At 65.9% G+C, this 56,383-nt stretch carries 50 protein-coding genes, 2 tRNA genes and 4 pseudogenes (1 of these 56 cut by a window edge); 28 read left to right on the forward strand and 28 right to left on the reverse strand.

The genetic code is table 11. The annotated features are described in order from the left end of the window. From AC5Y4C_RS14135 to AC5Y4C_RS14145, 3 genes and pseudogenes are all read right to left on the reverse strand, one after another. Window positions 1-10,314 (reverse strand): annotated as a pseudogene (locus AC5Y4C_RS14135) (amino acid adenylation domain-containing protein); the annotation flags it as partial. 264 nt (window positions 10,315-10,578) lie between these two features. After that, window positions 10,579-11,535 (reverse strand): annotated as a pseudogene (locus AC5Y4C_RS14140) (condensation domain-containing protein); the annotation flags it as partial. A 680-nt stretch (window positions 11,536-12,215) separates the two neighbouring features. Next, entirely contained in the window at window positions 12,216-12,980 is a 765-nt protein-coding gene (locus AC5Y4C_RS14145) for a class I SAM-dependent methyltransferase (RefSeq protein ID WP_499963861.1), read from the reverse strand. Between the two features lie 233 nt (window positions 12,981-13,213). Between AC5Y4C_RS14145 and AC5Y4C_RS14150 the strand changes: the two genes are divergently transcribed. Next, window positions 13,214-13,717 carry a DUF2505 domain-containing protein gene (locus AC5Y4C_RS14150; protein ID WP_499963844.1) on the forward strand — a complete coding sequence of 168 codons (504 nt, stop codon included), beginning with the start codon at window positions 13,214-13,216 and terminating at the stop codon, window positions 13,715-13,717. Window positions 13,718-13,857: 140 nt separating this feature from the next. Here the strand turns inward: AC5Y4C_RS14150 and AC5Y4C_RS14155 are convergent, their stop codons facing one another. Then, window positions 13,858-14,460: a class I SAM-dependent methyltransferase gene (locus AC5Y4C_RS14155; RefSeq protein ID WP_499963842.1), complete on the reverse strand. Its 603-nt coding sequence runs from the start codon at window positions 14,458-14,460 to the stop codon at window positions 13,858-13,860. Window positions 14,461-14,597: 137 nt separating this feature from the next. Here AC5Y4C_RS14155 and AC5Y4C_RS14160 point away from each other — a divergent pair, with 137 nt between their 5' ends. Continuing rightward, complete coding sequence (locus AC5Y4C_RS14160; RefSeq protein ID WP_499948492.1) at window positions 14,598-14,819, forward strand: hypothetical protein; 222 nt, start codon at window positions 14,598-14,600, stop codon at window positions 14,817-14,819. Window positions 14,820-14,984: 165 nt separating this feature from the next. Here the strand turns inward: AC5Y4C_RS14160 and AC5Y4C_RS14165 are convergent, their stop codons facing one another. Continuing rightward, window positions 14,985-15,638, reverse strand: a complete 654-nt coding sequence (locus AC5Y4C_RS14165) for a class I SAM-dependent methyltransferase (RefSeq protein WP_499948494.1) — start codon at window positions 15,636-15,638, stop codon at window positions 14,985-14,987. After that, window positions 15,635-16,582: an NAD(P)/FAD-dependent oxidoreductase gene (locus AC5Y4C_RS14170; protein ID WP_499963840.1), complete on the reverse strand. Its 948-nt coding sequence runs from the start codon at window positions 16,580-16,582 to the stop codon at window positions 15,635-15,637. Before AC5Y4C_RS14170 ends, AC5Y4C_RS14165 begins: the two co-directional genes overlap by 4 nt. A 46-nt stretch (window positions 16,583-16,628) precedes the next feature. On the opposite strand from AC5Y4C_RS14170, the gene AC5Y4C_RS14175 reads away from it, so the two are divergent. The 3 genes from AC5Y4C_RS14175 (at window position 16,629) to AC5Y4C_RS14185 (ending at window position 19,139) form a co-directional block, all read left to right on the forward strand. Continuing rightward, the gene (locus AC5Y4C_RS14175; protein WP_499948744.1) at window positions 16,629-17,204 is read left to right on the forward strand and encodes a helix-turn-helix domain-containing protein; all 576 of its coding nucleotides are present in this window, start codon (window positions 16,629-16,631) and stop codon (window positions 17,202-17,204) included. Window positions 17,205-17,321: 117 nt separating this feature from the next. Continuing rightward, entirely contained in the window at window positions 17,322-18,056 is a 735-nt protein-coding gene (locus AC5Y4C_RS14180) for a Type 1 glutamine amidotransferase-like domain-containing protein (RefSeq protein ID WP_499963838.1), read from the forward strand. A gap of 114 nt (window positions 18,057-18,170) precedes the next feature. Next, window positions 18,171-19,139 carry a lytic transglycosylase domain-containing protein gene (locus tag AC5Y4C_RS14185; protein ID WP_499948499.1) on the forward strand — a complete coding sequence of 323 codons (969 nt, stop codon included), beginning with the start codon at window positions 18,171-18,173 and terminating at the stop codon, window positions 19,137-19,139. A 190-nt stretch (window positions 19,140-19,329) separates the two neighbouring features. Here the strand turns inward: AC5Y4C_RS14185 and AC5Y4C_RS14190 are convergent. The 5 genes from AC5Y4C_RS14190 to AC5Y4C_RS14210 form a co-directional block, all read right to left on the reverse strand. Next, window positions 19,330-19,403, reverse strand: a tRNA-Ile gene (locus AC5Y4C_RS14190). A gap of 29 nt (window positions 19,404-19,432) precedes the next feature. After that, entirely contained in the window at window positions 19,433-20,242 is an 810-nt protein-coding gene (locus AC5Y4C_RS14195) for a carboxymuconolactone decarboxylase family protein (protein WP_499963836.1), read from the reverse strand. A 41-nt stretch (window positions 20,243-20,283) separates the two neighbouring features. After that, window positions 20,284-21,645 carry a metallopeptidase TldD-related protein gene (locus AC5Y4C_RS14200; RefSeq protein ID WP_499963834.1) on the reverse strand — a complete coding sequence of 454 codons (1,362 nt, stop codon included), beginning with the start codon at window positions 21,643-21,645 and terminating at the stop codon, window positions 20,284-20,286. After that, window positions 21,642-23,159, reverse strand: a complete 1,518-nt coding sequence (locus AC5Y4C_RS14205) for a TldD/PmbA family protein (RefSeq protein ID WP_499963832.1) — start codon at window positions 23,157-23,159, stop codon at window positions 21,642-21,644. Before AC5Y4C_RS14205 ends, AC5Y4C_RS14200 begins: the two co-directional genes overlap by 4 nt. 28 nt (window positions 23,160-23,187) lie before the next feature. Then, entirely contained in the window at window positions 23,188-24,207 is a 1,020-nt protein-coding gene (locus AC5Y4C_RS14210; RefSeq protein ID WP_499963830.1) for an esterase-like activity of phytase family protein, read from the reverse strand. On the opposite strand from AC5Y4C_RS14210, the gene AC5Y4C_RS14215 reads away from it, so the two are divergent. From AC5Y4C_RS14215 to AC5Y4C_RS14225, 3 genes are read left to right on the forward strand one after another with little or no spacing between them, the layout of a single operon-like run. After that, window positions 24,206-25,078 (forward strand): carbohydrate ABC transporter permease, encoded by an 873-nt coding sequence (locus AC5Y4C_RS14215; RefSeq protein WP_499911092.1) that lies wholly within the window; start codon window positions 24,206-24,208, stop codon window positions 25,076-25,078. The two genes, AC5Y4C_RS14210 and AC5Y4C_RS14215, sit on opposite strands and share 2 nt — an antisense overlap. After that, a complete protein-coding gene (locus AC5Y4C_RS14220; protein WP_499963828.1) occupies window positions 25,065-25,883 on the forward strand; it encodes a carbohydrate ABC transporter permease in 819 nt (272 codons plus the stop codon). The genes AC5Y4C_RS14215 and AC5Y4C_RS14220 overlap by 14 nt, the downstream gene beginning before the upstream one ends. A gap of 38 nt (window positions 25,884-25,921) precedes the next feature. Then, complete coding sequence (locus AC5Y4C_RS14225) at window positions 25,922-27,160, forward strand: ABC transporter substrate-binding protein (RefSeq protein WP_499963859.1); 1,239 nt, start codon at window positions 25,922-25,924, stop codon at window positions 27,158-27,160. On the opposite strand, the gene vapC is transcribed toward AC5Y4C_RS14225, so the two are convergent. From vapC to AC5Y4C_RS14245, 4 genes are all read right to left on the reverse strand, one after another. Further along, window positions 27,157-27,447 (reverse strand): type II toxin-antitoxin system VapC family toxin, encoded by a 291-nt coding sequence (gene vapC, locus AC5Y4C_RS14230; RefSeq protein ID WP_499911100.1) that lies wholly within the window; start codon window positions 27,445-27,447, stop codon window positions 27,157-27,159. The two genes, AC5Y4C_RS14225 and vapC, sit on opposite strands and share 4 nt — an antisense overlap. A gap of 103 nt (window positions 27,448-27,550) precedes the next feature. Beyond that, the gene (locus AC5Y4C_RS14235) at window positions 27,551-27,763 is read right to left on the reverse strand and encodes a type II toxin-antitoxin system VapB family antitoxin (RefSeq protein WP_499911102.1); all 213 of its coding nucleotides are present in this window, start codon (window positions 27,761-27,763) and stop codon (window positions 27,551-27,553) included. Window positions 27,764-27,792: 29 nt separating this feature from the next. Next, the gene (locus AC5Y4C_RS14240) at window positions 27,793-28,620 is read right to left on the reverse strand and encodes a CbiQ family ECF transporter T component (protein ID WP_499911104.1); all 828 of its coding nucleotides are present in this window, start codon (window positions 28,618-28,620) and stop codon (window positions 27,793-27,795) included. Then, a complete protein-coding gene (locus AC5Y4C_RS14245; protein ID WP_499911106.1) occupies window positions 28,617-30,581 on the reverse strand; it encodes an ABC transporter ATP-binding protein in 1,965 nt (654 codons plus the stop codon). The genes AC5Y4C_RS14240 and AC5Y4C_RS14245 overlap by 4 nt, the downstream gene beginning before the upstream one ends. A 167-nt stretch (window positions 30,582-30,748) precedes the next feature. On the opposite strand from AC5Y4C_RS14245, the gene AC5Y4C_RS14250 reads away from it, so the two are divergent. Both AC5Y4C_RS14250 and AC5Y4C_RS14255 read left to right on the forward strand, forming a co-directional pair. Beyond that, window positions 30,749-31,207 (forward strand): MarR family winged helix-turn-helix transcriptional regulator, encoded by a 459-nt coding sequence (locus AC5Y4C_RS14250; protein ID WP_499911108.1) that lies wholly within the window; start codon window positions 30,749-30,751, stop codon window positions 31,205-31,207. 26 nt (window positions 31,208-31,233) lie between these two features. Continuing rightward, window positions 31,234-32,445: an MFS transporter gene (locus AC5Y4C_RS14255; RefSeq protein WP_499911110.1), complete on the forward strand. Its 1,212-nt coding sequence runs from the start codon at window positions 31,234-31,236 to the stop codon at window positions 32,443-32,445. A 21-nt stretch (window positions 32,446-32,466) separates the two neighbouring features. Here the strand turns inward: AC5Y4C_RS14255 and AC5Y4C_RS14260 are convergent, their stop codons facing one another. Next, a complete protein-coding gene (locus AC5Y4C_RS14260; RefSeq protein WP_499911113.1) occupies window positions 32,467-33,204 on the reverse strand; it encodes a VIT1/CCC1 transporter family protein in 738 nt (245 codons plus the stop codon). Between the two features lie 99 nt (window positions 33,205-33,303). On the opposite strand from AC5Y4C_RS14260, the gene AC5Y4C_RS14265 reads away from it, so the two are divergent. Next, complete coding sequence (locus AC5Y4C_RS14265; protein WP_499911114.1) at window positions 33,304-35,265, forward strand: acyl-CoA dehydrogenase family protein; 1,962 nt, start codon at window positions 33,304-33,306, stop codon at window positions 35,263-35,265. Window positions 35,266-35,294: 29 nt separating this feature from the next. Here the strand turns inward: AC5Y4C_RS14265 and AC5Y4C_RS14270 are convergent, their stop codons facing one another. Then, the gene (locus AC5Y4C_RS14270) at window positions 35,295-35,783 is read right to left on the reverse strand and encodes an LppP/LprE family lipoprotein (protein ID WP_499911116.1); all 489 of its coding nucleotides are present in this window, start codon (window positions 35,781-35,783) and stop codon (window positions 35,295-35,297) included. A gap of 249 nt (window positions 35,784-36,032) precedes the next feature. Between AC5Y4C_RS14270 and AC5Y4C_RS14275 the strand changes: the two genes are divergently transcribed. After that, window positions 36,033-36,308, forward strand: coding sequence for a hypothetical protein (locus tag AC5Y4C_RS14275; RefSeq protein WP_499963826.1), 276 nt, complete (start codon window positions 36,033-36,035; stop codon window positions 36,306-36,308). Between the two features lie 23 nt (window positions 36,309-36,331). On the opposite strand, the gene AC5Y4C_RS14280 is transcribed toward AC5Y4C_RS14275, so the two are convergent. The 3 genes and pseudogenes from AC5Y4C_RS14280 to AC5Y4C_RS14290 all read right to left on the reverse strand — a co-directional run. Beyond that, the gene (locus AC5Y4C_RS14280; RefSeq protein ID WP_499911118.1) at window positions 36,332-36,496 is read right to left on the reverse strand and encodes a hypothetical protein; all 165 of its coding nucleotides are present in this window, start codon (window positions 36,494-36,496) and stop codon (window positions 36,332-36,334) included. A gap of 31 nt (window positions 36,497-36,527) precedes the next feature. Then, window positions 36,528-36,854, reverse strand: coding sequence for an excalibur calcium-binding domain-containing protein (locus AC5Y4C_RS14285; RefSeq protein WP_499911258.1), 327 nt, complete (start codon window positions 36,852-36,854; stop codon window positions 36,528-36,530). After that, a pseudogene (locus AC5Y4C_RS14290) lies at window positions 36,829-37,008 on the reverse strand (thermonuclease family protein); the annotation flags it as partial. The gene AC5Y4C_RS14285 and the pseudogene AC5Y4C_RS14290, both read right to left, overlap by 26 nt. 30 nt (window positions 37,009-37,038) lie before the next feature. Between AC5Y4C_RS14290 and AC5Y4C_RS14295 the strand changes: the two are divergent. Beyond that, a complete protein-coding gene (locus tag AC5Y4C_RS14295) occupies window positions 37,039-38,262 on the forward strand; it encodes a tyrosine-type recombinase/integrase (protein ID WP_013470144.1) in 1,224 nt (407 codons plus the stop codon). Then, complete coding sequence (locus tag AC5Y4C_RS14300) at window positions 38,262-40,640, forward strand: tyrosine-type recombinase/integrase (protein WP_013470143.1); 2,379 nt, start codon at window positions 38,262-38,264, stop codon at window positions 40,638-40,640. Before AC5Y4C_RS14295 ends, AC5Y4C_RS14300 begins: the two co-directional genes overlap by 1 nt. Before the next feature lie 31 nt (window positions 40,641-40,671). On the opposite strand, the gene AC5Y4C_RS14305 is transcribed toward AC5Y4C_RS14300, so the two are convergent. Then, complete coding sequence (locus AC5Y4C_RS14305; RefSeq protein ID WP_003887760.1) at window positions 40,672-41,031, reverse strand: Rv2640c family ArsR-like transcriptional regulator; 360 nt, start codon at window positions 41,029-41,031, stop codon at window positions 40,672-40,674. 101 nt (window positions 41,032-41,132) lie between these two features. On the opposite strand from AC5Y4C_RS14305, the gene AC5Y4C_RS14310 reads away from it, so the two are divergent. From AC5Y4C_RS14310 to AC5Y4C_RS14335, 6 genes and pseudogenes are all read left to right on the forward strand, one after another. Continuing rightward, complete coding sequence (locus AC5Y4C_RS14310) at window positions 41,133-41,609, forward strand: ArsI/CadI family heavy metal resistance metalloenzyme (RefSeq protein WP_013470142.1); 477 nt, start codon at window positions 41,133-41,135, stop codon at window positions 41,607-41,609. Window positions 41,610-41,666: 57 nt separating this feature from the next. After that, complete coding sequence (locus AC5Y4C_RS14315; protein ID WP_013470141.1) at window positions 41,667-42,179, forward strand: DinB family protein; 513 nt, start codon at window positions 41,667-41,669, stop codon at window positions 42,177-42,179. 43 nt (window positions 42,180-42,222) lie between these two features. Further along, complete coding sequence (locus AC5Y4C_RS14320) at window positions 42,223-42,597, forward strand: ArsR/SmtB family transcription factor (RefSeq protein ID WP_003887763.1); 375 nt, start codon at window positions 42,223-42,225, stop codon at window positions 42,595-42,597. After that, a pseudogene (gene arsB, locus AC5Y4C_RS14325) lies at window positions 42,594-43,667 on the forward strand (ACR3 family arsenite efflux transporter); the annotation flags it as partial. The gene AC5Y4C_RS14320 and the pseudogene arsB, both read left to right, overlap by 4 nt. Before the next feature lie 41 nt (window positions 43,668-43,708). After that, entirely contained in the window at window positions 43,709-44,377 is a 669-nt protein-coding gene (locus AC5Y4C_RS14330) for an arsenate reductase ArsC (RefSeq protein WP_013470140.1), read from the forward strand. Window positions 44,378-44,407: 30 nt separating this feature from the next. Continuing rightward, window positions 44,408-44,875: an arsenate-mycothiol transferase ArsC gene (locus tag AC5Y4C_RS14335; protein WP_006246586.1), complete on the forward strand. Its 468-nt coding sequence runs from the start codon at window positions 44,408-44,410 to the stop codon at window positions 44,873-44,875. 306 nt (window positions 44,876-45,181) lie between these two features. Here AC5Y4C_RS14335 and AC5Y4C_RS14340 read toward each other — a convergent pair whose 3' ends face one another. Then, window positions 45,182-47,161: a heavy metal translocating P-type ATPase gene (locus AC5Y4C_RS14340; protein ID WP_006246587.1), complete on the reverse strand. Its 1,980-nt coding sequence runs from the start codon at window positions 47,159-47,161 to the stop codon at window positions 45,182-45,184. Continuing rightward, the gene (locus AC5Y4C_RS14345) at window positions 47,158-47,529 is read right to left on the reverse strand and encodes an ArsR/SmtB family transcription factor (protein ID WP_013470139.1); all 372 of its coding nucleotides are present in this window, start codon (window positions 47,527-47,529) and stop codon (window positions 47,158-47,160) included. The genes AC5Y4C_RS14340 and AC5Y4C_RS14345 overlap by 4 nt, the downstream gene beginning before the upstream one ends. A 116-nt stretch (window positions 47,530-47,645) precedes the next feature. Between AC5Y4C_RS14345 and AC5Y4C_RS14350 the strand changes: the two genes are divergently transcribed. The 6 genes from AC5Y4C_RS14350 (at window position 47,646) to AC5Y4C_RS14375 (ending at window position 51,614) form a co-directional block, all read left to right on the forward strand. Next, entirely contained in the window at window positions 47,646-48,284 is a 639-nt protein-coding gene (locus tag AC5Y4C_RS14350; protein WP_006246589.1) for a methyltransferase family protein, read from the forward strand. Next, window positions 48,262-48,963, forward strand: coding sequence for an adenylate/guanylate cyclase domain-containing protein (locus AC5Y4C_RS14355; RefSeq protein ID WP_003887771.1), 702 nt, complete (start codon window positions 48,262-48,264; stop codon window positions 48,961-48,963). The genes AC5Y4C_RS14350 and AC5Y4C_RS14355 overlap by 23 nt, the downstream gene beginning before the upstream one ends. Further along, the gene (locus AC5Y4C_RS14360) at window positions 48,960-49,604 is read left to right on the forward strand and encodes a class I SAM-dependent methyltransferase (protein ID WP_006246591.1); all 645 of its coding nucleotides are present in this window, start codon (window positions 48,960-48,962) and stop codon (window positions 49,602-49,604) included. Before AC5Y4C_RS14355 ends, AC5Y4C_RS14360 begins: the two co-directional genes overlap by 4 nt. Further along, on the forward strand, window positions 49,605-50,267 hold the full coding sequence (locus AC5Y4C_RS14365) for a DsbA family protein (RefSeq protein ID WP_006246592.1): 663 nt from the start codon (window positions 49,605-49,607) through the stop codon (window positions 50,265-50,267). 79 nt (window positions 50,268-50,346) lie between these two features. After that, on the forward strand, window positions 50,347-50,958 hold the full coding sequence (locus AC5Y4C_RS14370; RefSeq protein WP_006246593.1) for a methyltransferase family protein: 612 nt from the start codon (window positions 50,347-50,349) through the stop codon (window positions 50,956-50,958). Between the two features lie 26 nt (window positions 50,959-50,984). Then, entirely contained in the window at window positions 50,985-51,614 is a 630-nt protein-coding gene (locus tag AC5Y4C_RS14375; protein WP_006246594.1) for a class I SAM-dependent methyltransferase, read from the forward strand. A 115-nt stretch (window positions 51,615-51,729) separates the two neighbouring features. Here AC5Y4C_RS14375 and AC5Y4C_RS14380 read toward each other — a convergent pair whose 3' ends face one another. The 3 genes from AC5Y4C_RS14380 to AC5Y4C_RS14390 form a co-directional block, all read right to left on the reverse strand. Next, entirely contained in the window at window positions 51,730-52,080 is a 351-nt protein-coding gene (locus AC5Y4C_RS14380) for a thermonuclease family protein (RefSeq protein ID WP_499911120.1), read from the reverse strand. Between the two features lie 3 nt (window positions 52,081-52,083). After that, window positions 52,084-52,299, reverse strand: a complete 216-nt coding sequence (locus AC5Y4C_RS14385) for an excalibur calcium-binding domain-containing protein (RefSeq protein ID WP_499911121.1) — start codon at window positions 52,297-52,299, stop codon at window positions 52,084-52,086. A 230-nt stretch (window positions 52,300-52,529) separates the two neighbouring features. After that, a tRNA-Asn gene (locus AC5Y4C_RS14390) sits at window positions 52,530-52,605 on the reverse strand. A gap of 128 nt (window positions 52,606-52,733) precedes the next feature. On the opposite strand from AC5Y4C_RS14390, the gene AC5Y4C_RS14395 reads away from it, so the two are divergent. Further along, window positions 52,734-52,982 carry a hypothetical protein gene (locus tag AC5Y4C_RS14395; protein ID WP_499911261.1) on the forward strand — a complete coding sequence of 83 codons (249 nt, stop codon included), beginning with the start codon at window positions 52,734-52,736 and terminating at the stop codon, window positions 52,980-52,982. A 3-nt stretch (window positions 52,983-52,985) separates the two neighbouring features. Here the strand turns inward: AC5Y4C_RS14395 and dnaG are convergent, their stop codons facing one another. Next, window positions 52,986-54,887, reverse strand: coding sequence for a DNA primase (dnaG, locus tag AC5Y4C_RS14400; RefSeq protein WP_499911122.1), 1,902 nt, complete (start codon window positions 54,885-54,887; stop codon window positions 52,986-52,988). A gap of 5 nt (window positions 54,888-54,892) precedes the next feature. Next, window positions 54,893-56,149, reverse strand: coding sequence for a deoxyguanosinetriphosphate triphosphohydrolase (locus tag AC5Y4C_RS14405; RefSeq protein WP_499911123.1), 1,257 nt, complete (start codon window positions 56,147-56,149; stop codon window positions 54,893-54,895). Window positions 56,150-56,190: 41 nt separating this feature from the next. Here AC5Y4C_RS14405 and AC5Y4C_RS14410 point away from each other — a divergent pair, with 41 nt between their 5' ends. Further along, a protein-coding gene (locus tag AC5Y4C_RS14410; RefSeq protein WP_499911124.1) for a TPM domain-containing protein crosses the window boundary here: on the forward strand, window positions 56,191-56,383 show its 5' portion. It continues 1,805 nt past the right edge of the window; 193 of the gene's 1,998 nt are visible here — the first part of the coding sequence; the start codon lies at window positions 56,191-56,193; the stop codon falls past the right edge of the window.

Genomic DNA, 56,383 nt, shown 5'->3' on the forward strand with positions numbered 1-56,383 from the left:
AACGGCGACATCTGAAGTAACGCCGACCCGCGACAACAACAACGCCAGAGCTGCCTGCATCACCATGAAAGTGGTCGTGTGATGCTCGGCGGCCAGATCTCGCACCCGTCGCTGCAATTCGGCCGGCCAGTCGACCGGTATGACCGCTCCGCGTTGATCGGCGATCGCCGGATAGGGCCGGTCGGTGGGCAGCTGCAACCGTTCGGGCAGACCGCACAGGACGTCGTCCCAGTACGAAAGCTCTAAAGCGATAGGACTTTCCGGGTCCTCGATGTCGCCCAATTGCGCACGCTGCCACAGTGTGTAGTCGGCGTACTGGACAGGCAGCAGCGCCCATGCGGGCTGGTCGCCGTGCCGGCGCGCCCGATATGCAGCGTCCAGGTCACGTAGCAGTGGAGCCACCGATGCACCGTCGGCGGCAATGTGGTGCACCACGCCGACCAGCACATGCTCGTCATCGCTGACCCGTAAAAGGGTTGTGCGCAAAGGGATTTCCGCGGCAAGATCGAACGCGTGCCGAGATGCCGCGTCGATGGCCTCTGAGCGCCGGTCAGCCGACCATGAGCTGACGTCGATCACGTCCCAGCCGAAGTCCGCTCGGTCAGGTGACAGCACCAGCTGCTGAGGAATGCCATCAGCCGCCACGTAAAGGGTGCGCAGGCTCTCGTGGCGAGCCACCACGTCACCCAGTGCCGCCCGCAACGCATCCACGTCAAGATGCCCGCACAGCCGCAACGCCACCGCCATGTTGTACACCGGCGACGGACCCTGCAACTGGTCGAGGAACCAAAGGCGGTTCTGAGCGTATGAAAGCGGAATGACTTCGGGGCGTGGGACAGCGCGAAGCGGTTGGCGCAGTTTGTGTTCGCTGCTGATGTGCGGGGCGAGCTCGGCGATGGTGGGCGCGTCGAACAGCGTGCGGATACTCAGGTCGGCGCCGAGGGTGGTGTTGATCGCGGCGATAGTGCGCATGGCGGAAAGGGAGTCGCCGCCGAGGTCGAAGAAAGAGTCGGCGACGCCGACGCGCCCGACTCCCAGTACTTGCGTGTAGATGCCGGCGAGGATTTCCTCGACAGGAGTGACAGGCGCGCGGTAGTGCTCGCCGTGGTGGTAGTCGGGGGCGGGCAGCCCGCGAACGTCGAGTTTGCCGTTGACGGTCAGCGGCAGGGCATCGATGGCCATGATGGCAACGGGAATCATGTAGCCCGGCAACTTTTCGGCGAGCTCGGCGCGGACCTCAGCGGGGTCGGCGGTGCCCGTGATGTAGCCGACCAAGCGTTTGGCTCCGGGTCCGTCTTCACGCACGATCACGACGGCGTGCTCCACACCGGATACGGCGGCCAATGCGGCGCGCACGTCACCCAATTCAATGCGATATCCGCGAATTTTGACTTGCTCGTCGGCGCGGCCGAGGTAGTGCAGTTGCCCGTCGGTGCCCCAACGCACTAGATCCCCGCTGCGATACATCCGCGACCCCGCCGGCCCGTAGGGGCATGACACGAACCGCGAAGCGGTCAGGGCGGCGCGGCGCACGTAGCCCACTCCGACGCCGTGTCCGGCCACATACAGCTCGCCGACCAGTCCAGCCGGTACCGGGCGCAGCCACTGATCCAGCACGAACAATGCGGCCCCCGGTACCGGGATGCCAATTGGCACTTGGGATTCGGGAGTCAGCGGAGCGCTGATGCTGGCATATACGGTGGTTTCGGTGGGTCCGTAGCCGTTGATCATCACCCGGCCCGCCGCCCACCGCTCCACCACCTCGGCAGGGCACGGTTCGGCGGCGATCACCAACGCGACGGCCTCCAGACCCTGTGGAGTCAGAGCGGCCACCGCCGACGGCGTTTGGCTGAACACGGTCACGTGTTCGTCGGTAAGTAACGCGTGCAAGTGTTTTGGCGAGGCCACCACAGCGTCCGGCACGACGAGCAGCCGTCCGCCGTGCAGCAGCGGTGCCCACATCTCCCACACCGAGTAGTCGAACGCCAGCGAATGACACTGCGTCCACGTTTGTCCGGGTCCCATGCCGACCCCGACATCAAGGCCGGCGAACAAGCGGGTGACGTTGTGGTGCGTGACCGCAACACCTTTCGGGGTGCCGGTGGTGCCCGAGGTGTAGATGACGTGGGCGACGTCATCGGGCGCCGGCTCCGGCGGGGCGGTCGCGGGATAGATCCAAATGCGGGGGTCGTCGACAGTGATGACCGTCATCTCCCGGCAGCCCTCGATCCGTGACCGCATCTCGGATGTGGTCAGCGCAATGACCGGTGTGGAGTCGTCGATCATGAAATGCAACCGCGAATCCGGCATGGCGGGGTCGACGGGCAGATACGCCGCTCCGGTCTTGATCACCGCCAGAATCGCCACGATCGCCTCCGCCGACCGCGGCATCAGCAGCGCAATGCATTCGTCGGGCCCGGCCCCGTACTCGATCAACAAGTGCGCCAGCCGGTTCGACACTTCATCCAGTTCTTGGTAGGACAGCGAATGGCCATCGCACACCACCGCCGCCGCTCGCGGGAACCGTCGCACTTGTGCGGCGAACAGCGCTGGGATCGAGGCGGGTGCGGCCGGCTGCGTCAAGACCGCACGGTGTCCCAAGTCGTCGAGGCGCTGGTGTTGTTCATGGTCGAGTGGATCGATGGCCGAAAGCCGCCGAGCGGGATCGGCGGCCATCGCGCTCAGCGTGGTCTGGAGTCGAGTGACGATTGCGGTGATCATGCCGAGGTCGAACAGGTCGGCGTCGTACTCGAGGCGCAGGGTCAACTGCGGGCCGGGCCGGGCCTGCAACGTGAGGGGGTAGTGGGTGGACTCGCGACCCTCGAATCCGGTGACGGTCAGCCCGTCCACGCCGCTCAATGCGGCGGTGTCGACGGGATAGTTCTCGAACACGAACAGCGTGTCGAACAACTGGTCGTGGCCGGTGAGGCGGTGGATCTGCGGCAGCGCCAGATGCTGATGCTCCAGGGTGTCGGCCGCGAATTGCGTTAGTTGCTCGAGCAATTCGGCGGTCGTGATGTCCGCGCTGAGCTGTGCGCGTACTGGCACGGTGTTGATCAACAGGCCCACCATCGACTCCGCGCCCGCCACGTCGGCCGGCCTGCCCGACACCGCGGTGCCGAACACCACATCGTGTGTGCCGGTCAATGCCGCCAGCATCTGCGCCCAGCCGGCCTGCAACACCGTGTTCACGGTGGTGTGCTGTGCGCGAGCCAATTCGCTCAGCGCCGCAGTGGCCTCTTTCGACAATTCACTGGTGTGCACACCTCGAGGGCCCGGGACTCCGAGGCCGGGGGCACCGACCAGGGTGGGGGTGTCAAACCCGAGGAGCGCATGCGCCCACGCCGCGAGCGCCGCATCGTGATCGCGGCCGGCGAGCCAGGTCACGAACCGCCGGTACGGCACCGCCGGGGTCAGCCGCTGTCCGTAGTAGGCAGCGAAGATCTCGCTCAACAGAATGGGAAGCGACCAGCCGTCGAGCACAATGTGGTGATTGGTCAGCACGAACCGATGCCGGTCCGCACCGGTGCGAATCAACGCGGCCCGGAATACCGGCGCGGTCGCCAGGTCGCACACCGCGGCCCGTTCCTCGTTGCACAGCGCCTGGATCTGTTCTTCGCTGCCGAGTTGCTCGTACCGCCAGGCGGCTGTGGGATCGGCGGGAATCATCTGCACCGGCTCGTCGAACTCGGAGCAGAACCCCGCCGCCAGATTGGGATAGCGGCGAACAACGGTGTGCACGGCCTGCCGCAGCCGCTCGGCGTCGAGGGGGCCCGACACCGCGATGTCGAGTTGCATCGCATATGTGTCGCCGCCGTGGCGGTCGGTGGTGCCGGCGTGGAACAGCAGGCCCTGCTGAAGCGGCGTCAACGGCAAGATGTCGGCCACCCGATTCCGCCGTTCGAGTTCGTCGATCTGGGACTGGCTCAGCCGGGCCGGGGCGATGTCCGACGGGGTCAGTCCGCCTCCGCCGCAACGCACATGGGCGCATATGCCGGCCAGTGCTCCGCTCCACAGCCCGCTCAGGCGGACGATCCCGTCACGATCGAGCACCGACGGCGCCCATGTCCAGGTGGCCTGCACGAGGAGGCCGTGAGGGCTGTCGACGGCGCCGGCGGTCAGCTCCACGGCATGCGTCAGCGGCATGTCCACCCGCGCTGCCGTCGTCGTCACCGACAGGCCGTCGGCGCTCATCTGCCACATGTCCTCGGACATCTGACCCGCGCTGAGACGTCCCAGGAAGTTGAACGCAACCAGTGGATCCGGCCCGGTGATGTCGACAGAAGGGCTGAGGTAGCGCAGTAGCCCATAGGTCAGCGGGTCGGGCAGCGCGCGCAGCCGTTCTTTGGCCGCCTTGATGATTGCCCCCAGCGCCGGATCGCCGGCGGTCACCTGTGCCCATGACAGCCCGCCCACCGCCAGCGCGACGGGGTGTTTCGTGGTGAACCAGCCGACGGTGCGCGACAGATCCACATCGGCAGCCAGTCCGTCGGCGCGGCCGTGGCCTTCCACCTCGACGACGATCGGCGCGGACGTACCGCAGAATTCCGCCAGAGCCAACCCGAGCGCGATCAGCAGAACTTCTTGCAGCGCAACGTGAAACGCAGCTGGCACGTCGGCGAGCAGGGCCCCGGCGGTATCGGCGTCCAGCGACACCGACAGATGCCCGGCGCTGGCGTACGTGTCGACGGTCGGGTTCGGCAGCGGAAGCGTCGGTGTGTTTTCGACGTTCTGCCACGCGTCGGCCTGGGCGGCCACGTCGGGGTGGTGGGCGCGTTCGGCAAGCAGAGCCGACCACCGGGCAAACGAGGTGCCGACGGCGCGCAGGGTGACGCGTTGGCCGCTGCGGTGCTGGGCCCACGCAATGTTGATGTCTTCGAACAGGATTCGCCACGACACCGCGTCGACGGCGAGATGGTGGATGACCATCACCAACTCGCCGGTCCTCGTCGCCCACAGTGCGCTGACCATTCGCCCGGCGGCAGGGTTCAACCGGGCACGGGCCGCTGCCACCGCCTCGTCGGTGACCACGTCGACGGTGTGCAGGCACTCGTGCGCGTCGACTGATCCGGCCGGCTGCGCGCTCAGCATCCAGCCGCTAGTCCCGTCGTCGTCGACCCGCAGGCGCAACATGGCGTGCCGATCCAGCAGCGCCTGCAGTACCGCCACCACATCGGCACCCGTGACTCCGGGCGGGGCGTCGAGCACCATGGTCTGGTTGAACTGGTCGACCCGGCCGCCGACGTCCTGCAGCCAGGCCATGATCGGAGTGAGCGCGACCGGTCCGACGCCTTCGTCGGCCGGCCACGTGTCGTCGACGACACCGACCACCCGCGCCAGCCGTGCCACGCTCTGCTCGACGAAGATGTCGCGCGGCTGGCAGGCCAGGCCCGCCGCCCGCGCACGGGCCACCACTTGCATCGACAAGATGCTGTCGCCGCCCAAATCGAAGAACGACTCGTCGACGCCAACCCGCTCCAGACCGAGCACTTGCGCGAAGATGCCGGCCAAGATTTCCTCGACCGCATCGCTGGGGGCGCGGTAGCGCTCGATGTCACCGTAGTCCGGCGCCGGCAGAGCGCGAACGTCGAGTTTGCCGTTGACCGTCAACGGCAGCGCCTTCAGCGCGATGACTGCGGCGGGCACCATATAACCCGGCAGGCGCTGCGCCAGTAGCGCACGCACCTCGGCCGGGTCGGCCGAACCGGTGAAGTAGGCGACGAGCCGCTTGTCACCGGGCCGATCTTCACGGGCTGTGACGACGGCTTGGCTCACCCCGTCGAGATCGCCCAGGACGGATTGAATTTCGCTCAACTCGATGCGATAGCCGCGGATCTTGACTTGCTCGTCAGCCCGGCCGAGGTACTGCAACTGCCCATCGGCACCCCACCGCACGAGATCGCCGGTGCGATACATCCGGGACCCCGCAAGGCCGAACGGGCATGCCACGAAACGGGATCCGGTCAACCCGGTGCGGCCTACGTAGCCGTCGGCGACGCCTGCCCCGGCCACATACAATTCCCCGATCACTCCGGGCGGGACGAGCCGAAGCCACGCGTCGAGCACGAACACCGCCGCAGTGGGCACTGGCGCACCGATCGGCACGACGTCCAGATTCAGTCCCAGCGGCGGGGTCATCGACGCATACACCGTGGCCTCGGTCGGGCCGTAGGCGTTGATCACCACCCGTCCTCGTGCCCAGCGATCCACCACCTCGCTCGGGCACGCCTCCCCGCCGAGCAACACGGCCACCGACTCCAGCCCCTGCGGCGGCAACGCGCTGATCGCCGACGGAGTCTGCGTCAACACTGTGACGTCTTCGTCGACGATCATGGCGTGGAACGCCTCCGGGGAGCTGGCCACCTCTTCGGGGACGACGACCAGGCGACCCCCGCCCAGCAGCGCAGCCCAGATTTCCCACACAGAAAAGTCGAACGCGTACGAATGACATTGCGTCCAAACCTGTTTCGGCGGCAAATGCCGCGGAGTCGAGGCCGCCAGGTGCGCCAGGTTCCGGTGGGTCACGGCCACCGCCTTCGGCGCCCCGGTGGTGCCGGACGTGTAGATCACATACGCCCACCCGTCAGTGCTGGGCATCGGCAAGCCGGTGCTGGGCAGCTCAGGAAGGCGAGGGTCGTCGATGTCGACGACCGGTCCGTCGTATCCCGCCAACCGCGACCGCAGTCTCGCGGTGCTGACCGCCGCGACCGGCGCAGCGTCGGTGAGCATGAATTCCACCCGTGCCGCAGGCAGTGCGGAGTCGATCGCCAGATACGCCGCACCCGCCTTGAGCACCGCCAACATCGCGACCACCGCGTCAGCGCATCGCGAGAAAAGCAGCGCCACAACGCCTCCCGGGCCTGCGCCCTGATCGGTCAGGAGACGCGCCAACCGGTTCGACGCTTCATCGAGCTCGCGATAGCTCATCTGGCGGCCACCGCAGCTGATGGCTACCGCATCGGGAGCGCAGGTTGCCCGTGCGGCGAACAGCGCCGGCACCGACACTGCCGCGGTCACAGGTCGGGTCAGCACCGCCCAGTTGCCGTTGTCAGCCAGCCAGCCGTGCTCAGTGGCATCGACGACATCGATGGCCGACAACCTGACTGCGGGGTCCGCGGTCATCGCGGCAAGCACCCGCCGCAGCCTCTCGATCAGCGCCTCGATGCTGGCCGAGTCGAACACATCGGTGCGGAACTCCACCGCGCCACCGATGCCGGCCGGCTGCCCCTCACCGGTGAAACGCTCGGACAGCCACAATGCGATATCGACTCTGGCCGAATGTGTTTCGACGGGCACCTGAGTCACTTCCAAATCACCCAGGCTCAGTCCGCTGACCGGATCGCCGGTGTTGCCCGGCAAGTTCTGCCAGGCCAGCATCACCTGCACCAGCGGATGATGGGCGAGACTGCGCGTCGGGTTGAGTTGCTCCACCAGCACCTCGAAGGGCACGTCCTGATGTTCGAAGGCCGCGAGGCTGCGTCGGCGCACCTGCGCCAGCAATTCGGCGGCGGTCGGATTGCCGGACACGTCGACCCGCAACACCAACGTGTTGACGAAGAACCCCACCAATCCCTCCAGCGCTGCATCGCGGCGTCCGGCAATCGGAAAGCCCACCGGCACGTCACAACTGGCGCTCAGCCGCGACAACAGCACCGCCAACGCCGCTTGCATCACCATGAAACTGGTCGCGTCATGCTGGGCGGCCAGCGCACGGACCTGCTGCTGTACCTCGACCGGCCAGTCGATGACTACCTTGGCGCCGCGCAGATCCGCCACCACTGGATAAGGCCGATCGGTCGGCAAGGCCAGGCGCTCCGGCAGATTCGCCAGCGCCTGTTCCCAATATGACAACTGCGCGGCGATCGGGCTACCAGGGTCGTCCAGGACACCGAACTGGGCGCGCTGCCACAGCGTGTAATCGGCGTACTGCACCGGTAGCGGCGCCCAATCGGGAGCTTGGCCTGCACATCGGCTGGCATAGGCCTGGTTCAGATCCGCCACCAGCGGTCCCACCGACCACCCGTCCGCCGCGATGTGGTGGACCACTCCCGCCAACACATGCTCGTCCTCGGTGAGCCGGAAAAGCTTTGCACGCAAGGGAAGTTCTGCTGCCAGGTCGAAGCTGTAACTCGCGGCGGCCTCGAGGGCCTCGGTCAGCTGAGCACCCGACCACGCGCTGGCGTCCACCAGAGCCCAACCGACGTCGGCGCGCTCGGGCGGCAGCACCACCTGCTCAGGCACCCCATCGTGGGCTACGAATATGGTGCGAAGCGACTCGTGGCGGGCGACCACATCGGCCAACGCCATCCGCAACGCATCCACGTCCAGGCGGCCGTTCAGTCGCAGCGCCACCGCCATGTTGTAGACCGGTGAAGGACCCTGTAATTGGTCGACGAACCACAACCGGGCCTGCCCGAACGAAAGCGGCAAGATTGCGGGCCGCTCCCCCGCTACCAACGGCGCCAACGCCGCCGAGTCCATCCCGACCCGAGCCGCAAGTTGGGCGATGGTCGGCGCATCGAATACCGCGCGCACCCCGATGCCGGTGTTGATCGATGCGTTGACTGCAGCTACCAGCCGCATCGCCGAGACGCTGTCTCCGCCCAGGTCGAAGAACGAGTCGTCCGCGCCGACGCGGTCCACGCCGAGCACCTGCGCGTAGATGCCGGCCAGGATTTCTTCTACCACGGTCGACGGAGCACGAAAGCCGTTGGCGCCGAGGTATTGCGGTGCGGGCAACGCGCGAACGTCGAGCTTCCCGTTGACTGTCAGCGGCAAGGCGTCGACGCTCACCACCGCGGCGGGCACCATGTGCGCCGGTAACCGCTCCCCCAATGCGGCGCGGGCGTCGACCGGATCGACACCGCCGACGACGTAACCCACCAACCGTTTGTCGCCGGGACGATCTTCGCGGACAACCACCGCCGCATGCTCGACGCCGTCGATGCCGGCCAATGCTTCGCGCACATCACTCAACTCGATGCGATAGCCGCGAATCTTGACCTGCTCGTCGGCACGGCCGAGGTAGTGCAGCTGACCGTCAGTGGCCCACCGGACCAGATCGCCCGTCCGATACATCCGCGAGCCCCGAACGCCGAAAGGGCACGGCACGAATCGGGATGCCGTCAGCCCCGGCCTATGCATATACCCGAGGCCGACACCCCGACCGGCGACATACAGCTCACCGATGACGCCTGCCGGCACCGACCGCAACCAGGCATCCAACGCGAACAGCGCGGCCCCTGGCACGGGCACGCCGATCGGCGGCGTCCCGAAACCGGCTGTCAGAGCGCCCGTTCGGGATGCGCAAACGGTGGTCTCCGTCGGCCCGTAGCCGTTGATCATCACCCGACCCGGCGCCCATCGATCCACCAAGTCGGCGGGACAGGGCTCACCGGCCACCAGCAAGGCCACGGACTCCAGCGCGTCTGGGGAAAGCATCCCCACCGCTGACGGAGTTTGGCTGAGCACGGTGACGTGTTCTGCGACGAGCAGGGCTTGCAGGTCTGCTGGTGAGCCCGCCACCTTTTCGGGCACCACGACCAGCCGGCCGCCATGCAGCAGTGCACCCCAGATCTCTTCGACCGAGGCGTCGAAGGCGAAGGAATGCCACTGCGCCCACGCCTCCGTGGGCAGGTGCCGATCCGGCTGACCGAGCAGTTGAGTGACGTTGTGGTGCGTGACCGCAACACCTTTGGGCAGACCGGTGGTACCCGAGGTGTAGATGACGTATGCCACGTCGTCGGCCGTCGGTGCCGGCAATCCGCTCACCGGATATGTACCGATCCGGGGGTCACTGACTTCGACGATCGTGAGATCCCGATGTTCCCAGAGTCGCTTGGCCAGCTCGCCGGTGGTGATCGCGGCGATCGGCGCGGCATCGTCGACCATGAGGGCGATACGCGCGTCCGGATACGCCGGATCGATCGGCACATACGCGGCGCCGGTCTTGAGCACAGCGACGATCGCGATGATCGCCTCGACCGACCGCGGCAAGAACAACGTCACACTCTGACCCGGCCCGGCGCCAACGTCGATCAGCATGTGCGCCAACTGATTCGACGCTCTGTCGAGCTCGCCGTAGGTAAGCGAACGTCCGTCGCATACCACCGACACGGCCTCCGGCGCGCGTGCCACCTGCTCGGCGAACAGAGCTGGAATCGATACCGGCACCGCCGGCTGCGTCAACACCGCCCGATTGCCCCAGCGGTGAAGGCCGGCGTGTTCGTCGGCGCCGACAATGTCCATCGAAAGCAGCCGCCGTGTCGGATCGGCGGCCATTTTCACCACGATGCGCTCGAACCGTGCGGCGAGATCTGCGGGATGGAAGTTCGAGAACGGTTGCCCTGCACCCGCCGTGCAGAAGGCTTGTTGATCGCCGGTGCCGAGGAAGAACATCCCGAAATGGTCGACCGGTCCGAAGGTGGTGTAGGTAGCGGTTGCCGAAACACCGCCGAGATCCAGGGTGAGCCGCGACGGAACGAAGTTGAGAACCACTCGATGCGCCGACTGGCCCGAACCCGGCACACTTTCCTCACCCTCGAGGGTGTGAACGGGAAATCGTTGGTGGCACAGTGCTTCTCGGATCTGCGCGTCTACATGCCGACAGAAGTCAGCGACTCGCGATCGTGGCGACGTCTTCAACACCAGCGGAACCACTCCTGCGAGCATCGCGGGCAGGGTTCGGGCTTCCGGGCGCAGCCGTCTGCTGACCGGGAAGTCGAGCACCACCTCTGACCCCCGAGCGCCGCATCCACTTACCAAGAGCGCGCAAGCCGCGGTGAGCACCGACGATCGGCGGATGCCCAATTCCTTGGACAGTCCTTTGATGTGGTTCACGATAGCGGGAGCCAAAGGTGTTGGGGTGGAGGGGAAATAGGAATTCGGCTCACGAGTGCCCTGCGGCCCGTAGTCAGGTTCACGTGCTGACGGAAGATGGGCACTCCAGTAAGCGCGGTCTGCCCGGAAGTCGTCGGAGCCCTCGTACTCCAGCTCGCAGGTGACAAAGTCGTGCAGCGAGCCGAAGAACGCAGGCGGAATGACTGCGCCACAAGCGATTGCGGAGTAGATCGCCGCGATGCGACGGCCCACGAGCGCGATGCTCAGGCCGTCGATGACGATGTGGTGACAGCAGGTGAACCAATAGAACTCGTCGGCCCGCGTGCGAAACAGCGCGAATTTGAGCAGTGGACCGCTGAATGACATCGGCATGCGTTGTATGGACGACGCTATCCGCCAAGCTTCCCGCACGGGATCGCTCGACAAACGCACGTCGTGGAAGGCGAGTTCGACCTTCGAGTAATCGATGGCCTGTTGGAAGACCTGCCCGTCCGCTTCGAAGAAGGCGGCCCGGATTGGTTCGGCCTCATGAAGTGCGCGACGGATTGCCCACTCGAGCAGTTCGCGGTCTACGAGACCGTCTATTTTGGCCATGAGGCCGAGTTGCCACTCTGTGCTCGAGTGACCGCTCTGGTGCGCGAGCCAGATGTCAAGTTGTCGCTGCGTCAGCGGAAGTGCCCGGTCATCCAGTCCCATGTGACCGTCCCTTCCCTCATCGGTGCGCCGTCAGAAGCGCAACGCTGCGCCCGCTCTGGCATGAGCCGCCAGCCGCGTCGATCGAGATGACTTTGATGCAGGCCGGCTTGGCGGGGAGACCGGCTGAACAGTCGGCCAGCCGGCAGCGAGCTCGCCGGTGGTTGCGTGCCTACGGCGACAAGTCCACTGTTGAGCAAAACCTGCCATTATGTGCCAAACGGATCGGAGCCGACTGGTGGTCCAGAGGGTGAGTCGAAATCAGCAGAACCGATCTGAACGTACGGCAGCTAAAGGACGCTGGTCTCGCGATTCCAGAAATTGGCGCGGACGTCAACAACAACTCTTTGATGTCAGACAACATCGTCGGAGGGTCGGGCCGGGTGGCCGCTTCGTCGCAGGTGACGCGCGGTTTTCTGGCGACCGATGCCAAATTCGGCACGGCAAAAGGAAGCCGGCAAAGCCCAGTTGTCGGTGGTCGGTGAAGGAATGCGGCTTCGCCGTAACACTTTTTGTCGGGGCCATGACGTCATACCCCGCCTAAGCAGGCGCGCCGGGAACCGCGAAGATGTCGCCACACGACCATCGGTGGCCGCGGCAGCATCGGTCGGGCGCAGCGCCGCCAGTACGGCAAAGTGAACCGGCATGTCTTTTTCCGCGCCGGGAGGCCACGAGTACGGCGGTCAGAACGCGAAGCGGAAGACCCGTAGGTGGTTTCGCGTCAGCGGAATCGCGTACTGGGCGTGGTACAGCAACCGTTGCCGCTTGAGTGGAATTTTGTCGAAGCCGGCGACAACAGGCTTCTGATCCACCAGTTTGAGGCGAGAATCCCAACGGGTGATCTCTTCGCCGTGCCGGGTGCCCCACTTGATCATGCCGGGCCGCGCAAGTTTCGACATCCGCAGACCCCACTTCGACATTAGGTCAGCGAGCAATTCACCGCTGTCGAACCGGTCGACCAATCGGTGGAGCAGCTCTGCGATGTCGCTGGGATTCAGGTAGACAAGAAGCCCTTCGGCGACGATCAATACCGGACCGCCCTCCGGTAAATCGTCGATCCACCCGGCATCGGTCACCGATGACCCAATCATTCGGTAAGTCTCGGATTCGGAATACAACTGGCGACGCATCGCAATCACTTGCGGCAGGTCGACGTCGAACCACCGCACACCTTCGGGTATTGCGAGTCGAAATGCGCGACTGTGCAGACCACACCCGAGATGGAGAACCACGGCATCGCGATGGTGGTTCAGGTAGTCGGTGGTCCAGGCATCCAATTGCGCGCCACGCAACGCCACGCCGAATTGATTACTCGTCGGACGGACGGCTCGATGGATACGCTCGAAGTCGTAGTCGATACGCGCGACGTCTCGTGCGGCGAAGTGATCGCCGAGAATTGGCCGCTCCAAACGGCTTTCGCACGCACGCAGGTAGAGCATGCAGAGCATCGTCCATTCCACCGATCCCCATTGGACCCACGTAAAGTCCACCTTGTCGCCGTGATCGTCGACGGGGTCGATCGGCCCCGGGGCTTCAGAACTTGTCAGAACTCTGCCCCTTCCTCACCGCCCCTCGACGGTGCAGGCTGTCGGTCGACTCAGCATAGGCCTCGTTTCGCCGGCGGTGGCCGCGTTCAGACTTTGATCACGCCGCAGGGCTGACAAGCGATAGCGTGGCCGGTATGCCACGGTCATTCGACTTCACGATCGAGTCTCCGGCCAGCGTCGAACAGATCCATTCAGCCTTCTGCGAGGAGGAGTATTGGCGGGCGCGGATCGAGGCGTTCGGCGGTCGCAGCAGGCTGGAGTCGTTGAAGGTTGACGACGACGTTGGTGTCAACGTGGTCATCGTTCAGGACGCACACCACGAGGGGATTCCTAAACTCGTCGCGAAGTTCTATCCCAGTGAATGGCGCGTCGTACAGGAAGAGACGTGGAGCCCGGTCCGCGACGGCGTCGTACACGGCGAGGTGAGCATCGCAACGCACGGAGCGCCGGGATCCGGTTCCGGCACTGCGCTCCTGTCGCCAACACCCAACGGCTCGCGTCTGAGTTGTAAGGCCACCGTGGAGTTCAATGTCCCGCTGGTCGGCGGCAAGGTCGAAACCTTCATCGGCCGACAGTTGACCAAACAGTTTTCACTCATTCAGCGCTTCACCACCGAATGGATCAGCGAACACGCTTGACGGCGCTTGGCGCCTTCGGTGGCGCCTACTCGCCATACCCGTGGCGCGCCAAAGCCTTTCTCGACTGCTCTGCGCGCTCGTCGCGATGCGTTCCGTCGAGTTGGCGCTCGAGTTCATCACGCGCCTGATTTTGTATGTTGCTACTTCGTCTTGTGCCAGGTGATGGCGTATCGCCATAGCGGGAGCCGGCGCCACGTCATGCCGGGGAGCACCGTCGCGGCGGTCTGTTTGACCTCGGTGTAGGTGTGCGGGAACTGCATCTGGACGGGGGCGTTGTGCTGCCAGAAGCCGCGGGTGCGGGAGTAGATCTGGTGCTGTACGACCCCTACGGCATCGAAGGCGTAGTCAGGCAGGGTCGAGCTGCGGGCGCAGCCGATCACGACCAGGGTGCCGCCGGGGGCGGTGAGGTCCGCGAGGCGCTGCAGGCCAGCCGTCAGATCGGGGAAGTGATGGACGGTCGCGACGGCAGCCACAAGGTCGTAGTGCGCCTCGGGCAGGGCATGGGTGAGCACGTCGCCGACGATCCAGGTGATAGTGGCCGAGGTGCTGGATCGAGCGAGGTTGATGATGTCGGCGTCGGAGTCTATGGCGGTGACTTCGGGAATCTTCTCGGCGAGCCGAATTGCCAGCAGGCCGTCGCCGGTGCCGACGTCCAGAGCGGTGCGCGCGCTTGGTGGCACGGTGTCGAGAACGATGTCGTAGTAGTGGGTGTTGTGGTTCCACCGGTGTTGTTCGTTGCTCACCTGACCACTGTGGCACCCAGAAACCGGCACAGGTCGCGCTGTGAAGCCTCCTGAAGGCGTCTGCGCTACGGTGTGGAGCTTTCTGTGGTGGTGTCGCCGCTGCGGGCGCGGGTCTGAGCCAGCCCCGCGGCCGCGATGTGCTGGGCGGTCTGGACTTGGTGCTGCGCTGGTTCTTGTCCGATGTCCGTCCGAAGTTCCCGGACTCGCCAGTGCTCTTCGCCGACGAGTCCGGCGGCGCACTGCATCGTGGGACTATCCGCAACCGGTTGCAGTATCTGATGCAGTTGGAGGGCCGCCCCGGTGACCGACCGGTTCAGCCCACACGCGCTGCGGCGGGCGTGCGCGACCCACAACTGTGAGCGTGGAGTGGATCCCGTTGCCATTCATCCGGCCGCCTTCGACCCGGTGTCACCCCCGACGAATTCCTCAGCCACGCAGCTCTTTTCGGCCACTTTCCGTACAGCCGCGCGCAACGCTTTGGCTATGGCGCTGAGGGACTGTGCGGCTGAAGCCGACATATGCGGTCAGGCTTTCACGGTTTTGCTGCTGCATTCTGGCACCCGTCGCAACAGGATTACGTTGTCTGTCATTGTGCCGGTCTGGCCCTTAGGTCCTACCGCCGACCGCGAAACGGATTCAGCCCGCAGCCGCTCCCACGTGTTGGGGTTGAGGGCCAGTGAGGCCAGCACCTCGTCAACGCTGGGAAAGCGGTGTTCGTGGGTTGGTGTCGGCGCCCAGGAGGGCGCGGCGCCATGGTCCACGATGAGCAACAGTCCTCCCGCGACGACCGCTTCCGCGGCGCGGCGTAGTACGTGCTCACGGTCAAGCCGCACGGGCGATTGGAGATACAGTGCTGTCACTAAGTCGAAGCTGCCGTCAGGGAAGCTGTCGGACAGATCGTGCTGCTGAAAATCGATGCGCCGCTCCACGCCCTGGTAAATCGCGTCGGTGGCGGCTCGTTCCAGCGCGGTATGCGAGACATCGACGGCAACGACACGCCAGCCTCGATGGGCGAGCCATATGGCGTCGGCGCCTTCTCCACAGCCGAGGTCGAGCGCATGGCCAGGCCGTAGCGGTTCGACCACTTCGACCAACCAAGGGTTGACCCGTCCGCTCCAGACGCGGTCCCGCGCGCCATAGTGCTGCTCCCAAAATTCTTTCGCATCAAGGGTTGTCATGATGACTCCACTCCGGGCATGGGCAGCCCGACATCGTCGGCCAACAGGCTTTGCACCACCACGGCACCCGCCAGCGATCCGGATGCGACCGCGGCGGCCACCTGGGGCACCTGGGCGGTAAGGTCGCCCGCGGCAAAGACACCTGGTACCGAAGTGCGGCACAGAGCATCGACGCTGATTCGCTGCGCGGTGAGCGGCGTCGGTTCGCCGAACTCGACACCGAGTTGCTCTGCCAGCGACGACCGTTGGTGCAACGTTACGGCCACCATCAATCCGCGACGTTTCAGCGGCTGGCCATTGGCAAATAGGATCGCGACCAATTGCCCGTCGGCACTGAGGATTTCGGTCACTTGCCGCTCGTCGACGCCAACACCAGCGGCGGCCAGCCGCGCAAGATCGTCGTCTTCCAGATCGGCTGGCCCGTCACTCAGGAGGATGATGTCATCGCTCCATCCGCGCAGCAGTAACGACGCGTGGACAGCCTGCTTGCCACGCGCCAGTACAGCCAACGGCTGATCGCGCACTTCCCATCCGTGGCAGTACGGGCAGTGAAAAACCGACGCACCCCACAGCGGCGCTAGCCCCCGGATGGACGGCGGCCGGTATTCCATTCCGGTGGCCAGCAACACGCGTCGGGTCCGCTCGCGCCGGCCGTCGGCCAACATCAGCTCGAAGACATCACCGGTGCGTGCGCCGGCGACGACCTCACCGGTGCGGTGTTCGACGCATGGATATGACGCGATTTCGCGCACGCCGGCGGCGTAGAACTCAGCTGGTGACCGGCCGTCATTGCCAAGCAGACCACCGATGCCGTGCGCGGCCAAATTGCTTTGTTCGCCAGCGTCGACTACCAGCGTGCGGCGACGGGCCCGGCCAAGCACCAGGCCCGCGCTGAGTCCGGCCGCACCGCCGCCGACGATGACGCAATCCCAAACGTTGTCCATGACCCGAGCTTGCCTGTGTCACTATCTCTTGCCAAACTCTTTTGCTATGCAGGCAAAGAACGCAACTGACGTCGACGCCCTGGTTAGAAAACGGCTGCGTGAACTTCGCGTCCAGCAGGGCATGACCTTAGAAGACGTCTCCGCCCGCGCCAACATCGACATCTCGACGTTGAGTCGGCTGGAATCGGGCAAGCGACGCCTCGCGCTGGACCATCTACCCAGGCTGGCCGAGGCACTGTCGGTCAGCACCGATGAGCTGCTGCGTGAACCCGAGGTCCCCGATCCACGAGTGCGCGCGAGCTCGCATACGCGCCATGGCATCACCTACTGGCCGTTGACCCGCAGCGGTGCTGCCGGCGGTCTACAGGTGTTCAAAGTTCGCGTAAGCATGCGGAGGCGCAAACCACCCGAACAATTACCCGTGCATCAAGGCCAGGAATGGATTTTCGTGCTAACCGGACGGCTGCGACTGATCCTCGGCGAACGTGACTTCAACATCACACCCGGCGAGGCCGTCGAATTCAGCACATGGACGCCGCACTGGTTCGGCGCCATCGACGGACCAGTCGAGGCCCTGATGATCTTCGGAGCGCATGGCGAGCGGCTCCATCTACACAGTTGACTGATTGGTGCGCTTCCGCACCGTTGAAATGGCGGCTTACCCAACCCCGCGTCAGTGACACACTTCAGCGGTGTTTGCAGTGGTACCCATGCGCCCGTTCGACGTTAGGGTGGGAGCATGTCGGCCACCGACGGGCAAGGGACGGTGACTCGGTCGACGGCGCAGTTTCAACCGCTCTACCTACTGGCTGACAGCCAGCTGTTGTTTTGGAAGAGGCACGATCGATTGCTCCTCGAGGCAGCCGTCGAGGGCCTGACCGGGGACACACCAGTAAGCGCCGCGTATATCGGTGCCTCCAACGGGGATCGCCTCGAGTTCTACGAGATCTTCGAGGCGGCGATGGACGCAATCGGAGTCAGCGAGCGCCGCATGATTCATTCATCGTTCGGCCCAGACGACCGCGCCTACTTGGAGAGGGCGCACCTGGTGGTGCTCGCGGGCGGCGATGTGCGCGTGGGTTGGAACATCTTCGAGAGAACCGGCATGAAAGACGTGATTGTCAGTCGATACTCGAAAGAGGCTGTGCTCGTAGGTATTTCGGCCGGGGCAATCCAACTCGGACGCTACGGGATAGTTGGGGACACGAAATCGGGCACGACTGAGCTGATGGAAATGCTCAAGCTCGTGCCGCTGATCATCGACACGCACGACGAGCGAGACGATTGGGCGCGACTGTCGCGCGCGGTTCGATCGTTGGAGGGGGTGGTCACCGGGCTGGGAATTCCCGCCGGAGGCGGAGTCGTCGTCCACCCAGACAACACCATCGAGCCGCTGCGCCAACCAGCCCACGAAATCCGCTTCGACGGCACCACCGTCACGCAGTCGTTGTTGTGGCCGCACGAAGACGAATGATTGGTGGAAAGCCATGTCGGTTCGGCTGATGAGTCACGACCTGGTACGAGACACTCGCGGCACGCGAAGTGGTCCCAACCGTAGACCACTTGAGGAGGCCGGGAAGTGGCGACAATGAGCCGTAAGCGTGCGATTCGGCACACCGCGGCGCTTCTCGTGATCGCCATGCCTGCACTGGTCGGCTGCTCGGACGGCGACACCGCCACACCGTCTGCCTTGAACACGAAAGGCACCAGAGCGACCACGTCGGTGGCTGCGCCGGCGCCGGCCGCCGACCGTGTGCCGATGATGTCGTCGGAGCCCGCGCAGATAGCGGATGATCTTGTGGCCGACGAGCAGGTGCTTCGCAATCCCTCTTCGCCCGAGACCACGATGACGGCTGCAGCGCGCCGGCAGCAAGTGGCCTACCGGCTTCTCGGCCGTCATCCCGAGTGGGATGCATTGGTGCACAGTAGGATTCCGGACGCGCTTCGGGAGAGCTACGACCGCAACGTCGACGCGCGAAGGCAACTCAGTGCGATGAGCCAGCCGAAAGACACGCTGCCCGCATGGCGCATCGACCCGCCGACCCCGGCCGATGAGCTGCTCGGCTACTACCGCGACGCGCAGAGAGCCACGGGCGTGGGCTGGAACTACCTGGCGGCCATCCACCTGATCGAGACGGCCTTCGGTCGAGTGGCCGGAATCAGCACCGCCGGTGCGCAAGGTCCCATGCAGTTCATGCCATCGACGTTCGCCGTCTATGGCGATGGCGGCGACATCCTCTCGCCGCATGACAGCATCATCGCGGCCGGGCGCTTCCTCGCCGCTCACGGTTTCGCTGACGACCGGGATGCGGCGCTGTACCGATACAACAACTCGCATCAGTATGTGCGCGCGGTCGACGATTACGCAGAGGTGCTAGCAGCCGACCCGAGCACGTTCGCTGGCTATCACCACTGGGACGTCTACTACAACACCAGCGCCGGCGACGTGCTACTGCCCGCTGGTTATTCGGCGACCTCACCGATCCCTGTCGGGGAGTACTTGACGGCGCACACGGAACGTTCTCTGCGAGAAGGTGTCAACGCTCAGCCGAAATAGCTATTTGGTGTGCCGGGGGCCTCGGCTCGACCGGCGGATGCCGCGCCGAACGTGACCCCAGTGCGACGACACGCCGACGACGGGGTCCGTCAGTTCACGTTCGCGGAAGCACTTCACGTGAGATTTGGCCGCTGAGCTAGCGCGATCGCACGTCGCAGCCGCGTATAGCGGCGTTCTGCAATTCGGGTCGTGGGGCGGGCGGGGCTCGAACCCGCGACCAACGGATTATGAGTCCGCGGCTCTAACCAACTGAGCTACCGCCCCGGTGATCCGGCACCATCGTAGGCACGGGCTCACGCGAACTGCGTCCGGCCGTCTCCCAGTATTCGATACTGCTCTGTGCCTTCTGCTACCCGCGGCGCATCGGCCGCCATCGCAACGGCGATCTTATTGCTGGCGTTGCGCATAACGTCGAACGTCAGCTCTACCGCCTCAGCCTCCGAGAAATGCTCGAGCACCCCTTGAGCGACAGATTGCCGGATATTCCACGGCGACCAGATCAGCGCGTCGACATACCGAAGCGCGGCCTTCTGCGCGTCACTCAACCGGGTGGAGGCCTCGTAATGCTCGATGTCGCCATACAGGTCCTCCGATCCGCCGGCTTCCAACGCCGTCGCCTCCCGCAGCGAGTTGCACAGCCGGCAACGGTGCGCCGCGGCGCCGCGCAAGCGCACAACTTCCGACGTCACCGGATCGAGCGCAGTCAGCCGTGCTACCGCCGGTAAGAAACGGTTGAACACTGCGTCAGCCGGATCCGCCGCAGCGTCCCAAGCAAGAATGGGCTGCGCATCGTCAACGCCCAGCGACCGCCGGCCCGCCAGTACCCGAGGCGCGAAGTCCGCGACATACATCAACACCACTGCACCAAAAACGTTGCGCCCCAGCCGCGTTGTCAGTTCCTCCCGCTGCGCGTCGCTTATCTGCGACACGTCGACGCTGAATTGCTCCGCGAAGTCGACCACCGCCCCATCCGAACCCGCCGGCACCGGCGAAGGCAGCGGCGGCAGTCGCAACACCGACGCGCACGTCTGCCGAACCAAGGCGTTGATCGGCCCGAGAGGCCCGTCCGGCGCCAGCGCAATCAACCGCCCGAACTCTGCCATCACAGAGCAGACGCTACGCCGACAGCACAAGCCCCGGAGCTCTACTGCGCCTGGCTCACGCTGGACATGTAGAAGTCGGGAATCAGCAACGGCGGCATGGCCGCGCGGGTGACGTAGTCGCCCCACTCGCGCGGCAGCGTCAACTCCGTCGCCCCGACCGCGGTGGCCCGTCCCAACAGATCAAGCGGGCTTTCGTTGAACCTGAAGTTGTTCACCGCTGCGGACACCTTGCCGTCCTCGACCAGATACACGCCGTCGCGAGTCAGCCCGGTCATCAGCAGCAGAGTCGGGTCCACCATCCGGATGTACCAAATGGTCGTCAACAGCAGCGCCCGTTCCGTTTGCGCGACCATGTCGGACAGTGAGACGTCGCCGCCCGTCATCACCAAGTTGTCCGCGGGCACCGCCACGGGTGCGTCGAACTCCTGGGCAGCCGCCCTCGGATAGGCCAGCGCATTGATCACGCCGTCGCGCAGCCAGTCGACGCGTTCGATGTCGAGCCCATTGTCGAAGACCGAGACCGTTTCCGACGACGTGGACGTCGCGACGAACGGCCGGCACTGCAGACGTTCCACCGACGGATCCGAGTACATGGTCAGCGGCAACTGGGTCAACCGCTCCCCCACGCGCGTCCCACCGCCAGGCGCCGAAAACGCGGTACGCCCCTCCTGCGCACCGCGGCCTTCCATCGCCCAGCCCATGAAGATCATGAAGTCGGCGACCGCCGACGGCGGCAGCAATGTCGGATACCGGCCGGCCGGCAGCGAAACCGTGCGCCGCGACCATCCCAGCCGGGTGGATAAATCCTCGAGCAGCTGGTCTGTCGGCACGTTGAGGAAATCCGGCGTGCTCACTCCAGCCCACGCGCTCCCTCCGTCGCGTTTGGCGTTGATTTCCACTGAACCCGTCGGCTGCGTAAAGCGTCGACGCACACCCGTCGACGTCGCGAGAAAGGTCGTCGCCACCTCGTGGCGGGCGAACCCGTACAGCGTGTCGGGGCCGCGGAAACCGCGTGACAGCGACGCCGCCAGCGCTCCGAAGACCTCCGGCCCGGTCGCCGGCACAGCCAGATCCCAGTCGCCCGGGGCGTTCGACCCGGTGACCAGCGGCGCATTGTCGCGTGCCTCCGGTGCAGACCGCGCGATGTCTTCGCTCGCCGCCACCACATCCCGGATCACCTCCGGGTCGACCTCGCTGGTTTCGACGGATCCCACGTGCGCCCTGTCGAAGTCACGCACGATCGAAATCACCGCCAGCGAGCGGGCGGTCGAGACGCCGTTGGTGGTCATCGAGCTGTTCGCCCACCGCAGCGACGCCTCCGAGCGGTCTGTGACGATCACGATCGTCTCGTCGGCCTTCGCGGCGGCCAGCGCCTCGTCGACCACCTTCTGCGCGGCGATCAATGCCCGGCCTCGGTCATCGTGTTGAGCACTCGCACCCCACGGAACAGCGTCGCGGGGCAGCCGTGGCTGACTGCGGCCACCTGGCCAGGCTGCGCCTTGCCGCAGTTGAACGCACCGCCCAGCTGCCACGTCGACTCGCCGCCGACCGCCTCCAGCGACCCCCAAAAGTCTGTGGTGGTGGCTTGATAAGCGACGTCGCGGACCTGCCCCGCCAGCTTGCCATTGCGGATCGCCCAGAACCTCTGGCCGGTGAACTGAAAGTTGTAGCGCTGCATGTCAATTGACCATGACTTGTCGCCGACGATGTAGAGGCCGTCCTCCACCCGGGAGATCAAATCCTCGGTGGACAGATCCTCCGGCCCAGGCTGCAGCGACACGTTGGCCATGCGCTGGATCGGCACATGATGCGGCGAGTCGGCATAGCTGCAGCCGTTGGATCGTTTCTGTCCCAGCCGCGGCGCGAACACTCGGTCGAGTTGGTAGCCGACGAACACCCCGTCACGCACCAAGTCCCAGTTCTGCGCGGCCACGCCCTCATCGTCGTATCCGACCGTTGCCAAGCCGTGGTCGACGCAACGGTCGGCGGTCACATTCATCACCGCCGATCCGTAGCGCAGCGTGCCCAGCTTGTCTGGTGTGGCGAACGACGTGCCGGCGTAGGCGGCCTCGTATCCGATCGCGCGGTCGTATTCGGTGGCGTGGCCGATGGATTCGTGAATGGTCAGCCACAAGTTGGTCGGGTCGATCACCAAATCCGTCGGACCGGGCGCGACGCTGGGCGCCTTCACTTTCTCCGCCAGCAGCGGCGGAATCTCGGCCAGTTCCTGCGACCAATTCCAGATCGAGTCGTCGACGACGGCCTCCCAGCCGCGCGCGGTGGGCGGGGCTAACGTGCGCATGGAGTCGAAGCTGCCGGCGGCCGCATCGACGGCCACCGCCTCCAGCACCGGCATCACGCGCAGCCGCTGCTGGGTGATCGACGACCCGTACACGTCGGCGTAAAAGGTCTGCTCCTTGACGCCGATGAACCCGGCATACACGTGATCGACACCGTCGGCGGAGATCAGCCGGTCCGAATACTCCCTGAGCACCCCGATTTTGTCGTTCGTCGGCATCGCAAACGGGTCCACTTCATACGACGACACCCACTCGACGTCGCGGTAGACGGGTTCGTCGGCGAGCCGGACGGTTTCGGCGTTGAGCGCCCGCAGCGTGCGGGCCACCTGCACCGCGCGGCGTGCCGTCTCGGCAGCCACCTCGGGCGCAAGTTCAGCATGCGAGGCGAATCCCCAGGTGCCGTCGACGATCACCCGGACCGCCAACCCGATTTCACGCTTGGTCACCGAGGTCTCCAACCGCGCGTCACGCAGATGGATCGTCTCGGTGGTGAGCCGATGGATGCGCAGGTCGGCATGGCTGGCGCCCGCCTCGGTGGCCGCGCTCAACGCGGCATCTGCCAGTTCGTGACGGGGCAAGACCAGAAAGTCGTCGTCGATCCCCCCGCTGGCTGACACGGCTATACCGTAACGGGTTCGCCGGCGCTCACATACGGAAGGCCAAGATCTGCGTGACCTGCCGTGGGTTGAAGTTGTTGTCCGACACCAGCACAAGCGATCGGTGCCCGTCGGGCAGATCCGGCCCCAGCGTGATGCCTTCGATGTTGTCGAGCGGCGGCACACCTGCCGTGGCCGACAGGTCGGCCATCAGGGTCTTGGTCATCGGTTTGGAGACACCGGGCAGCGACGGGCGATCGAGCACGTTGTCTGCGCCTCCCACTTCCGCGCGATAGACCCGCGCCACGTTCGAGTTGCCGTGGGAACGCTCGACCGTCAGAAAAGTGTCCTCGTCGAGGGCGACGAGCGCGGTCAAACCCGTGGGATCTCCCGACTGCGCAGCAATCGGATCGAGCGGATACGCGTACTGCGCGACGGCCTGGCGGGTGGTGACGTCGAACTCGGTGATCCGGGTCAGCGCCCCTGCAGTCTCAGTGGGTGGCTCGCCGTCGTTGCGGCCGGGATGCTCCATCGCCGCCCACACTCGTGTTCCACTGGGAGTGACGGTCAGGCCTTCCAGGCCGGCGTTGAACCGCGGTTGCACGGTCGGCGGCACCGCGAACTTCCCGCGGTTGGTTCCGTCGAGCCCGGCAACCCAGATCGACGGCTCGTCCTCGTTTGACCAGAACAGCTGCTGATGCTGGCGGTCGAACGCGATGTCCTCCGCATCGGCTCGCCCCGGCACGCCCTGCAGGCCGACGACATCGACCAACGTCGCGTCAATACCGTTGCCGCTGAATGTTATTCGCACTGTATAGAACCGGGCGTGGGACTTGTCGTCGCTGATGGCGTAGTACAGCTGGCGGTCAGGGTCGTAGCTGATGCCCGACAGCCCACCGACGGTTGTGTCGTGAAACTGCAAACCCGTCCTGAACGTCGCGCCGCCCACGAACCCGAGCAGCGCGGGACGGTCGTGGACTTCTAGTGGCGCCGCCGCACACGCCGCCGCCACGAAAGCGAGGGCGATAATCGTCGGGCGCAGCATCGCTGCCAGGCTAATATCTGCCATGCCTCGTCGGCGCCTTCGCACTACCGCGCTGCCGTACGCGCTGCTGGCGCCCAGCCTGTTCGGGGTCGCGGTGTTCTTGCTGCTGCCCATGTTCGTGGTGGCGTGGTTGAGTTTTCAGCGCTGGGATCTGCTCGGACCAATCCGCTTTGTCGGACTGGACAATTGGCGCTCGGTGCTCACCGACGGGACGTTCGGCAACTCGTTAGCGGTGACCGCGGCCTTCGTCGCCTTGGTGGTGCCGGTCCAAAGCGTACTCGGACTGTTCGCGGCGTCGCTGCTTGCTCGCGGCCTGCCGGGCACCGCGTTCTTCCGCACGGTGTATGTGGTGCCGTGGATCTGCGCACCGATCGCGATTGCCGTGCTGTGGCGCTGGCTGTTGGCGCCCACCGACGGGGCCGTCAATACCCTGCTGGGCCGGCGGGTGGAGTGGCTCACCGATCCTGGGCTGGCACTTCCGGTGGTGTCGGCGGTGACGGTGTGGACCAACGTCGGCTATCTCACGCTGTTCTTTCTCGCTGGCATCCTGGCCATTCCCGAGCAGATTCACCACGCGGCCCGGCTTGACGGCGCCAACGCATGGCAGCGCTTCTGGAGAATCACCCTTCCTCTGCTGCGGCCGACACTTTTCTTCGTGGTGGTGACCGGAATCATCAGCGCGGCACAGGTTTTCGACACTGTCTACGCACTCACCGGCGGTGGCCCTCAGAACCGCACCGACCTCGTCGCGCACCGAATCTACGTCGAGGCCTTCGGTGCCGCAGCTGTCGGCAGAGCCGCGGTGATGGCGCTGCTGCTGTTCGTGATTCTGGTCGGTGCGACGGTCGCGCAGCACTTTTATTTCCGACGGCGGATCAGCTATGACCTCGCGTAGCCGCGACGCCGCCGTCTACGTGTTCCTGGCCGTCGGTGCGGTGATCACGTTGGTCCCGTTCGTCCTCGCGCTACTGACCGCCTTCACGCCGCCGCATCAGTTTGCAACGGGCACGCCGCTGGGCCTGCCACGACCGCCCACGCTGGCGAACTACACCGCTCTGGGCGACGCCGGATTCGGCCGCGCGACAGTAGTCACGGCGTTGATGACCGCCGTTGTCGCCTTGAGCCAATTGACCTTCTCGGTGCTGGCGGCTTACGCCTTCGCCAGACTCCCGTTTCGCGGTCGTGATGTCCTGTTCTGGATATATTTGGCCACACTGATGGTGCCGCCGACGGTGACAATCGTGCCGCTGTATTTGATGATGGCCCAGGCCGGCTTGCGCAACACATTCTGGGCGTTGGTACTGCCCTTCATGTTTGGTTCGCCGTACGCGATCTTCCTTCTGCGCGAGTACTTCCGGACGATCCCGGCCGATCTGATCAACGCAGCCCGCCTCGACGGTGCCACCACACTCGATGTCCTGGTGCATGTCGTGGTTCCGGCAAGCAAGCCGATCCTCGCCACACTGACGCTGATTACGGTTGTCTCGCAATGGAATAGCTTCATGTGGCCGCTAGTGATCACCAGCGGACCGACGTGGCGGGTGCTGACCGTGGCCACCGCCGGATTGCAGACACAGTACAACGCGCAGTGGACCCTGGTAATGGCCGCGACCACCCTGGCGATTGTTCCGCTGATCGTGGCGTTCGTGGCAGTCCAGCGCCACATCGTCCGCTCGATCATCGTCACGGGCCTGAAGTGATTGTGGGCGTTAAGTTTTCGACGGCGGTCGCGCTGACGATGGTGGCCGTGATGGCAGCGCTTCTGGGTGTCGCACTGATCATCGGTCGCAACGACCAGCCGGCCGGACACACCGTGGTCACGGTGCGACTGTGGGATCAGCAGGTGGCGCAAGCGTATCGCCGCTCGTTCGACGAGTTCACCCGCCGCCACCCCGGCATCGAAGTCCGGCTCGACGTCGTGGCGTTTGCCACCTACTTCGACACATTGCGCACTGACATAGCGGGTGGCGGCGCCGACGACATCTTCTGGATCAACAACGCCTACTTCGCGCCGTACGCCGACAGCGGCCGGCTCGTGCCGATCACCGACTCGACCACCAAATGGGAACCATCGGTGGTCGAGCAGTTCACTCGCCGCGGCACGCTATGGGGCGTTCCGCAGCTGACCGACGCCGGAACCGCGTTGTACTACAACGCTGACCTGCTCGCCGCGGCCGGCGTCGACCCCGCCGCGCTGGACACCTTGCGGTGGAGTCCCGACGACACCGACGACACGCTGCGCCCGATGCTGCGGCGGCTTACCGTCGGCGCCCGCCAATGGGCGTACAACGCCGCCAACGACCTTCAGGGCATCTACCTCAACTACATCGGCTCGGCGGGTGGGGTGTTCTCGGTCGAAGACCGATTCGCGTTCGACAACCCCCAGGCCGCTGACGCCTTCCGCTACCTGGTGCGGCTGATCAACGTCGACAAGGTCGCCCCGCCGGCCTCCGACACCAACGACAACGGCGACTTTTCACGCAACATGTTCTTGCAGGGCCGCATGGCACTGTTCCAGTCCGGTACCTACAACCTCGCCCAGATCGCAGCCAATGCGCCGTTCCGTTGGGGAGTCGCAATGATGCCTGCGGGGCCGGTCGGCAGGGTGAGCGTCACCAATGGGATTGCGGCAGCGGGTAATGCGGCATCACCACATTCGGACGCCGTGGGCGCGGTACTGGCGTGGATGGGCAGCGCCGACGGCAACGCCTATCTCGGCGATACCGGTGCTGCGGTCCCGGCGGTGCTGACCGCACAGCACACCTACTTCGAGCACTGGGCCGCCGAAGGTGTCGACGTCGCACCGTTCTTCGACGTGCTGCGCGGACGGCGCATCCTTGCACCCGGCGGCGCGGGCTTTGCGGCCGGATTCGAGGCTCTCAAACCGTATTTCGACGAGATGTTTTTGGGACGGCTCGATGTCGACAGGGCGCTTGCACAGGCTCAAGCAGCAGCCAACGCCGCGGCCGACCGTTAGTAGCGCTTAGCCGAGAGCGGCGTGATCGATGCGATCACGTCAAAGTCTGCGTCACGGTGGACGAGCTGTGCCTCATGCCGGATTGCAACCGCCGCGACCAGACAATCATTGGGGCTGCGAACGGGCCGGCCTGCGTGACGCGCGGCCCGACAGATGGACGCAGCCGCTCGATAATCCACCGAGGGCTCCACCCTCAGCGAGGCTAGGCCATTGACCAGTCGTTCAAGCTGCTCGGCATTCGCGTCGGTGGCTCCGGCCAAGATCTCCATCGCCACCGGCTCGCACATCGCGACATCCCGTGCGCGCCGGGCCAGCAAATTCCGGACGTGAGCGCAGCATCCGAACCAGTCGCGCGAAAATACTCGATCCACGCTGACGTATCGATGAGGATCACGAAAGGTGTGCCGGCGGCTCGCTTCTCATATCAGCGAGGTCGCCTTCCCATCCGACGCCTTCCAAGCCGAGAAGGAACTCCTTCGTCAGCGGAATGCCGACCAGACGGCGCAACGCAAGATCGACGGCTTCCCGCTTGGTCGTCACCCCGAAGCGCCGCATCACTTCTTCAACCAAAGTGTCGTCGAGCTCGATATTTGTCCGCGACATACACCAATATCACACATGCCATACACCAGCTAGAACCTGGTGGAACCCAGGATCACATCGCTTGCGATCGTTGCGGCCGACACCGCCGCGACGGTCAACAGCGCCATTGCATCCGGCCAGCGTGGGCGCGATGGGGCAGCCGAGATCTGACCGGTGCCGCCGCGTGCCGCGATTGCATCGCCCATCTCGTCTGCCCGACGCAGTGCGACCGTGATAGCCGCGGTGATCATGTCGATCACCTCGTCGCGCCACCAGCGTCGTTTCGCCCGGCGGCTCGACAGCGTCGGACGTGGCCGAAGCCTGCGGGCCGCATACAGCGTGCGGAATTCGTCGATCAACATGGGAAAGGCCCGCAACGCCAGGCCGAGCGCGGCGGCCCACTCGTCGACCGGGATACGCAGCCAGCGCAGCGGCCGCCCGAGCGTGGCGACCGCCGGTGCCACGTCGGCGACGTTGGTGGTCCACGACACCATGCCGCCGATACCCAGCAACACAATCGACAACGCCGTGATCCGCAGGAAGTACAGCAGACCGCCGAATCCCACTGCCGCCGAACCGATGTGGATATCCGGCGACCCGCCGCCGAGCGCCGCGGTGACGCCGCCGATAGCGAGCAGGATCCACAGCCATCGCGGAATCGTCGGCAACGCCGTGCGAGGGATCCGGGCGATCCGCGCGGCGGCCAACACCAGCGCTGCCACGAGAAGTATCGGCACCCAGCCCGGATAGAACGTGAGCAGTACCGAAATACCGAATGCGGCAATCAATTTTGTGCCCGCCCACAACTCGTGTATGGCCGATGTGCCCGGAATCGGGCGCAGCAGTACCACGGGTCGGCGTTGCGTCGGCGTACTCATGCGGCGCCTCCGGCCGTCGTCGAGGCGGGATGAATCGAGCCGTCGTGCAGATGAACCGTGCGCGGACACAGGTCTTCCAGCCCGGCGAAGTCGTGCGAAATCACGATCACGGTCAGCCCCGTGCGGCGACGCAAGCCCTCGAGCAGCCGCAGCAGCCCACGCTGGCTTTCTGCATCCACCCCGGCCAGTGGCTCGTCGAGGATCAAGGCGCGCGGTGACCGCGCGAGCAATCCGGCCAACACCACACGACGCATCTGCCCGCCGCTGAGCTGGTCGATGTGTCTGCCTGCCAGCGACGCGTCCAACCCCACGTCCGCCAGCGCGGCCACCACCCGGTCGGTGTCATCGAGTGCGAAACCCGCCGCCGATGCCACCTCGTGGTCGACACGGCCGCGCATCAACTGCAGCCGCGCGGCCTGAAACGACATCGCCACCGCACCCACCTGGTCGCTGACGGGCCTGCCGTCGAGCAGACAGCTCCCCGACGTCGGCATGGTCAGCCCCGCCATGATCCACGCGAGCGTCGACTTGCCCGACCCATTGCCACCGTGGATAAGCAGACCATCGCCCTCGTGGACGTCGAACGTCACATCGCGCAAAGCTGTTGTGGCCCAAGGCGTTCCACTAGCGTATTCGTGACCCACGCCGTCCACTTCGATCACCGCGGCACCCGACCGCGCGTCGGGCGGCGGTGACGCTCCCGGCGCGGCCGCCAGTTCCACCATCTCGGTGTTGTCGCTACTTCCTGCAGCGAGATTGACGACGCGCTCGGCGGAGTCGGCTTCGTTGTTGTAGTGGGTGATGTGCACTAGCGCCATCCGATGACGTTCCCGCAGCCCCGCGAGAAGCCGAAGCAGTGCGTCGCGGCCGGGCTGGTCGACCATGCTGGTCACCTCGTCGGCGATCAGCAGTGACGGCTCCCGTGCGAGCGCGGCCGCCAGCGCCAACCGCTGCAGCTCACCACCTGAGAGCCCGCCGGTGTCGCGCTCGGCCAGCCCGTCCAGCCCTACCTCGGCGAGCAACTTGTCCACGTCGATGTGCTGACCGGGCGGCAAGCCCCACACGACGTCGTCGGCGACGCGGGTGCCGAGCACCTGGCTTTCCGGATGCTGCATCACCACGGCGGTGCCGCCCACCTTGCCAAGCCCGACGGCGCCGGCCCGCTCGACGGTGCCCGATGTCGGCGGCTGGCCGGCCAACACCAGCATCAGTGTGGTCTTGCCCGAACCGTTCACACCGGTGACCGCGATGTGTTCGCCCGGTTCGACGGTCAGCGTCACGGGGCCCAGCGCGTCGTGATCGGTGTCGGGATAGCGGAACGTGACGTCGTGCAGCCGCACCGGCAGGGGCGCGACCGGGCCCGGATCGTCGGGGAGGTCCAGTTTCTGGATTTCGGAGACACCGGCGAGCCGGGTCAGCACGTGCGACAGCGCCCACCAGCCGATCAGCGTGACGACCACGATGGCGAGCACCGAGGAGCCGCCGAACACCCACGGCCAGTACGCCAGCACCGTGGCGAACGCCTGCCGAAGCCAGTTCGCGACAGGATCCATGTACGGCACGTGGGACAGGAACCGGGCCAGCCCGTTGACGTTGGCGGTCATCGACTCGAAGACCAGAGTCCGCAGCCGCGACAGCACCAGCAGCCCACCGACGCTCACCGCGCCAGCCAGCAGGCCGGCGCACAGCGCCACGACGACGACCGTCGGGGTGCCTCTGCCCTTGCGTTTGACCAGCCCTATCAGCGCACCGATGTAGGCGCACTGGACAACCGTCATCATCCCGCCCATTCCGGCGACGAGAAAAGCGATCAGCCCGCCGGCGATGGTGGCCGCGAACAGCACGCGGATGCGATACCGATAGGCGAGCAACCCCATCGGGACGGTGCCCAGCAGCGACAGCCCGGCCGCGAACGGCACGACGACGGCGATGATCGCCGTGGCCGCCGACAAGGCGGCCATGACGGATGCTTGAGCAAGCTCTCCAGGCCGGAGGCGCCCACGCCGCGGCCTGAGTCGCTCCGCCTGCGGCCCGATCCCTCGCACTTCTCGATTCTGCCAGTCGGGTTTGACGCGCTGTGAACAGCGACACCTTGATCCTGCATAGGCAACCTATGTAATTTGGTGGTATGTCTCGTTCGACGTCGACGCGGGAGTCGCTTGGCATCGACCTGCTGGGCGTGGTGGCGCGGCTGAACCGGCTCGCAACCCAGCGCACGCCGCTGCCCATCCCGTGGGCCCAAGCCCGGCTGCTGGGAACGATCGAAGACCAGGGTCCCACCCGCATCTCCGACCTGGCAGCCCTGGACCACTGCTCTCAGCCGACCATGACCATGCAGGTGCGGCGCCTCGAAGACGCCGGCCTGGTCACCCGGACGGCCGATCCGTCCGACGCGAGGGCCGTCCTGATCGAAATCACCCCCAAGGGCAGCGAGACATTACGCCAGGTACGGACTGCCCGTGCCGGCGTCATCGATCCGCACCTCGCCGCACTCGACGACGAGGACCGGCAGACGCTTGCCGACGCGGTCGACGTGCTGAGACGGCTGCTCGACAACGCGTCGTCGTCTGCGCAACCACCCAACTGACAACCACAAAGGAGAAGCCGCACCATATGTGGCGCCAACCCAAACCTGTTTGGGCCGTAGCCTTTGCGTCCGTCGTGGCGTTCATGGGCATCGGCCTGGTGGACCCCATCCTGAAACCGATTGCCGACAACCTCGACGCCACGCCATCGCAAGTGTCGCTGCTGTTCACGAGTTATATGGCGGTGATGGGTGTTTCGATGCTCGTCACCGGTGCATTGGCGAGCAGGATCGGACCCAAGCGCACGCTGCTGCTCGGCCTCGCCGTGATCGTTGCGGGGGCTGGGCTGGCCGGCTGCTCGGACACCGTCATGGGCATCGTCGGCTGGCGTGCGTTATGGGGCTTGGGCAATGCGCTTTTCATCGCCACCGCATTGGCCACCATCGTCAGCTCGGCGCGCGGATCGGTCGCCCAGGCGGTCATCCTCTACGAGGCAGCGTTGGGTCTGGGCATCGCCGTCGGACCACTGGTGGGTGGAGTGCTGGGCTCGGTGTCGTGGCGCGGGCCGTTCTTCGGTGTGTCCGTCTTGATGACGATCGCGCTGGCCGTCACCGCGGTACTGCTGCCCTCGACGCCGCGGCCCGAGCGTGCCACCACCGTCGTCGACCCGTTCCGCGCGCTGCGCCACCGCGGCTTGCTCGGCGTGGCGATCACCGCCCTGCTCTACAATTTCGGCTTCTTCACGTTGCTCGCATTCACCCCGTTCCCGCTCGACATGAGCGCCCATGAAATCGGCCTCATCTTCTTCGGCTGGGGCGTCGCCCTCGCGTTCACCTCGGTGGTGGCCGCCCCGCGACTGCAACACCGATTCGGCAGCGTCACAACGCTTTTGGCGAACCTCGCCTCGATCGCTGCGCTGCTGGTCGTGATGGCGGTGTTCACCGACAGCAAGGCGGCACTGGCAGCCTGCGTAGTCGCGGCCGGCGCGTTCTTCGGCATCAACAACACGTTGATCACCGAGACCGTGATGAAGGCAGCGCCGGTCGAACGCGGAGTCGCTTCGGCCGCATACAGTTTCGTGCGGTTCTCCGGTGGAGCGGTGGCGCCCTGGCTGGCCGGCACGCTCGGCGAGCAAGTCAATGTGCACCTGCCGTTCTGGGTGGCCGCGGCCGCGGTGCTGTCGGCCGTCGTCGTGCTGGCACGCACGCGGCCGCATCTCGCCGGCATCGACGTCGAAGAAAGCGAGCTCGAAGAGGTCACTGACCAGGCCACCGCGATCACCGTGGGAAGCGAGAGCTGAACCCCCCGTTGGGCCGCGGGTCTAGCCGGTCGGACCGATAAGCAGCCCAACGACATACGTAGCCGCGATCGCGACTCCCCCGAACGCGAGCTGGCGCACCGCTGCCCACCAGACCCGTTTTCCGGTGAATCGCGCGGCCACGCCTCCCGCGATCAGCAGCCCGGCTCCGCCGCACACCAATCCTGCGGCCAGCGAGGCGAATCCGAGCAGATACGGGATGAGCGGAATGATCGCGCCGATTGCGAACAGAAGGAACGACGAGGCCGCAGCCAGACGCGGCGACGGTTTCTCCCGCGGGTCGATGCCCAGCTCGGTGATCATGTGCAGGTTGAGCGCCTGGTTTTCGTCTCGATGGATTTCCTCGGCGGCCGCTCGCGCCGTCCGCTCCGTCATGCCCATCTGGATCAGCGTCAACACCAACTCGTCCATCTCGGCCTCAGGATGCGAGCGGAACGCGCGACGCTCCAGACGCACCTCCGAGTCGATCTGCTCGTTGGCTGTGGTCACCGATGTGTACTCGCCCAACGCCATCGAGAACGAGCCGGCGAGCAGACCCGCGATGCCGCTCAAGACCACGGTGTGACTGTCGGCGCTGGCTGCCACGCCCGCGACCAGTGCGGTGTTGCTCACGAGGCCGTCCATCGCGCCGAAGGTCGCCGCGCGCAGCCAGCCGCCCGACACGTCGCTGTGGGTGTGGTCGAACTCGTGCGGCAGCACCGTGCGACCGTCCGGTGGAGGGGCGGGGTCGGGCGATGTCATGGCGCCAATTGAACGCCAGCGCCGTATGTCACAGCGAATCAGGTAAACCTACGGTGCACCGGTCTGTTTACCAGGCGCTGACTCGGGTTACCGTCGGGTATGACGTCGACTGCGGTTCAAATCTCCCCCGACCTCGCGCGGCATCTTCGCAACACTCTGGACGGCCGATGGCACGTGGTGAAAAACCGGTGCCGCGAGCAGATGTCCGGCGAGGTGTTCCGTCCGCACTACACCCCCAACACGGTGATCGCGCGAACGAAGGCGTTGGAGCAGTTGAAGATCATCGCAGCGGCCGGCGGTGCCGAGGACGGGTTCCGCAAGGAGCACGGCGGCACCGGGGACGTGGGAGCGGCGGTCACCACAATCGAAATGCTGGCGATGTCGGACCTGTCGCTGATGGTCAAGGCAGGTGTGCAGTGGGGCCTGTTCGGCGGTGCGATCGAGAACCTGGGCACCGAACGCCACCACGAGGCGTACGTGCGCAAGATCATCGACCTGGAGCTGCTGGGCTGTTTTGCGATGACCGAGACCGGCCACGGCAGCGACGTGCAGTCGCTGGAGACGACGGCCACTTACGACCCCGAGACCGACGAGTTCGTCATCCACTCCCCCACCAAGACTTCGCGCAAGGACTACATCGGCGGCGCGGCCGAAACCGCCACGATGGCCGCCGTTTTCGCGCAGCTGGTCACCGCCGGCCCTGGCGAGGAGCCGGTAAGTCACGGCGTGCACTGCTTTCTGGTGCCGATCCGCGACGAGGAAGGCAACGACCTGCCGGGGGTCACCACCTCCGACTGTGACTACAAGGGCGGCCTGCCGGGTGTCGACAACGGCCGCATCATGTTCGACCACGTCCGCATCCCCCGAGACAACCTGCTCAACAAGTACGGCGACGTTTCCGCCGACGGCACCTACACCTCGCCGATCGACAACCCGAACCGCCGGTTCTTCACCATGCTGGGCACCCTTGTGCGCGGCCGCGTGACCGTCGGGGGAAGTGCCGCCGCGGCCGCACGGGTGGCACTGGACATCGCAACGCGATATGCGTTGCAGCGCAGGCAGTTCAAGTCGCCCGATGACGACAGAGAAGTGCTGCTGATGGACTATCTGGTGCACCAGCGTCGGCTGCTACCGCTGATCGCCGAGTCTTATGCGCTGCAGTTCGCGCAGAACGAGTTGGTGGGCAAGCTCGCCGAGATCCAGAGCACCGAGATTCCCGACCCGGAGGAGCAGCGCGAGCTGGAGTCACGCGCAGCCGGGCTCAAGGCCGCCAACACCTGGCATGCCAGCCGAGCGATCCAGGAGGCCCGCGAAGCATGCGGCGGCGCAGGCTATCTCGCGGAGAACCGGCTGATCGCGTTGCGGGGGGACACGGACGTGTTCACCACGTTCGAAGGTGACAACCATGTGCTTACGCAATTGGTGGCCAAGGAGTTGCTGACCGCCTACGCCGACGACATCAAGAGCATGAGCCCCGTCGAGTGGGTGCGGTTCGCGGCCAACACCGTCAGCGACCGGGTGATCAAACGCACAGCAGCGCAACCGATTATCCAAACGCTCATCGACACGCGGCAGGACAACGAAGAAGAGGGCAGCCTGTTCAACCGCGGCACTCAGTTGCAGATGTTCGAAGATCGCGAGCAGTACACGCTGTCGAGCGTGGCACGGCGGCTACAGCGCCGGTCCCGGGAGATGGACGCGTTCGATGCATTCAACGAGGTGCAGGACCACGTGCTACATGCGGCCCAGGCCCACATCGACCGGGTGATCCTGGAGGCTTTCGTGGCCGGCATAGAGGCGTGCGACGACGAAGAGGCGCGGCGGGTGCTGTCCATGGTGTGCGACCTGTACGCGCTGTCGGTGATCGAAAAAGACAAGGCGTGGTACATCGAGCACCGTTATCTGTCGTCGGAGCGGGCGAAGGCCGTGACCCGCGGCATCAACGAGCGCTGCCGCTCGCTGCGGCCGTACGCCGAGGCGCTGGTCGACGGTTTCGGTATTCCCGAGCAGCTGCGCGATGTTCCGATGCTGCACCCGGAGCGCATCGGCGAAGAAGACTGAGCCACTTCGCTTTTGGCTGCGCTGCTGGCCTACCGGCCGGGCAGCGGGTCTAGCACCTTGAGCTTCCCGTCGTCACCGAGCTGGAATCGCACCTGGGTGATGCCGGTCGGACGGTTCGGCGCGTCTCCGCTCTGCTCGAACTGGTATTGGACGGTCACAGTGTCTTCGCCCGAGCTCAGCACGACGGTGTACGGCTTGGGCTGAGGCGTCGCGGTGCCGATGGGGGTGTTGTGATCGAACAACAGCAGGTGCTGCGGAGCGGTCGCGTCGCTGCCAGCCTTCACCTGGACCCAGTACAGACGGCAGTTGCGGGTGTGGCCGCGCGCGGTTTCCTGCCACTGGCCGCCCGGTGCCGGAGCCAAGCCGTCGATGGCGGCGCTCACGGTGTCGGCGGTGGGCCCGTCGGCCGGGGTGCATCTGTCGGGTGAGGGCGGCGGCGCGCTGGAAGGCTTCCAGCCGCAGCCGGCGGCAACGACCCCAAACATCAGCAAGACGGCCGTCAGGCGGCGAAATCGCATGGCCTCACCCTAGTGGGCCGCCTGGTCGCATCGAGATTGCGAAACCTCCGCCAATCGAGCCGGCGAGACGGACAATCGGGACTAGCAGCAACCTCGGGAGCGACAATGAAGTCCTCTGTTCTATGTGCGGTCGCCTGTGGAACGTTCGCCGCCGCAGCCGGTTTCTGCCCTGTCGCGGCGGCGAGTCCCGCTCACCCGATCTGCGTCGACGTCCGCACGGGCAGAGTTTGTGAAGCGGATCCGCCTGGGATGCAACACGACGCCGAACTGGGGCTGCCATGTCGCGGCATCTATCCCTTCTATTTGTTCGGGCGCGGCAACGCCGGTGAACTGGTGTGCACCCAGCCCGGGGCGCGCTCCGGCGAATTCATCGACGGGACGTGGACGACGAGGCCGCAAACACTATTCGGGGTGCAAATGGCTGGTTTCGGATGCCCGTCCGGATTTCCGGGCGGCGCGATGGCGCAGACGGGCGACGGCCGCGCGCTGATATGCAAGGGCGACAGCTCGGTTTTGGTCGCCTGACGCTCTTTACAGCATGCCGGCGGTTAGATCACGCCGGCGAAGGCGAGGCCCAGATAGACGGCCATGCAGATGGCGAACACGGCCGCGAAGATCACGAACCCTTTCGCGAACTTCATGTTCGGCGGCGCGGGATTGGACTCCCGCCCGCGGGGTGTGGGCGACTCCCAGCCGCGGCCCCTGTCACTCATGGCATCACAGGTTACTCGTGATTGGCCCGCTTCATCGTTCGCAGGCGACACCATCGCCGTCGCCGTCGAGACCCGAGCGGTAGCCGGGCTGGCCGCTGAGCAGGGGCGCTGCGCCGGCCGCACGTGCTTCGGCGCAGCTGCGGTAAGACACATTTCCCGAGGGAGCCGTCGGCACGGATGCGGCTGGCGCCGGCGGTAGGGCCCGACGGAGACTGCGGTGCGGACTGCGCGCCCGTTCCCGTCGCCGCCGTGCTGCCGTAGCAGGGCGGTCCCCAAAGCCCGCGTCGGGCGTTTCGCGCTTCGGCCTCTGCTGCAGCGATGGCGTCGAAGTGGCTGGCCGGGTTGCCGTGGAAGACATACGAGCGTGCCGCGCCGGCGCGCGCCGCTTCCACCGAGTAATCCCAGCCGTCGGACTTCACCAGGTAAGCCAGGGTGCGGTTAACTGCAGTTGGATGATCCACGTGGTGCGGCTGTGCAGGCTCAACTTGTCGGCCGGTGCGTTTAGTCTCCACGCAGATTGAACTTCCGGACCAGGGGCTGTGATGGATGACGGGATCGAACCGAGACTTGTGGAGGTTCTCGATGTCCCGAGGCTTGGTGCGGTCGTTCGCGGCAATGCGGGCTCGTTGCCGTGGCGTTTGGTCGACGAGTCGGGTGCCGGCGTAAACCACGTCAATCTGTGGTTGGCCGACCTGTTCGCGTGCGACAACTCGCCTGCGACGCTGCGCGCCTATGCGTACGACCTACTGAGCTGGAGTCGTTTCCTCGGCGCACTGCAGGTTTCGTGGACTCAGGCAACGCGGGGCGAAGTCCGGGACTGGGTGAGGTGGTACCGGTGTCGCGCGAACCCGCAACGACGCCGCGGATCGAGTGCGGATACTCATCGGCCGACCCCAGGTTCTGTGAACGAGCGGACGGGCAAGGCCTACCTGGAGTCTTCCTACGCGCGGTCGTCGATGAATCGCAGACTGTCGTCGCTCAGTGGCTTCTACGAGTTCGCCCTGGAGTCGGATCTCGGGCCGCTCATCAACCCGGTACCGAAATCGCGCGACGATCTCACTCGACTCGACGTGCACCGCCAGCACTTCGATAACCCGCGCCCCCAAAAGCGCGCGCCTTATCGGCAGAAGCTAGTGGAACGTGCGCCGCGCGCGCTCAGCGACGACCTGTACGAGGAGGTATTTGCATCGCTGAGAACAAACCGCGACCGTGCCATTGTCGCTACGGCGATCTCCTCTGGTTTACGCGCCAGTGAACTGCTCAGCATGCGGCGGGGGATGCTCCATGCCGCCGACCAAACCGCCGATGTAATACCCAAGGGCGGGAATGGAAGTCGTGTCATGGTCCGTATCAGTCCCACTGCGTATCTCTGGATCGCCCGGTACCTTGCTGAGCGCCCCGTGGGTCCGCCTGAAGAGCCAGTCTGGCTGACATTGCGCGGCACACCGCGGCCGCTGAGCTATTGGGCAATGCGACAGATCCTTGAACGCAGCAACGCGCTGCTGGGCTCCAACGTCACGATGCATGACTTCCGGCACACCTTCTGCATGCGTCTCGCCCAGGACGAGAACATGACCATCGCGGAAATGCAGGAGCTGATGCGGCACGCGTCGATCGCCAGCACCACACGCTACCTGCGACCCACCGTAGCCGAACTCGTCGACAAACTTGATCAGCACTGGAATAGACCCCCGTCACCGCAGCCCACGCCGGCGAAAGGCTATGCGGCAGAAGATCTCCAAGTTCTTTTCGGTCGGGCATTCTGATGGCGCGGGTGCTCACGCGTGCCCAGTCGCTGGCGAGTTCGTCTGCGTTTGCCAACCATCCAGTCGAAGTACTGCCTTCGCTGTCCCCGACGCCCGAGGACCATCCGTGGTTCGGAAACACTGTCACCTGCGCCGAACGTGAACGCATCATCACTGCGGGACTTCCGCTCGTGATGGCACGGATGAGTGAGAAGTACCGCAGCGAGGCAGTAGCCCGCAGCGGTGCACGGCTCTGGCTGAGTCGCCTATTGGACTGGCTGGATGGCTTTGTCGGCGACAGTTATCAAGACCGTTGGATCGCCAGCGATTCCGATCGCCAGCCGAAGGCGTGGTGCCCAGCCTTATCAACCGGATCGCATACACGGCTTGGGGCAAGGCTGTCGATCAACGCACTCATAATGCTGGGGGTCATTCGTCCCGGCCATGACTGGTTGATCGAGAACAAGCAGGCGCGGTTCTACCGTGACTGGACGACCACGCACGAACCGAAGGCGTGGGATCGCTACTTCGCCGCCGCGGAGCACGAGGGCGCACCGGAAGTGAAGAAATGGCGAACCGCCACCCACCTGGTACGTATCAGCATCTGCAACGGGCTGCCAATCACCGAGCTGCACAGCCAGCATGTGTTGGCCTACCGAGACTTTCTCGTCTCGACCGGCAGGATGCCGGGGGATCTTCTCGCCATGTGGCACTACGGACGCCGCGGCGGACTGTTCGCCGGTGAAGCCGACGACCTGCGGCACTACCTCATCGCCAAACGTCTCAGTCCCACCGAACTGGTCGACCGCTTCAATGTGCGAGCTCCCAGCGTGCGAGGACTGTTGATCGCCTACCTCGCCGAGATCGCCGTCGGTCAGGACTACGCCAGCCTGGACGGAACCAGCCGAAACCTGGTGAAGCTGTTCTGGAAACCGATCGAAGACGCCAACCCCGGCATCGACACAATCAGTTTGACGAAGGCCCAGGCATCCGCCTGGAAAGAGTGGTTGCGCACCAAACCGGATGGGACTCCGCGCCGGCACGCCGAGAGCATTCTGGGAGCGGTCCGCAGCTTCTACCTCGACGTGGCTGCCTGGTCCCACGAGGATCCCTCGACGTGGGCCCATTGGGCTGTCTCATGCCCGGTCAGCATCCGCGACGTCCGAGGCCAGCAGAAGCGCCGGGCCCAGCGGGCACACCGCATGCATGCCCGCACCCGCACCCTCACCCCGCACGTCGATGCACTCGTCGCTGCAGCCCGGCGGGCGTACGTGCAAGCAGCAGAGCTGCAAGCGGTCGCGACGACAGCGCCGTTCGGTGAACCGTTCGCCGTGCACGGGAGCACCTACATCAAGCACACACCGGGCAAGCGGGCCGACCGAGTGCGCATCCATGTTCTGCAGGATGGATCGGAGAAGCGGGTTGACATCCACTACACCGTGACACGGGCCTTCATGACCTGGACGATCATCGAGGTGTTGCGCCACACCGGTATCCGGATCGAAGAGATGCTGGAGCTGACCCATCTGAGCATCAAGCAGTACCGCAAACCCGATGGCACCGTGATACCGCTCCTGCAGATCGCACCGAGCAAGACCGATCAGGAGCGGATATTTCCCTGCAGCCCGGAGTTGACCACCACCTTGGCGCGACTGGTCGAGTTCGTCAGCATCGATGGCCGCGTTCCGCTGTGCTGCCGAATCGACACACAGGAACGCCAGGTGTCGGCGCCGATGCCGCATCTGATCCAGATCCGAGAGGGTGGACGGTCGCGGGTAATCAACCAGTGCACGGTCCGAAAGTGGTTATCAGAGCTGGCCAACAGCATGGCCTTGAAGGACGCTGACGGTACTTCGCTGCATTTCACGCCACACGACTTTCGCCGGATCTTCATCACCGACATCGTCAACGCCGGGTTCCCGATCCATTTGGCCGCAAAGATGGTGGGCCACAACAATATCGAAGTCACGCGCGGCTACACCGCGGTGTATCAGAAAGATGTCTTCGAGGCATATGACCGGTTCATCGACAACCGTAGACAGGCACGGCCATCGGCCGAATACCGTGAGCCCACCCAAGCCGAATGGGACGAGTTCGTCGAACACTTCGGCCAGCGCCGGATCGCGCTCGGCAATTGCCACCGCCCCTATGGATCTGACTGTTCCCATGAACATGCCTGCATCCGGTGCGATTTCTGCGAGGTTGAACCGGCCCAGGCCGCAAGGCTCGATGAGATCCGTGACAACCTTCGCCTCCAGGTGGTCGAGGCCCAAAAGAACCGGTGGCTGGGCGACGTTAACCAATTACGCCTCACCATTGAACACGCCGACCGCAAGGCGGCGAGGCTGGCAGCCCTCACCGAGGCGGCCCCGGTACTCCTTGCCGCGCACACGTCCTGACGCGAGCAGTAAGGGACCGTCCTTCTGACAGCTAGGTGCAGCAGTTGGGGTCGAGGACGACGCAGAGTGCCTGCAGGGCTTCGGGTTTGACGCGGTGAAAGACGTTCATGCCGCGCCGGTCGGAGATCACTAGCCCGGCTTTGCGGAGCTGGCCCAGGTGGTGGCTGACGGTGGATTCACTCAGGTCGAGCACCGCGGCCAGATCGCCGCTGGTCTCTTCGCCGGGGCGTGAGCTGAACAGCAGCGACATCATCTTGACCCGCACCGGGTCGGCGAGCGCCTTGAGCCGCATCGCGACCTGCAGGGCATCGGCGTCGCTGATCGGGCCCGCGGCGACCGGGGCGCAGCACACCGGGGCGGACATGTCGATCACGGGCAGCGCTTTGGGCATGACCCCATCCTGCCACCTGTCTTGACATATATCAAAAAGGTGGCATCCTGAGGTCGACGCGCCAGTTCGATATATGTCTCATCCCTAGTGGGAGGTCCATCATGTCCCGTATGCAACTCGCCCTCAACGTCGATGACCTCGACGAGGCGATCACGTTCTACACCAAACTGTTCGGCGTCGACCCCGCCAAGGTCAAGCCCGGCTATGCCAACTTCGCCGTCGCCGAGCCGCCGCTGAAGCTGGTGCTGCTGGAAAATCCCGGTAAGGGCGGCACCATCAACCACCTCGGCGTCGAGGTCCAATCCAGCGACAAGGTGCACGCCGAGATCGCCCGCCTGACCGGCGAGGGGCTGTTCACCGATGAGGAGATCGGCACCACGTGTTGCTTCGCCACCCAGGACAAGGTCTGGGTGACCGGGCCGGCCGGAGAGAAATGGGAGGTCTACACGGTGCTGGCCGACTCCGACACCTTCGGCACCAGCCCACAGCACCTCGACGATTCCGCCGACGGCGAGGGTGGGGTGTGTTGCGGCGGAGCCTCCAAGGAGGCTGACCCCGCCGCAGCGTCCTGTTGCTAGCCGATCGCACCTGCCGCGGCCGTGGTCACATGGCCGCGGCAGGCGCATGATCGGGGCATGGACCGCGATGCCATCGCTGCCGATCTGGAGCGCGCGCGTGTCACGTTCCACCAGCTACTGGCGGCCGCCGGCCCCGACGACTGGGATGCGCCGACGCGCGGAACCCGGTGGACCAACGAACAATTGCTGTTCCACATGGTGTTCGGCTACATGGTCGTGCAGCGGCTGCTGCCCCTGGTGCGGGTGATGGGCCGACTACCTGACCGCGTCAGCGGGGCATACGCCCGGTTGCTCAACGCCGCGACCACGCCGTTTCATCAAATCAACTACTACGGATCATGCGCCGCCGCCATGGTCTACAACCGGCGCAGGATGGGCGCCAAACTCGACCGGGTCATCGACTCACTGCAACACCGGCTCGCCCGCGAGACCGACGACACCCTGCGGCGCGGCATGCATTTCCCGCCGGGATGGGATCCGTTCTTCTCCGACTACATGACGCTGGAAGACGTCTACCGCTACCCCGGGCGCCACTTCGACTTCCACGCCGCCCAACTCACCTTCACCTGACGTTTCATTTGCCAACAACTTCGATATCCGTCAATATTGATGTATGTCGAAGTCGCAGGAGTCGTTGACCGACGGGGACGCGTGCTGCCCACCCGGGGCGCTGCTGCGCGAACCCCTTACCGCCGCGGACGCGGCGGACATGGCGGTCAAACTCAAAGCGCTGGCCGATCCGGTACGCCTGCAGCTGTTCTCCGCGATCGCCAGCCACGCCGGTGGTGAGGCCTGCGTCTGCGACATCTCCGCCGACATCGAGGTGTCACAACCGACCATCAGCCACCACCTCAAAGTGCTGCGCGACGCCGGGCTACTGACCTCACAGCGCCGGGCCTCCTGGGTGTACTACGCCGTGGTGCCCGACGCGCTGGCCAGCCTCGCCGTCCTGTTCGGCATTGACGCAGCCGCCGGGGTGTCGGCATGACCGACACCACCACCCCGGCCCCAGCGGTCGTGGGCAAGCTCTCCACCCTGGATCGGTTCCTGCCGCTGTGGATCGGCGCGGCGATGGTCGCCGGGTTGCTGCTGGGCCGCTGGGTTCCCGGCTTGAACACCGCGCTGGAAAGCGTTCAGCTGGACGGGATTTCACTACCCATCGCTCTTGGCCTGCTCATCATGATGTACCCGGTGCTGGCCAAGGTCCGCTACGACCGCCTCGACACCGTCACCGGCGACCGCAAGCTGCTGCTGTCCTCACTGGTCCTGAACTGGGTGCTCGGCCCCGCGCTGATGTTCGCGCTCGCGTGGCTGCTGCTGCCCGACCTGCCCGAATACCGGACCGGCCTGATCATCGTCGGCCTGGCCCGCTGCATCGCCATGGTCATCATCTGGAACGACCTGGCCTGCGGCGACCGGGAAGCCGCCGCCGTCCTCGTGGCGCTCAACTCGATCTTCCAGGTCATCATGTTCGCCCTGCTGGGCTGGTTCTATCTGTCGGTGCTGCCCGGCTGGCTCGGCCTGGAACAGACCACCATCGACACCTCCCCGTGGCAGATCGCCAAGTCCGTGCTCATATTTCTGGGCATCCCGCTGCTGGCCGGCTACCTGTCGCGCCGGCTCGGCGAGAAAACCAAGGGCCGTGACTGGTACGAGGCCAAGTTCCTGCCCCGGATCGGGCCGTGGGCGCTCTACGGGCTGCTGTTCACTATCGTGATTCTCTTTGCGCTGCAAGGCGACCAGATCACCCACCAACCGTTCGACGTCGCCCGCATCGCCCTGCCGCTACTAGCGTACTTCGCGATCATGTGGGGCGGAGGCTACCTGCTCGGCACCATGCTCGATCTCGGTTATGAGCGCACCACCACCCTGGCGTTCACCGCCGCGGGCAACAACTTCGAACTCGCCATCGCCGTCGCGATCGCCACCTACGGCGCCACCTCCGGCCAAGCCCTGGCCGGCGTCGTCGGCCCGTTGATCGAAGTCCCGGTCCTGGTCGGGTTGGTCTACGTGTCCTTGGCGTTGCGCAACCGGTTCCACCACCACACCTCCCAACACCTTCCTGCCGACGGCTCGACGACGAGAACGGAACCCAATCCATGACTGACAGCCCCGTCACCCACGAGCTTCGCCACGATCTGTCCATCGACCAGCAACTCGCCCTGAAAACCGCGGCGACCCGGCTGGGCGGTGAGTTCGATGGCACCTTCGGTACCGAAACCATCGAACGGTTCTTGCATTCGTCCTACGACCAGTTCGCCGGCCGGGCCACCATTCCGAACTTCCTGCCGCTGTTGGCCGAACGGTTCGCCCGCCAACGCCTGCACGCCCTGGCGAGAGTGGAAGGAAAGATCAGCGACGGCAAACCGACCGTGTTGTTCCTGTGCACCCACAACGCCGGCCGCTCGCAGATGGCGCTGGGCTACTTCACCCACCTGGCCGGTGACCGGGCCGTCGCCTGGTCCGGTGGATCCGAACCCGGCAACGAGATCAACCCCGCCGCGATCGCTGCCATGCACGAAGTCGGTATCGACATCACTGGCGAATACCCCAAACCCTGGACCGACGAAATTGTGCAGGCGGCCGACGTCGTCATCACCATGGGCTGCGGGGACGCCTGCCCGATCTTCCCCGGGAAACGCTACGAGAACTGGGAACTGCCCGACCCCGCCGGCCAGGGCCTCGACGCCGTCCGCCCGATCCGCGACGACATCGAAGAACGCGTCCACCGTTTGTTGGCCGACCTGAACGTGCCCGTCACCCGGTAGCCGCGAAAACCTCAAGGGAACACACCGAATATGGCTGACACATCAGTGTTGTTCGTCTGCGTCAGTAACGCCGGAAAATCGGTCATGGCCGCCGGGCTCATGCGCCAGATCGCCGGACCGACCATCCACGTCAGCTCGGCGGGCACCCGCGCCAAGACCGCCGTCAACGACCTCTCGGTACAAGCCTTGGCAGAAGTCGGCGTCGACATCAGCGACCATCAGCCCGCCCAACTCACCGCGCAGATGCTCGACGACGCCGACCTGGTCGTCATCGTCGGCAGCCAAGCCCACCTCGACGAGTACTGTCCCGGCGTCACCATCCAGCGGTGGGATACCGACGAACCCTCCTTGCGCGGCATCGACGGAATCGACCGCATGCGAATCATCCGCGACGACATCACCACGCGCGTCCAGGCCTTGGCCGCCAACCTTTCCACCGCGATCACACCACCCACCGGCCAGCCATCCCGATCCAACGCGCGTATTGAGCGAAGCTAGATGTATGCGTGTGGAACTTCTCACGAGCCCGGGATGTCCGAATGCGGCGGCGGCTCGGCGCTTGCTCGCCGAGTGTCTGTCTGAGGTTGATATCGCTGAAGATGTGGTGGTGGAAAGGGTCGGTGGATATCCATCGCCAACAGTGCTCGTTGATGGTATGGATGTCATGAAGCCGGGCACTGAGCTGGCAGCTGATGCGTGCCGATTGGACCTTCCGACCAGGGATCGCGTGCTGGCGGCGCTTCGGAGTGCGACGCCGTTGACGTGATCGATCCGGGGTCTTACCCCGATGTTGCGGCCCCGAGTTCAGCTGGCTGCCGTGGTCTTCTGGTTGCGGGTGTGGGCCAGCCGGTGGGAGTCGGTTCCGGTTTCGATGATGGTGCCCCCGAGGGGCTTGGTGCGTCCGGCGCGCACGCCGTTGGCGATGACGACGATTTCGGCGAGTTCGTGCACCGCGACGACCGCGGCCAGCCCGAGGACACCGGTGAGGGCGAGCGGAATGAGCACCGTAATCAATGCCAGTGAGAGGCCGACGTTTTGCAGCATGATCCGCCTCGCGCGCCGCGCGTGGGCCAGTGCTTGGGTGAGGTGGCGCAGGTCTTCACCCATCAGCGCGACGTCGGCGGTTTCGATGGCCACGTCGGTGCCCATCGCGCCCATGGCGATACCCAAATCGGCAGTGGCCAGGGCCGGGGCGTCGTTGACGCCGTCACCGACCATGGCCGTCGAGGAACGTTGGCGCATTTGACCAATTAGCGCGGCTTTGTCTTCGGGCCGCAGATCGGCATGCACGACCTCGATGCCCACCTGCTTGGCCAATGCGTGGGCGGTCGCTTGGTTGTCACCGGTGAGCATGGCCACCTGATACCCGCCGCGGCGCAGCTGGGCGACGACGTGGGCGGCTTCGGGCCGCAGCTCATCGCGCACCGCGACTGCCCCGATGATCTGGTCGTTGTCTTCGATGAGCACGGCGGTGGCGCCGGCGGCCTGCATGGCCGCGACCTGGCCGGCCAGCGGGCCGGGGTCAAGCCAGCCGGGGCGGCCCAGCCGCAATCGACGGCCATCCCGCGCGCCGGTCAACCCGGCACCGGTGACCGCCTGCACGTCATCAGCCGGTTGCACGGGGCCCTGCGCGGCGGCGAGAATCGCTGCCGCGAGGGGGTGTTCGCTGCGGGCCTCCAACGCCGCCGCCACATCCAGCACGTGCTCGCGGGTGGCGCCGTTGGTGGTGGCGACGTCGATGACGGTGGGTGCGTTGGCGGTCAGGGTGCCTGTCTTGTCCAGCGCGATCGTGCGGACCGCGCCCAGGGCTTCCAGCGCCGCCCCGCCCTTGACCAAGACACCGAGCTTGCTAGCCGCGCCGATCGCGGCGACCACCGTGACCGGCACCGAGATCGCCAGCGCGCAAGGAGAGGCCGCCACCAACACCACCAGGGCACGTTCGATCCACACCAGCGGATCGCCCAACACGCTGCCGATGGCGGCGATGAGGACCGCGGCGATCATGATCGCGGGGACCAGGGGTTTGGCGATGCGGTCGGCCAGGCGCTGGGCTTCGCCCTTGCGGGACTGCTCGGCCTCCACGATCGCCACGATGCGGGCCAACGAGTTGTCAGCAGCAGTGGACGTGACCTCAACCTCCAGCACGCCGGTGCCGTTGATCGACCCGGCGAACACCTCATCACCGGGCCCGGCCTCTACCGGCACGGATTCGCCGGTGATGGCCGAAACATCCAGCGCCGTGCGCCCCGACACGATCGTGCCGTCGGTGGCGACGCGTTCGCCGGGCTTGACCAGCATCCGGTCACCCACCGCCAACTCTGCTGGGGCGATGGTGGTTTCGGTACCGTCGCGGAGCACGGTGGCCTCATCGGGCACCAGCGACAACAACGCCCGCAGACCTCGGCGGGTGCGGGCGAGGGAGTATTCTTCGAGGCCCTCGCTGATGGAGAACAGGAACGCCAGCATGGCGGCCTCGCCGACCTCGCCGAGGATCACCGCGCCGACCGCGGCGATCGTCATCAGCGTGCCGACCCCGATCTTGCCCTGCGCCAGCCGGCGCAGCGTCGAAGGCACGAACGTGTAGGCACCGATCACCAAGGCGAGCGCATACAGGCCGATTTCGACCGCATGGGGGCCGCCGGACCAGCCGACCACATAGCCGGCCAAAAGCACCACGCCCGCCACCGCGGCGGCGCGCAGTTCGGTGATCTCCCAAAGCCGTTCGGGTTCCTGCTCGTCCTCGCCGGGGCGGTCGTCGCTGCCGCAGCCGCACGCCTCACTCATCGCCCAACCTTCTTCCGCTCAGTCGGGTGGCCGTAGTTGGGGCACAACGCCACCGCGTTGCCGGTGGCCTCCAAGACAGCTTCGGCGGCCCGCAACATGTCCAGTAGTTCCGGGCGGGCCAGCCGATACACCGAGGCGCGGCCCTGCGGCCGGAAATCCACCAGCCCGCAGTCGCGCAGGCACGCCAGATGCGCCGACACCGTCGACTGCGCCAACCCCAACTCGCCGGTCAGATCCACCACCCGCGCCTCACCGACCGCCAGCCGGCGCAGGATCGCCAACCGGGTGCCATCCGAGAGGCTGTGAAACAACGCCGTCGCCGCATCCACATTCCCGCACATCGCGGGATCGACCGAACCACTTTTCATCGCCACACGACGATGATAGCGTCCAACACTATTGATCGGTCAACCCCGCCAACATCGATACAACCCGATGGATGAGGACGCAGGGCGGGGACGGGCCGACCGGGAAGGAGCAGGCGATGGCACTGACTGCACTGGGCCTGTTCGCGATGTTGATGCTGGTGATCGGGGCCTGTCGGCGCCGGATCCAGCTGGCCCGCATCGGCGACAGCGGCAACCGGCGGGGTTGGCGGCCCGACGGCACCCTGGAATGGTGGGCGCTCGCGCTCGCCGACGTGGGCTATCTGCTGGTCGGCGTCGGCGCCCCAGCGGCGGCCCTGGCCGGGCTCGCCCCACTGCGTTTCGCCGACCATCTGCTGGTTCATGCGACTGGGATCGCGGTTGCGGTGGTGGGCATCGGGCTGACCTTGCAGGCCCAGCTGGGGTTGGGGGCCTCGTGGCGGATCGGGGTTGATGAGACCGAACGCACCGAGCTGGTCACCGGCGGCCCGTTCGCGATTGTGCGCAACCCGATCTTCACCACACTGCTGCTCACCCTGACCGGCCTGACGCTGATGGTGCCCAACCCGATAGCGATCGCCGGCCTGCTGATCGCGATCGCCGGCATCCAGCTGCAGGTGCGCGAAGTGGAAGAGCCCTACCTGCGCCGCGTCCACGGCCACACCTACCGCGACTACACCACCCGAGTGGGGCGCTTCCTACCGTGGCTCGGCCGCACCAGAGATGAGACCAATGATGCTGCCCGACACTACACCTGACTTCGACACGGTCGAGGCGACGGCGGCGTTTGTCGACCTGGCCGGCTACAGCATCCTCACCGAAATCTGCGGCGACCACGAAGCCGCCCAGCTCGCCGCGCGGCTTGCCGACCTGGCACAGGCTGCACTACAACCGGGCGTGAGGCTGGTGAAGACGATCGGGGACGCGGTCATGTTGACCGCCGACACACCCACCCAGATGCTGGCCACCCTCACCGACCTGGCAGAGCAGGTCGCCGGCGAGGACGGGTTCCTGGCGCTGCGCGCCGGAATCCATCACGGACCCGTCATCGCCCGCGGCGGCGACGTGTTCGGCCACACCGTCAACATCGCCGCCCGCATCACCGCACTCGCCGGGGCCGGCCACGCCGTGATCACCGACCCGATCGCGGCTGCCGCTACCCGACAAGGCCTGTCCACCCCAGCGATCGGTGCTCCGCCGCTGCGCAGCATCACCACCCCGATTCCGCTACACACGCTGGCCCTGACCGAGGCCCGCTACCCCCGCGACCCGGTCTGCGGCATGCGGATCAACCCGGAAACCGCCCGGGCGCGACGCCGCTACCAGGACCGGGATTGGTGGTTCTGCTCGACCGACTGCGCCCACCAATTCACCACCACCCCAAGCACTTACACATCGACACTCCCGGTCACCGCCAGTGAACGGCAGCCGACATGAGCCGCCCCTGGGGCCGCAACCGGCTCAAATTCGCCCTGGCCGGACCGCTGTTCGAAGCCGGCAACCGGTTCATCCCCGGCCGACCCCATGACCGGCTCGCCCAGCTCGTCGCCGACCAGAAACCGAAACGAGTGCTCGAACTGTGCGGCGGCACCGGCTACGCCGCCCGCCTGCTCGCCCGCAAATCCCCGAGCACACGAGTGGATTGCCTCGACATCTCCCCGGAAATGCTGGCCGTCGGCCGCCGCTACCTCACCCGCGCCGGGATCGGTACCGTGGCGCTGCATGAAGGTGACGCCGCCGCACTGCCGTTCGGCAATGACACCTTCGACGTGGTGATGAGCGTGTTCGGCTGGCACGAACTGCCCACCGACATCCGCCACCGCGCCATCGACGAAGCCATCCGCGTTCTACGTCTCGCCGGCCAGGTCATCGCCATCGACCTCGACCCACCACCCACCGCCCGCACCATCTTCGAGACCTACATGCGGCTCGCCGAACGACCCCACGCCCGCGACGTCCTGGGCACCGGCCTGGCCGACGCATTCACCGCACACGGACTGGCCGTCACCACCCATCTGCCCGCGCGCAGCTGGGCCGCCCCGTTCCAGATCGTCCACGCCCACAAAAGAGGTATCTGAATGGCGCGCACCAGCCGCATCCTGCTCACCGCGTTCGTCATCGCCGCCATGGCGATCGGGGCGCTGGTCTACCTGTCAGTGCGCGACCGCGACTCGACCACCACGGCACAGCCCGATACCGGCGAGGCCGGGCAGGTGGTGCGCGAGAACAGCCACCGACTCAACACGGTGCCCGACAGCACGGTGACGTTCGTGGAGTTTCTCGACTTCGAATGCGAGGGCTGCCGCGCGGTCTACCCAGAGATCGAAAAAGCGCGGGCCGAATACGGCGACCGGGTGAATTTCGTGATCCGCTACTTCCCGCTGCAAGCCCACGTCAACGCCGAGCGGGCCGCCCGCGCGGTGGAAGCCGCCGCCCAGCAAGGCCAACTGGAGGCGATGTATCGCAAAATGTATGACACCCAAGCCCAGTGGGGTGAAAAGCAAACCCCAGCCGATGACGTATTCCGCGGATTCGCAACAGAACTCGGCCTGGACATGGCCGAGTTCGACGCGGCCTACGCCAATCCCGCCACCCTCGAACGCATCCAACTCGACATGGCCGACGGCCGCGCCTTGGGCGTGCAGGGCACCCCGACCTTCTTCCTCAACGACACCCGCATCCAGCCACACAGCTATGAAGACCTAGCCCAGGCCTTCGATCAAGCGCTCGCCGAGAACTAGGCGCGGCCTGCCGCATCCATCGGCTTGACCGCCCCTCTCCACATCGACACTCATCTCAGTCCGGCCAGGAGGTTCACCCATGCCCGCCACCGCGCTCGTTCTCTACCTGGTCTTTGCCGTCTTAGGGTTCGGCTGGCGCAGCTGGACCCAGCACCGCCGCACCGGCTCGACCGGGTTTCGCGGCATCCACGGCCGGCCTGGCTCGCTGGAATGGTTCGCCGGCGCCGGATTCATCGCTGCCATCCTCGCCGGGGCGGCCGCACCGCTGCTGCAACTGCTCGGCATCCTCACCCCGATCGCGCTCCTGCAGGCGCCGTGGATTCAGGTGGGCGGGACGGTGCTGGCGGTGGCGGGTATCGCGGCCACCCTCTACGCCCAGCGCGACATGGGCGAGTCCTGGCGGATTGGCGTCGACCCCAGTGAGACCACCACATTGGTGCTCCGTGGTGTGTTCGGGCTGGTGCGCAACCCCATCTTCACCGCGATGCTGATCTTCGCCGCCGGCATCACCCTGATGACCCCCAACCCGCTCGCCCTGGTCGCGTTCGTCGTGCTGCTGGCCACCATCGAGCTGCAGGTCCGCGTCGTCGAAGAGCCCTATCTCAACGCTATCCACGGCCAGGCCTACCGGGACTACTGTGAGACGGTCGGCCGGTTTGTTCCCCACATCGGACGCACCCGAATCGTCTGACTGGCCGACTCGAATCGAGGTGAACCATGGCCACCGGTGATCGCACCGCCCGATGGAACCGATACTGGGACAAGAAATCCCGTACCTACGACCGCGAAATCGGATTCTTTGACCGCCACCTGTTCGGCGACTCCCGCCAATGGGTCTGCAGCCAAGCGGCCGGCACCACCCTGGAAGTCGCCGTCGGCACCGGCCTCAACCTCGAGTTCTACCCCGACACCGTCACGCTGACCGGGATCGACTGGAGCGAACAGATGCTCGACCTGGCTCGTCAACGTGCCGCCGACCTCGGCCACCCCGCCACGCTGCAACAAGCCGACGCCCACCACCTACCGTTCGACGACGCCACCTTCGACACCGTCGTCTGCACCTTCGGGCTCTGCGCCATCCCCGACCACACCAAAGCCCTCAACGAAATGACCCGCGTCCTGCGCCCCGGCGGACAACTCATCCTGGTCGATCACATCCGCAGCAGCGTCGCCCCCGCCCGAGCCGTGCAACGCTTCCTCGAACTGTTCACCGTTCCCCTCGGCGGCGAACACTTCCTGCGCCGCCCCCTCAACCACATCCGCAACGACCCCAACCTCGACATCGAACGCGTCGAACGCTTCAAACTCGGCCTCGTCGAACGCCTCACCGCCCGCAAAACCACGTAACCCGACGCGAACTCACCGACCATCCAGCTAGAGCTGTCCCACATCAACAGCTCAGCCGCGCCCTCGAAGGCTCCAAAGACTCCGACTGATGACCGGCCCCGGTGAACCGGATTGACTAGTGCAGATAAGTCCGGCCGTAGTTGTCGGTGCGGTCTTGAGTGGGATCGGCCACCACGGCAACGCGTTGGCCGAGCAGAGTGGCCTTCGCGAACTCGGTAGCCTCAGGCCCCCAGCACTCGACCGGAGATCCGGGCTTGGTCGTTTCCGGGGTATCGATTCCCAGAAGACGGACCCGCAGCCGCCCGCGGACGTCGTCGCGGACGTCGACGGTGTCACCGTCGACGACTTTCAAGACGACCGCGGTCGGAGTGACGGTGTCGGCCCTCGCGAAGGCCGGCTGCAGCGAAGCCAGCAGGGCGGCCGTTGTCGCCGCGACCGCCCATCCGGCCACTGACAGTCTGGGCATCAGCTAGTTGCGCTTGGGCTCGCAGGCGTAGCCGTCGCCGTCACGGTCGAGCTTCGGGTCGTAAGCGTCATCGCCCTTGGGAATGTTGTACCGGCCGTCGTTGTGGGCCTGCGTGCAGTTTGCGTACGGCCCGTCGGCGACGGCAGGCGACGCTGCGCCGATGCCAATACCAGCAACGGCGGCCGCAGTCGCGGCAGCGATGACTATCTTCCGAATCATGGTGTCTCCCCGTGGTGATGATGACCGACGATGACGCGCTGTTGCGCTATCAGCTAAGGACAATAGCTTGTGCGCATCAGTATATTGACGTTACCGATGATTCGCTGGAGGATCCCCGAGATTGCTCGGCGGTTGACATCGTGGGGGCGTTCAATTCGCGCGCCAAGCACATGTGAAGAGTTTGCGGGATTTCCCAAGCCCAGAACACGGACCGGAAACTCGGGCTGACCTGGCTCCCCCGGCTGGACTCGAACCAGCAACCCTTCGGTTAACAGCCGAATGCTCTGCCAATTGAGCTACAGGGGATCGCTCGCACACACGGACCTACCCGCGCAACGCTGGCTGACTCTAGCGTACGAGGGCAGTCCAGTGCCAAGACGCGCCAGTCCTCAGGCAGGATGGTCTGAACGCACAAGGTGATGGAGGGGACCACTGTGATCCGCTACGCCGTCGTACTGGCCGCGGGCTATGTGCTGGGCACCAAGGCCGGCCGCCGCCGCTACGAGCAGATCGTCGGCACCTATAAGGCCGTGACCGGCAGCCCCGCCGCGAAGACGATGATCGACGCGGGTCGCCGCAAGATCGCCGACCGACTCTCGCCCGACCCGCGCATGGTGACGCTGACGGAGATCGACGAGACCACGATCGTGTTGGAGCCGGAAGCCCAAGAGGCTCGCCGCTGACCTCTAAGCGGTCAGGTCGTTGCCGTCTCCGCTCGCCTGCTCGAGCAGGCTGCGCCGGTAGGCCTCCATCGCGACCAGCTCGCCGAACAACGCGTGGTACTGATCGCCCTGCTCGATCGGCGACATGCGCTGCAGCTTCGACTTCACCTCGGCGATCTGCCGACCGACCCACACCTCCTGCAGGCGCGCCAAAACCCCGCCGATGTAGCGCGGCAGCTTCTCGTCGTCGTGGACCCGAATCGTCTCAACCCCGAGTTCGTTGACCAGCGTGGCCGCGCCGTCGGCGTGCTGACGGACCGCGTCGATCCATGCCGCACCGGTCAGACCGGCCGACGTGCCACCCGCCCCAGAAATCGCCGCGCGCACTGCCGCATAGCCCGGATGCGTGAAGCTCTCGACCGGCAAGGTGTCGAACACCGGCCCGGCAAGGGCCGGATACTGCAGCGCACACTTGAGCGCCTCGCGTTGCGGCCACAGCGTGGGATCCCGCGGATTGGGGCGCTCGGCGGACGTCGACGGCGACGCCTTCGAGGCCGCTGTCCGCCGCGACTCGCGCCGTACCGCTCCGCCCCGCCGCTGCGCCTCTTCCCGCACCCGGCCGATCACCTGCGCCACGTCGTCCCAACCGACCCAGCCCGCGAGCTGGCGCGCGTACTCGTCTCGCAGCGTCGGGTCCTTGATCCGGGCCACCATGGGCACGCACCGGCGCAACGCGGCGACCCGCCCCTCGGCGCTGTCGAGGTCCATTTCGGCCAGCGCGGAGCGAATCGCGAACTCGAACAACGGTGTGCGGCGGGCGACCAGGTCGCGCAGCGCACCGTCACCGGCCTTGAGCCGAAGGTCGCACGGGTCCATGCCGTCGGCCGCGATTGCGACGAACGACTGCCCCGCCAGGTTCTGCTCACCGTCGAATGCCTTGAGCGCGGCCGCCTGACCAGCTTGGTCGCCGTCGAACACGTAGATGAGTTCGCCACGAAAGAAGCTGTCGTCCATCATGAGTCGGCGCAGCATCGCGAGGTGTTCGTCGCCGAAGGCGGTGCCGCACGACGCCACCGCGGTGGTGACGCCGGCCAGGTGCATCGCCATCACGTCGGTGTATCCCTCGACGACTACGGCCTGATGGCCTTTGGCGATATCGCGCTTGGCCAGGTCGATGCCGAACAGCGCCGCCGACTTCTTGTAGAGCACGGTCTCGGGGGTGTTGACGTACTTGGCCTCCATCGGATCGTCGTCGAAAATCCGGCGCGCCCCGAAGCCGATGACTTCGCCGCTGCTGGCGCGGATGGGCCACAGCAGCCTCCGGTGGAACCGGTCCATCGGCCCGCGGCGCCCCTCGCGCGACAATCCGGCCGCCTCGAGCTCCTTGAACTCAAAGCCCTTGCGCAGCAAGTGTTTTGTCAGCGTATCCCAGCCCGACGGGGCGAAGCCGCAGCCGAAGCGCTGGGCCGCGTCGGCGTCGAAATTGCGATCCAACAAATATTGCCGAGCAGGCGCGGCCTCGTCGGACTGCAGCGCCTGGGCGTAGAACTCCTGCGCTGCGGCGTTCGCGGCGATCAGCCGGCTGCGACTGCCCCGGTCCCGCTGCACGGCCGACGGGGCGCCGGTGTAGGTGATCGTGTAGCCGATCCGGTCAGCCAGCCGCTCGACCGCCTCCACGAACGTGACGTGCTCGACCTTCTGCACGAACGCATAGACGTCGCCACCCTCGCCGCAGCCGAAGCAGTGGAAGTGGCCGTGGTTGGGGCGGACATGAAACGACGGCGACTTCTCGTCGTGGAATGGGCACAGCCCCTTCAGCGAGTCTGCGCCGGCCCGGCGCAGCTGCACGTAGTCGGCAACGACCTCGTCGATGCGGTTGCGTTCGCGGATGGCGGCGATGTCGCGATCCGAGATGCGCCCTGCCACGGAGCTCAGTCTAAAGCCGCCTCGAGACGCTCAATGCGGCCTTCGGTGAACGACGCGATCTGGTCGACGACCACCCGCACGCGCCCGCCGTCGTCGGGCGCGGCATTGAACATCGGCGCGAACAGCGGGTCGAGGGTGGCCGGCGCGCCGGCGAGCAACCACTGCGCCACCCGATGGATGCGTTCTCGCTGCCGCTCCTGCAGTGCCAGATGGCGCGGATCCGACATGATGTATTGCAGCGCAAGGGTTTTAAGTACCGCGACCTCGGCCCGGACCAGGGCCGGCACAAGGAGGTCGGCTTCGTGGCGGCCCAGCGGCCCGTCGCCCGCGGACTTCCTGGTCTCGGCGATCGCCGCGGACGCGAACCTGCCCACCAACTCGCTGGTCAGCCGCTTGAGCGACGCTGACGACGCCAGGGTGGCGTCGTACTTGCCGACCGCAGCCACCACCGGCAGCCGCGACAGCCTGTCGGCCGCCGCGACCAGGTCGTCGGCCGACAGGCCCGCGAACTCGCCGGCGCCGAGCCGGCCGAGCGCAGCCGCCGCATCGTCGTCGGCGAGCACCCGCAAGTCGATCCGCCCGGAGATCACCCCGTCCTCGACGTCGTGCACCGAGTACGCGACGTCGTCGGCCCAGTCCATCACCTGCGCCTCCAAACACGGCCGGTCCGGCGGGGCGCCGTCGCGGACCCACGCGAGCACGTCGACGTCCTCGGCGTACGCACCGAACTTGCGTACGTCGGGCCGTCGCAGCCACGGATACTTGGTGACGGCATCCAGCGCGGCGCGCGTCAGATTCAGCCCGGCGCTGTTGCCTTGAGCGTCAAGAGCTTTGGGCTCGAGACACGACAGGATCCGCAAGTTCTGGGCATTGCCCTCGAAGCCGCCGTACTCGGCCGCGAAATCATCGAGCGCCTTCTCGCCGTTGTGGCCGTACGGCGGATGGCCGATGTCGTGGGCCAGGCCGGCCAGGTCGACCAAATCGGGATCGCAGCCCAGGCCAACCGCCATTCCGCGACCGATCTGGGCCACTTCGAGCGAATGCGTGAGGCGAGTGCGCGGTGTGTCACTCTCGCGCGGCCCGACCACCTGGGTCTTGTCGGCCAATCGGCGCAACGCAGCGCTATGCAGGACGCGGGCCCGGTCCCGGGCGAAGTCGGTGCGATGTTCGGCATGGGTGCCGGGCAGCGCAGCTTGTTTGGGCGCCTCGACCACCATCCGCTCGCGGTCGTGCGCGGTGTAGTTGTGCTCGTTCGCGGTCACCGAGCCACAGTCTGCCAGCACCGTTCATTAGATTGGCCACCATGCGCTCTGTCCGCCTCCCCGGCGTCGGTGCCCGTCTGCTCGGCGTCCTTTTCGCCGTTCTGGCCGCGATCGTGCTCGTCGCGCCTCACGCCGTCGCAGAGCCACCGTTCCGCCTGCCGGGCTACGTCACAGACCGCGCGGATGCGCTCACGACTACTCAGCGCGCGCAGGTGCAGGCCGCGATCGACAAGC

The organism is Mycobacterium sp. NGS35 (assembly GCF_059812855.1).

Excerpts from the sequence above, each read along its gene's own strand:
- AC5Y4C_RS14195 (WP_499963836.1), bottom strand. The coding sequence starts at position 20,242 with ATGGCAGAGTTCGGGCGGTTGATTGCGCTGGCGCCGGACGGGCCTCTC.
- AC5Y4C_RS14300 (WP_013470143.1), top strand. The coding sequence starts at position 38,262 with ATGGCGCGGGTGCTCACGCGTGCCCAGTCGCTGGCGAGTTCGTCTGCG.
- AC5Y4C_RS14360 (WP_006246591.1), top strand. The coding sequence starts at position 48,960 with ATGAGCCGCCCCTGGGGCCGCAACCGGCTCAAATTCGCCCTGGCCGGA.
- AC5Y4C_RS14320 (WP_003887763.1), top strand. The coding sequence starts at position 42,223 with ATGTCGAAGTCGCAGGAGTCGTTGACCGACGGGGACGCGTGCTGCCCA.
- AC5Y4C_RS14245 (WP_499911106.1), bottom strand. The coding sequence starts at position 30,581 with ATGGCCGCCTTGTCGGCGGCCACGGCGATCATCGCCGTCGTCGTGCCG.
- AC5Y4C_RS14235 (WP_499911102.1), bottom strand. The coding sequence starts at position 27,763 with ATGTCGCGGACAAATATCGAGCTCGACGACACTTTGGTTGAAGAAGTG.
- AC5Y4C_RS14150 (WP_499963844.1), top strand. The coding sequence starts at position 13,214 with ATGCCACGGTCATTCGACTTCACGATCGAGTCTCCGGCCAGCGTCGAA.
- AC5Y4C_RS14370 (WP_006246593.1), top strand. The coding sequence starts at position 50,347 with ATGCCCGCCACCGCGCTCGTTCTCTACCTGGTCTTTGCCGTCTTAGGG.
- AC5Y4C_RS14145 (WP_499963861.1), bottom strand. The coding sequence starts at position 12,980 with ATGCTCTGCATGCTCTACCTGCGTGCGTGCGAAAGCCGTTTGGAGCGG.
- AC5Y4C_RS14165 (WP_499948494.1), bottom strand. The coding sequence starts at position 15,638 with ATGACAACCCTTGATGCGAAAGAATTTTGGGAGCAGCACTATGGCGCG.
- AC5Y4C_RS14265 (WP_499911114.1), top strand. The coding sequence starts at position 33,304 with ATGACGTCGACTGCGGTTCAAATCTCCCCCGACCTCGCGCGGCATCTT.
- AC5Y4C_RS14335 (WP_006246586.1), top strand. The coding sequence starts at position 44,408 with ATGGCTGACACATCAGTGTTGTTCGTCTGCGTCAGTAACGCCGGAAAA.
- AC5Y4C_RS14210 (WP_499963830.1), bottom strand. The coding sequence starts at position 24,207 with ATGGCAGATATTAGCCTGGCAGCGATGCTGCGCCCGACGATTATCGCC.
- AC5Y4C_RS14305 (WP_003887760.1), bottom strand. The coding sequence starts at position 41,031 with ATGCCCAAAGCGCTGCCCGTGATCGACATGTCCGCCCCGGTGTGCTGC.
- AC5Y4C_RS14315 (WP_013470141.1), top strand. The coding sequence starts at position 41,667 with ATGGACCGCGATGCCATCGCTGCCGATCTGGAGCGCGCGCGTGTCACG.
- AC5Y4C_RS14255 (WP_499911110.1), top strand. The coding sequence starts at position 31,234 with ATGTGGCGCCAACCCAAACCTGTTTGGGCCGTAGCCTTTGCGTCCGTC.
- AC5Y4C_RS14185 (WP_499948499.1), top strand. The coding sequence starts at position 18,171 with ATGAGCCGTAAGCGTGCGATTCGGCACACCGCGGCGCTTCTCGTGATC.
- AC5Y4C_RS14275 (WP_499963826.1), top strand. The coding sequence starts at position 36,033 with ATGCAACACGACGCCGAACTGGGGCTGCCATGTCGCGGCATCTATCCC.
- AC5Y4C_RS14340 (WP_006246587.1), bottom strand. The coding sequence starts at position 47,161 with ATGAGTGAGGCGTGCGGCTGCGGCAGCGACGACCGCCCCGGCGAGGAC.
- AC5Y4C_RS14220 (WP_499963828.1), top strand. The coding sequence starts at position 25,065 with ATGACCTCGCGTAGCCGCGACGCCGCCGTCTACGTGTTCCTGGCCGTC.
- AC5Y4C_RS14250 (WP_499911108.1), top strand. The coding sequence starts at position 30,749 with ATGTCTCGTTCGACGTCGACGCGGGAGTCGCTTGGCATCGACCTGCTG.
- AC5Y4C_RS14270 (WP_499911116.1), bottom strand. The coding sequence starts at position 35,783 with ATGCGATTTCGCCGCCTGACGGCCGTCTTGCTGATGTTTGGGGTCGTT.
- AC5Y4C_RS14365 (WP_006246592.1), top strand. The coding sequence starts at position 49,605 with ATGGCGCGCACCAGCCGCATCCTGCTCACCGCGTTCGTCATCGCCGCC.
- AC5Y4C_RS14215 (WP_499911092.1), top strand. The coding sequence starts at position 24,206 with ATGCCTCGTCGGCGCCTTCGCACTACCGCGCTGCCGTACGCGCTGCTG.
- AC5Y4C_RS14295 (WP_013470144.1), top strand. The coding sequence starts at position 37,039 with ATGGATGACGGGATCGAACCGAGACTTGTGGAGGTTCTCGATGTCCCG.
- AC5Y4C_RS14345 (WP_013470139.1), bottom strand. The coding sequence starts at position 47,529 with ATGAAAAGTGGTTCGGTCGATCCCGCGATGTGCGGGAATGTGGATGCG.
- AC5Y4C_RS14240 (WP_499911104.1), bottom strand. The coding sequence starts at position 28,620 with ATGAGTACGCCGACGCAACGCCGACCCGTGGTACTGCTGCGCCCGATT.
- AC5Y4C_RS14180 (WP_499963838.1), top strand. The coding sequence starts at position 17,322 with ATGTCGGCCACCGACGGGCAAGGGACGGTGACTCGGTCGACGGCGCAG.
- AC5Y4C_RS14225 (WP_499963859.1), top strand. The coding sequence starts at position 25,922 with ATGGTGGCCGTGATGGCAGCGCTTCTGGGTGTCGCACTGATCATCGGT.
- AC5Y4C_RS14330 (WP_013470140.1), top strand. The coding sequence starts at position 43,709 with ATGACTGACAGCCCCGTCACCCACGAGCTTCGCCACGATCTGTCCATC.
- AC5Y4C_RS14260 (WP_499911113.1), bottom strand. The coding sequence starts at position 33,204 with ATGACATCGCCCGACCCCGCCCCTCCACCGGACGGTCGCACGGTGCTG.
- AC5Y4C_RS14310 (WP_013470142.1), top strand. The coding sequence starts at position 41,133 with ATGTCCCGTATGCAACTCGCCCTCAACGTCGATGACCTCGACGAGGCG.
- AC5Y4C_RS14175 (WP_499948744.1), top strand. The coding sequence starts at position 16,629 with ATGCAGGCAAAGAACGCAACTGACGTCGACGCCCTGGTTAGAAAACGG.
- AC5Y4C_RS14285 (WP_499911258.1), bottom strand. The coding sequence starts at position 36,854 with ATGTCTTCCACGGCAACCCGGCCAGCCACTTCGACGCCATCGCTGCAG.
- AC5Y4C_RS14350 (WP_006246589.1), top strand. The coding sequence starts at position 47,646 with ATGGCACTGACTGCACTGGGCCTGTTCGCGATGTTGATGCTGGTGATC.
- vapC (WP_499911100.1), bottom strand. The coding sequence starts at position 27,447 with ATGTGCGAGCCGGTGGCGATGGAGATCTTGGCCGGAGCCACCGACGCG.
- AC5Y4C_RS14375 (WP_006246594.1), top strand. The coding sequence starts at position 50,985 with ATGGCCACCGGTGATCGCACCGCCCGATGGAACCGATACTGGGACAAG.
- AC5Y4C_RS14380 (WP_499911120.1), bottom strand. The coding sequence starts at position 52,080 with ATGCCCAGACTGTCAGTGGCCGGATGGGCGGTCGCGGCGACAACGGCC.
- AC5Y4C_RS14280 (WP_499911118.1), bottom strand. The coding sequence starts at position 36,496 with ATGAGTGACAGGGGCCGCGGCTGGGAGTCGCCCACACCCCGCGGGCGG.
- AC5Y4C_RS14385 (WP_499911121.1), bottom strand. The coding sequence starts at position 52,299 with ATGATTCGGAAGATAGTCATCGCTGCCGCGACTGCGGCCGCCGTTGCT.
- AC5Y4C_RS14355 (WP_003887771.1), top strand. The coding sequence starts at position 48,262 with ATGCTGCCCGACACTACACCTGACTTCGACACGGTCGAGGCGACGGCG.
- AC5Y4C_RS14170 (WP_499963840.1), bottom strand. The coding sequence starts at position 16,582 with ATGGACAACGTTTGGGATTGCGTCATCGTCGGCGGCGGTGCGGCCGGA.